This window comes from Bradyrhizobium sp. 17 (assembly GCF_023073515.1).
Classification (GTDB): domain Bacteria; phylum Pseudomonadota; class Alphaproteobacteria; order Rhizobiales; family Xanthobacteraceae; genus Bradyrhizobium; species Bradyrhizobium canariense_D.
This window is the reverse complement of sequence record NZ_JADPJQ010000080.1, coordinates 1-40,404: the sequence shown is the minus strand read 5'-3', so window position 1 is coordinate 40,404 and position 40,404 is coordinate 1. Positions and strand designations below refer to the sequence as shown.

Annotated in this window: 41 protein-coding genes and 1 pseudogene; 22 read left to right on the top strand and 20 right to left on the bottom strand. The window is 60.6% G+C overall.

Annotated elements, in window-relative coordinates; translation table 11 throughout:
• The 3 genes and pseudogenes from IVB13_RS16115 to IVB13_RS16105 form a co-directional block, all read right to left on the bottom strand.
• Positions 1-822 (bottom strand): annotated as a pseudogene (locus IVB13_RS16115) (GGDEF domain-containing protein); the annotation flags it as partial.
• A 246-nt stretch (positions 823-1,068) separates the two neighbouring features.
• A complete protein-coding gene (gene pncB, locus IVB13_RS16110) occupies positions 1,069-2,373 on the bottom strand; it encodes a nicotinate phosphoribosyltransferase (protein WP_018456140.1) in 1,305 nt (434 codons plus the stop codon).
• A 51-nt stretch (positions 2,374-2,424) separates the two neighbouring features.
• A complete protein-coding gene (locus IVB13_RS16105) occupies positions 2,425-3,369 on the bottom strand; it encodes a LysR family transcriptional regulator (protein ID WP_247489613.1) in 945 nt (314 codons plus the stop codon).
• Between the two features lie 95 nt (positions 3,370-3,464).
• Here IVB13_RS16105 and pcaH point away from each other — a divergent pair, with 95 nt between their 5' ends.
• Together pcaH and pcaG are read left to right on the top strand one after the other, a co-directional pair.
• Positions 3,465-4,250 carry a protocatechuate 3,4-dioxygenase subunit beta gene (gene pcaH / locus IVB13_RS16100; RefSeq protein ID WP_247489611.1) on the top strand — a complete coding sequence of 262 codons (786 nt, stop codon included), beginning with the start codon at positions 3,465-3,467 and terminating at the stop codon, positions 4,248-4,250.
• Between the two features lie 4 nt (positions 4,251-4,254).
• Positions 4,255-4,881: a protocatechuate 3,4-dioxygenase subunit alpha gene (pcaG, locus tag IVB13_RS16095; RefSeq protein ID WP_247489608.1), complete on the top strand. Its 627-nt coding sequence runs from the start codon at positions 4,255-4,257 to the stop codon at positions 4,879-4,881.
• Between the two features lie 18 nt (positions 4,882-4,899).
• On the opposite strand, the gene IVB13_RS16090 is transcribed toward pcaG, so the two are convergent.
• On the bottom strand, positions 4,900-5,511 hold the full coding sequence (locus IVB13_RS16090) for an NYN domain-containing protein (protein WP_018456136.1): 612 nt from the start codon (positions 5,509-5,511) through the stop codon (positions 4,900-4,902).
• Between the two features lie 359 nt (positions 5,512-5,870).
• The gene (locus tag IVB13_RS16085; RefSeq protein WP_085359783.1) at positions 5,871-6,776 is read right to left on the bottom strand and encodes a helix-turn-helix domain-containing protein; all 906 of its coding nucleotides are present in this window, start codon (positions 6,774-6,776) and stop codon (positions 5,871-5,873) included.
• Between the two features lie 48 nt (positions 6,777-6,824).
• Here IVB13_RS16085 and pobA point away from each other — a divergent pair, with 48 nt between their 5' ends.
• A complete protein-coding gene (gene pobA, locus IVB13_RS16080; RefSeq protein ID WP_085359785.1) occupies positions 6,825-7,997 on the top strand; it encodes a 4-hydroxybenzoate 3-monooxygenase in 1,173 nt (390 codons plus the stop codon).
• 35 nt (positions 7,998-8,032) lie between these two features.
• Here the strand turns inward: pobA and IVB13_RS16075 are convergent, their stop codons facing one another.
• The 3 genes from IVB13_RS16075 to IVB13_RS16065 all read right to left on the bottom strand — a co-directional run bounded on the left by IVB13_RS16075 (position 8,033) and on the right by IVB13_RS16065 (position 11,280).
• Positions 8,033-10,174 (bottom strand): adenylate/guanylate cyclase domain-containing protein, encoded by a 2,142-nt coding sequence (locus IVB13_RS16075; protein WP_247489606.1) that lies wholly within the window; start codon positions 10,172-10,174, stop codon positions 8,033-8,035.
• An 18-nt stretch (positions 10,175-10,192) separates the two neighbouring features.
• Positions 10,193-10,864, bottom strand: a complete 672-nt coding sequence (locus tag IVB13_RS16070; RefSeq protein ID WP_247489604.1) for a hypothetical protein — start codon at positions 10,862-10,864, stop codon at positions 10,193-10,195.
• A 179-nt stretch (positions 10,865-11,043) separates the two neighbouring features.
• Complete coding sequence (locus tag IVB13_RS16065) at positions 11,044-11,280, bottom strand: hypothetical protein (RefSeq protein WP_247489603.1); 237 nt, start codon at positions 11,278-11,280, stop codon at positions 11,044-11,046.
• A gap of 187 nt (positions 11,281-11,467) precedes the next feature.
• Here IVB13_RS16065 and IVB13_RS16060 point away from each other — a divergent pair, with 187 nt between their 5' ends.
• Positions 11,468-11,926 (top strand): hypothetical protein, encoded by a 459-nt coding sequence (locus tag IVB13_RS16060; protein ID WP_085359789.1) that lies wholly within the window; start codon positions 11,468-11,470, stop codon positions 11,924-11,926.
• Between the two features lie 40 nt (positions 11,927-11,966).
• Here the strand turns inward: IVB13_RS16060 and galE are convergent, their stop codons facing one another.
• A complete protein-coding gene (gene galE, locus IVB13_RS16055; RefSeq protein WP_247489601.1) occupies positions 11,967-12,959 on the bottom strand; it encodes a UDP-glucose 4-epimerase GalE in 993 nt (330 codons plus the stop codon).
• A 6-nt stretch (positions 12,960-12,965) separates the two neighbouring features.
• A complete protein-coding gene (locus IVB13_RS16050) occupies positions 12,966-13,115 on the bottom strand; it encodes a hypothetical protein (RefSeq protein ID WP_247489599.1) in 150 nt (49 codons plus the stop codon).
• A 239-nt stretch (positions 13,116-13,354) separates the two neighbouring features.
• Here IVB13_RS16050 and IVB13_RS16045 point away from each other — a divergent pair, with 239 nt between their 5' ends.
• Both IVB13_RS16045 and IVB13_RS16040 read left to right on the top strand, forming a co-directional pair.
• Positions 13,355-13,639, top strand: coding sequence for a hypothetical protein (locus IVB13_RS16045; protein ID WP_085384365.1), 285 nt, complete (start codon positions 13,355-13,357; stop codon positions 13,637-13,639).
• Positions 13,640-13,835: 196 nt separating this feature from the next.
• Positions 13,836-14,234, top strand: a complete 399-nt coding sequence (locus tag IVB13_RS16040) for a CHRD domain-containing protein (RefSeq protein ID WP_039799634.1) — start codon at positions 13,836-13,838, stop codon at positions 14,232-14,234.
• A 44-nt stretch (positions 14,235-14,278) separates the two neighbouring features.
• On the opposite strand, the gene IVB13_RS16035 is transcribed toward IVB13_RS16040, so the two are convergent.
• The 3 genes from IVB13_RS16035 to IVB13_RS16025 form a co-directional block, all read right to left on the bottom strand.
• Complete coding sequence (locus tag IVB13_RS16035) at positions 14,279-14,644, bottom strand: VanZ family protein (protein ID WP_247489597.1); 366 nt, start codon at positions 14,642-14,644, stop codon at positions 14,279-14,281.
• A 120-nt stretch (positions 14,645-14,764) separates the two neighbouring features.
• Complete coding sequence (locus tag IVB13_RS16030; RefSeq protein ID WP_247489595.1) at positions 14,765-16,315, bottom strand: EAL domain-containing protein; 1,551 nt, start codon at positions 16,313-16,315, stop codon at positions 14,765-14,767.
• 636 nt (positions 16,316-16,951) lie between these two features.
• Positions 16,952-17,125: a hypothetical protein gene (locus IVB13_RS16025; protein WP_162847250.1), complete on the bottom strand. Its 174-nt coding sequence runs from the start codon at positions 17,123-17,125 to the stop codon at positions 16,952-16,954.
• A gap of 869 nt (positions 17,126-17,994) precedes the next feature.
• Between IVB13_RS16025 and IVB13_RS40200 the strand changes: the two genes are divergently transcribed.
• The 4 genes from IVB13_RS40200 (at position 17,995) to IVB13_RS16010 (ending at position 19,334) form a co-directional block, all read left to right on the top strand.
• Positions 17,995-18,129: a hypothetical protein gene (locus IVB13_RS40200; RefSeq protein ID WP_256467282.1), complete on the top strand. Its 135-nt coding sequence runs from the start codon at positions 17,995-17,997 to the stop codon at positions 18,127-18,129.
• Complete coding sequence (locus tag IVB13_RS16020; protein WP_247477517.1) at positions 18,122-18,397, top strand: hypothetical protein; 276 nt, start codon at positions 18,122-18,124, stop codon at positions 18,395-18,397. The genes IVB13_RS40200 and IVB13_RS16020 overlap by 8 nt, the downstream gene beginning before the upstream one ends.
• 41 nt (positions 18,398-18,438) lie before the next feature.
• The gene (locus IVB13_RS16015) at positions 18,439-18,855 is read left to right on the top strand and encodes a hypothetical protein (protein ID WP_247489593.1); all 417 of its coding nucleotides are present in this window, start codon (positions 18,439-18,441) and stop codon (positions 18,853-18,855) included.
• Between the two features lie 203 nt (positions 18,856-19,058).
• Positions 19,059-19,334, top strand: coding sequence for a hypothetical protein (locus IVB13_RS16010; RefSeq protein ID WP_247489591.1), 276 nt, complete (start codon positions 19,059-19,061; stop codon positions 19,332-19,334).
• 111 nt (positions 19,335-19,445) lie between these two features.
• Here IVB13_RS16010 and IVB13_RS16005 read toward each other — a convergent pair whose 3' ends face one another.
• Entirely contained in the window at positions 19,446-20,645 is a 1,200-nt protein-coding gene (locus IVB13_RS16005; RefSeq protein ID WP_247489589.1) for a hypothetical protein, read from the bottom strand.
• A gap of 771 nt (positions 20,646-21,416) precedes the next feature.
• On the bottom strand, positions 21,417-21,809 hold the full coding sequence (locus IVB13_RS16000) for a hypothetical protein (protein WP_247489588.1): 393 nt from the start codon (positions 21,807-21,809) through the stop codon (positions 21,417-21,419).
• Between the two features lie 142 nt (positions 21,810-21,951).
• Between IVB13_RS16000 and IVB13_RS15995 the strand changes: the two genes are divergently transcribed.
• On the top strand, positions 21,952-22,392 hold the full coding sequence (locus IVB13_RS15995; RefSeq protein WP_247489586.1) for a hypothetical protein: 441 nt from the start codon (positions 21,952-21,954) through the stop codon (positions 22,390-22,392).
• A 39-nt stretch (positions 22,393-22,431) separates the two neighbouring features.
• On the opposite strand, the gene IVB13_RS15990 is transcribed toward IVB13_RS15995, so the two are convergent.
• Together IVB13_RS15990 and IVB13_RS15985 are read right to left on the bottom strand one after the other, a co-directional pair.
• Positions 22,432-22,971 carry a hypothetical protein gene (locus IVB13_RS15990; RefSeq protein ID WP_247489584.1) on the bottom strand — a complete coding sequence of 180 codons (540 nt, stop codon included), beginning with the start codon at positions 22,969-22,971 and terminating at the stop codon, positions 22,432-22,434.
• 183 nt (positions 22,972-23,154) lie between these two features.
• Complete coding sequence (locus IVB13_RS15985) at positions 23,155-23,892, bottom strand: metallophosphoesterase family protein (protein WP_247489583.1); 738 nt, start codon at positions 23,890-23,892, stop codon at positions 23,155-23,157.
• 192 nt (positions 23,893-24,084) lie between these two features.
• Between IVB13_RS15985 and IVB13_RS15980 the strand changes: the two genes are divergently transcribed.
• The gene (locus tag IVB13_RS15980) at positions 24,085-24,708 is read left to right on the top strand and encodes a transglutaminase-like cysteine peptidase (RefSeq protein WP_247489580.1); all 624 of its coding nucleotides are present in this window, start codon (positions 24,085-24,087) and stop codon (positions 24,706-24,708) included.
• A gap of 12 nt (positions 24,709-24,720) precedes the next feature.
• On the opposite strand, the gene IVB13_RS15975 is transcribed toward IVB13_RS15980, so the two are convergent.
• From IVB13_RS15975 to IVB13_RS15965, 3 genes are all read right to left on the bottom strand, one after another.
• Positions 24,721-25,983: a hypothetical protein gene (locus tag IVB13_RS15975; protein ID WP_247489578.1), complete on the bottom strand. Its 1,263-nt coding sequence runs from the start codon at positions 25,981-25,983 to the stop codon at positions 24,721-24,723.
• Between the two features lie 156 nt (positions 25,984-26,139).
• Positions 26,140-26,415, bottom strand: coding sequence for a hypothetical protein (locus tag IVB13_RS15970; protein ID WP_247489577.1), 276 nt, complete (start codon positions 26,413-26,415; stop codon positions 26,140-26,142).
• 75 nt (positions 26,416-26,490) lie between these two features.
• On the bottom strand, positions 26,491-26,853 hold the full coding sequence (locus IVB13_RS15965; protein WP_247489575.1) for a hypothetical protein: 363 nt from the start codon (positions 26,851-26,853) through the stop codon (positions 26,491-26,493).
• 448 nt (positions 26,854-27,301) lie between these two features.
• On the opposite strand from IVB13_RS15965, the gene IVB13_RS15960 reads away from it, so the two are divergent.
• The 10 genes from IVB13_RS15960 (at position 27,302) to IVB13_RS15915 (ending at position 40,113) form a co-directional block, all read left to right on the top strand.
• Entirely contained in the window at positions 27,302-28,504 is a 1,203-nt protein-coding gene (locus tag IVB13_RS15960) for a polysaccharide biosynthesis/export family protein (protein ID WP_247489573.1), read from the top strand.
• Between the two features lie 256 nt (positions 28,505-28,760).
• Positions 28,761-29,243 carry a hypothetical protein gene (locus IVB13_RS15955; RefSeq protein WP_247489571.1) on the top strand — a complete coding sequence of 161 codons (483 nt, stop codon included), beginning with the start codon at positions 28,761-28,763 and terminating at the stop codon, positions 29,241-29,243.
• 22 nt (positions 29,244-29,265) lie between these two features.
• Entirely contained in the window at positions 29,266-30,753 is a 1,488-nt protein-coding gene (locus IVB13_RS15950; protein ID WP_247489699.1) for an O-antigen ligase family protein, read from the top strand.
• 126 nt (positions 30,754-30,879) lie between these two features.
• Positions 30,880-31,494, top strand: a complete 615-nt coding sequence (locus tag IVB13_RS15945) for a hypothetical protein (protein ID WP_247489570.1) — start codon at positions 30,880-30,882, stop codon at positions 31,492-31,494.
• Positions 31,495-31,752: 258 nt separating this feature from the next.
• The gene (locus IVB13_RS15940) at positions 31,753-34,011 is read left to right on the top strand and encodes a polysaccharide biosynthesis tyrosine autokinase (protein WP_247489568.1); all 2,259 of its coding nucleotides are present in this window, start codon (positions 31,753-31,755) and stop codon (positions 34,009-34,011) included.
• A gap of 79 nt (positions 34,012-34,090) precedes the next feature.
• On the top strand, positions 34,091-34,819 hold the full coding sequence (locus tag IVB13_RS15935) for a hypothetical protein (protein ID WP_247489566.1): 729 nt from the start codon (positions 34,091-34,093) through the stop codon (positions 34,817-34,819).
• A gap of 592 nt (positions 34,820-35,411) precedes the next feature.
• Positions 35,412-36,170 carry a hypothetical protein gene (locus IVB13_RS15930; RefSeq protein ID WP_247489564.1) on the top strand — a complete coding sequence of 253 codons (759 nt, stop codon included), beginning with the start codon at positions 35,412-35,414 and terminating at the stop codon, positions 36,168-36,170.
• 61 nt (positions 36,171-36,231) lie between these two features.
• Positions 36,232-37,503 (top strand): hypothetical protein, encoded by a 1,272-nt coding sequence (locus IVB13_RS15925; protein ID WP_247489562.1) that lies wholly within the window; start codon positions 36,232-36,234, stop codon positions 37,501-37,503.
• Complete coding sequence (locus IVB13_RS15920; RefSeq protein WP_247489560.1) at positions 37,500-38,798, top strand: glycosyltransferase family 4 protein; 1,299 nt, start codon at positions 37,500-37,502, stop codon at positions 38,796-38,798. Before IVB13_RS15925 ends, IVB13_RS15920 begins: the two co-directional genes overlap by 4 nt.
• A 73-nt stretch (positions 38,799-38,871) precedes the next feature.
• Positions 38,872-40,113 (top strand): oligosaccharide flippase family protein, encoded by a 1,242-nt coding sequence (locus IVB13_RS15915; RefSeq protein WP_247489558.1) that lies wholly within the window; start codon positions 38,872-38,874, stop codon positions 40,111-40,113.
• The last annotated feature ends 291 nt before the right edge of the window (positions 40,114-40,404 follow it).

The window sequence follows — 40,404 nt, the reverse complement described above, 5'->3', positions numbered from 1 at the left end:
GCGGGCCTCGAACGCGCGCCGGTTGGACAAGCCGGTCAGCCAGTCGTGCGACGCCTGCCAGACTAGGCGCTCCTTCTCGGCATGCAGGGCATCCTCAAACGCCTGTCGTTGCAGCACCAATCGCCGCGTGTGCCAGATCAGGAGCAGGATCAGCGTCATGGCTGTGACGATATTGACGCCAGTCAGCGTCATCTTGATGGCGCGCGAGCCTTCGCCGAGAACGGTGGAGAACCGCTTGGCGTGCACCGTGAACTGAGTGTTGAGCTCCGAAAGCCGCGACGACAATAATTGCAGGCGGTTGCCGTCCTGAACCGGTCCGCTCTTCAACTCTGACCGGATGACCTCGCCGAAAACGCTCAGCTCCAGCAGCATGGGGTCGGTGGCAGCCCACTCGCTGATCGCTTCCTTGAGAAAGCTGACCTGTTTGAAGTAGCGAAACAGCCAGATCAGTCCCGGCACGTCATCGGGATGGTTGCCGCCTTGCAGGAAGCCGATGCGGGCGGCCTCGACGTCGACCGGATCGCGCTCGAGCGCCCAGCGCGCGAACTCGTCGCCGATGGGAACGGCCAGCGAGGTCTGATATTGCGCAAACTGGCTGGCGTCGCCCGAATGCAGATAGAGATTGAGGAAATAGACGGCGTTCTTCTGCGAGCGCGACCACAACGCTTCGCCCGCGACATAGGCGCGGACCGAGGACATCACCTCCAGGCTGAATCCGGCGATCGCCGCCTGCAGCAGAACGACGGTGACGAAAGGCGAAACGAGCTTGATGACGTGAAGGAAGCTTCGTCCCTTCGTTGACGGCGCTGTTCTGCGAAACACTATGCGTTCCCCAAGTCGCTCAACGACCCCAGCGGAGCGATCCGCTCATAACGCGGATTACGCGCGAAAGGTGCTTAACTCGACTTGAAAATGCCAGGAGACTGCGTCGCAGGGTGAAGGCGTTGTGAAGTGGATGCTTGCAGATCGTCGCAAATGCCGTCGACCCGGAACTGACGCGGCATCGGCGAGCTGATGTCGCGCATTTGCCCCAGATGGTTTACTTGATGGAGATAGATTGCTCTGGCGCTAGACCAGCACCGGCTTGCGCACGCGGCCGGCGTCGCCGAAGACGCGCAAATAGCGCTCGATCTCCGAAGGCAGGCCGGTCGCCTTCTCGGGATTGTCGGAAAGCTTGACGGCCGGACGTCCGTCCACCGACGACACCTTGCAGACCAGCGAGATCGGATCGAGGTTGAACGAGCCGTCCGGCGTGCAGCCGACGAAATCATTGGTGAGATTGGTGCCCCAGCCGAAGGAGAGCCGCACCCGGCCGACGAAGTGGTGGTAGGTCTCCTCGATCGAGCCCACGTCCATCGCGTCGGAGAACACCAGCAGCTTGTCCCTGGGATTGCGGCCCTTCTGCTCCCACCATTTCATGATCTCCTCGCCGGCTTGAATCGGCGGCGCGCTGTCGGGGCGGAAGCCGGTCCAGTCGGCAACCCATTCCGGCGCATCGCGCAGGAAAGCCTTGGTGCCAAAAGCGTCGGGCAGCGCAATCAGGAGGTTGCCGCCATAGGTCTGGCGCCACTGGTCGAGGATGCGATAGGGCGCCCAGCGCAATTCCTCGTCGTCCTTGGCCAGCGCAGCCGCGACCATCGGCAGTTCATGGGCGTTGGTGCCGATGGCTTCGAGATCATTGTCCATCGCGAGTAGCACGTTGGAGGTGCCGATGAAGGACGGGCCCAGGCCTTCCTTCACGGCCTCCACGCACCAGCGCTGCCAGAGGAAGCCATGGCGGCGACGGGTGCCGAAATCGGAGAGCCGGAGGCCATCCAGCTTGCGCAGGCGTTCCACCTTGGTCCACAGCTTGGCCTTCGCGCGGGCATAGAGCACGTCGAGCTCGAAGCGGCCGCGGCCCTTCATCGCCGCCCGCGAGCGCAATTCGTTGAGGATGGCGAGCGCAGGAATTTCCCACATCGTGGTATGGCTCCACGGCCCGTGGAAGTGCAGCTCGTACTGGCCTTCGACCTTGCGCAGCTCGTATTCGGGCAGCCGGAATTCGGCGAGCCAGCGGATGAAGTCCGCCGAGAACATGTGGGTCTTGCCGTAGAAAGTGTTACCGGCAAGCCAGATCAGCTCTTTCTTGGTGAAGCGGATGGTGCGGGCGTGGTCGAGCTGGGCGCGCAGCTCGCCCTCGTCGATGATTTCGGCGAGCCGGACATGGCGCGATCGGTTGATGACCGAGAATGTCACCTGCTGATTCGGGTAAGCTTCCCGAATCATTTGCAACATCAATAGCTTGTAGAAGTCGGTATCAAGCAGGCTGCGGATGATGGGATCCAGCCGCCAGCTGTGATTGTAGGTCCGGCTCGCAATGTCGGTCACTGTCATGGGGGAATTCTAGCGTGGCGGCCGCGGCGCAACCAGTGGGTTTGACGGGGATCAGGTTTTCGCGGGGACGGGGTGCGAGGCCGTTGCCGCCACGGTCTCGAGCTGGCTTCTGATCCAGCGATGCGCCGGGTCCTTCTGATATCGCTGGTGCCAGACCATGAACATCGGCAGCTCGGCCAGGGTTCGTGTGCGCGAGGCCAGCGGAATCCGCACACGCGCGAAGCCGTGCATCACGCCGGGCGCCAGCAGGCTCGGCATGCTCGCCAGCATCTGCGAGCCACGCAGGAAGGACGGCACGCCGGAGAAGCTCGGCACGGAGATCGCGATGTCGCGGTGGAAGCCGTTGGCTGCAAGCCGGCGATCGAAGTCGAGCCGCTCATTGTCAGTGTAGACCACCGTGACGTGACGCGCCGCGAGATAGGCGCCGCGCGTAGCCGGCGCGGCGCGCGCTTTGGGGTCGTAGTAACAAACGTAATGGTCTTGCAGCAGGCGCTTCTGCACGATGTCCACGCCGGATGGCGGCAGCGGCGTGATCAGCAGATCGCAGCGGTTTTCGCGCACCATCGCCGGCGAGGGCGACTGCGAGGGGATCACGCGCAGGTTCAGGCTCGTCACTTGCGCTGCGACATGATCGAAGAACCGCGGCAGCAGCAGGTCGCGCTGGAAGTCATTGGCGGCGATTGTCAGCGAAAGCTGCGCGCTCGCCGGCTCGAACGTGACGCCGCCGGCAAAGCTGCGCATCTCGTCGATCAGCGCTCGCGCCTTTGCCGCGAGCGCCTGGGCGTGCGCCGTAGCGACAATGCCGCGGCCGGATTTGGCAAACAGCGGATCGCCGACGATCCGCCGCAGCTTGTTCAGGGCGTGGCTGACCGCGGATTGCGTCACGCCGAGCCGCGTTGCGGCCGCCGTCACCGAACCTTCTTCCAGCACGGCCAGGAAGAGCTCCAGCGCGTGGCCATCAAGCGCCAAATGATCGATTTTATTCATGGGATGCATTATAATCGATCTATTTATCTTGAGAATAGCCGGCGCCATCATCTCCCGATAAGTCGTGCGCCCCAACGGGAGCGCCAGAGGGAGAGACAAAGCCGATGCATGCCCAGGCGCCAGCCTTGCGGGATCCCCGCCTCAACCGCCCCGAGCCGTTCGCGCCGCTAGGGGACGGCGGCTTCTTCCAGCGCGACCGTTCCATGCACCCGCCGGCGCACGCGCCGGGCTACAAATCCTCGGTGCTGCGCTCGCCGCGCCAGCCGTTGCTGTCGCTTGAGAACTCGGTCTCGGAGATCACGGGGCCGGTGTTCGGGCACAACGATCTCGGCCCGCTCGACAATGATTTGATCCGCAACTACGCCAAGGACGGCGATCCCGTCGGCGAACGCATCATCGTCCACGGCCGCGTGCTGGATGAGACCGGCCGCGGCGTGCCGAACACGCTCGTCGAGTTCTGGCAAGCCAATGCCGGCGGCCGCTACCGGCACAAGAAGGACACGTATCTGGCGCCGATCGATCCGAATTTCGGCGGTTGCGGCCGCGCGCTGACCGACGAGAGCGGCTACTATTATTTCCGCACCGTGAAGCCGGGACCCTATCCCTGGCGCAACTACGTCAACAGCTGGCGTCCCGCTCACATCCACTTCTCGGTGTTCGGCTCGGGCTTTGCACAGCGTCTGATCACCCAGATGTACTTTGAGGGCGATCCCCTGATCCCGGTCTGCCCAATCCTGACGACGATCCCGGACAAGGATGCGCTGGAGCGCCTCATCGCGCCGCTCGACCTCAACGCATCGACCCCGTTCGACTCGCTCGCCTACCGCTTCGACATCGTCTTGCGCGGCCAGCGCTCCACTTACTTCGAAAATCGCACCGCAGGGAACTAGGTCCATGCCGCAGCCGCTCAACTACCTCAAGGAAACCGCCTCGCAGACCGCCGGGCCCTACGTCCATATCGGCCTGACCCCGGCGATGGCCGGCTTCGACATCTTCGAGAAGAACTTTTCCAACGTGCTGGTGACGCCGAACACCAAGGGCGAACGCATCACGCTGGAGGGCAGGGTGTTCGACGGCAGCGGCACGCCGTTGCGCGACGTGCTGCTCGAAATCTGGCAGGCCGACGCGGCCGGCCGCTACAACCATCCGGCCGACCGCTCGGTCGGCGCGCTGGACGAAGAGTTTCGCGGCTGGGGCCGTGCCGGCTCCGATTTCGAGAGCGGGCTGGTGACGTTCGAGACCATCAAGCCCGGGGCCGTCACCGACAAGGCGGGCCGCAAATGCGCGCCTTACGTCAACATCTGGATCGTCGCGCGTGGCATCAATATCGGGCTCAACACCCGGCTGTATTTCTCCGATGAAGAGACTGCGAACGCCGCCGACCCCGTGCTCAGCCTGATCGAGCAGCCGGTGCGACGTTCGACGCTGATCGCAAAGCGCAGCGAGCGTGGCGGCAAGATCGTGTATGCTTTCACGATCAATTTGCAGGGGCCGGAGGAGACGATGTTCTTCGACGTCTGAGAGCCGCCGCCCGAAGGTTCACTCCACCTGGTCGCTGCGATCGATCGCTACGCGCGCGTGGAATTGCGGTGACTGACGCATCTCGCGCGATCCCGGCCTATTGGCCGGATCGCGCCCCACTTTTGGTTTCAGTTCTGCCAAATCGATGAATATGTCCGCCTGTCGGCGCAGCTCGTCAGCGACCATGGCCGGCTGAGTGGAGAGTGTGGAGACGACCGTCACGCGGACACCGAGGCGTTGCAGGGCTTCCACCAGCGAACGAAAATTCCCATCGCCCGAGAACAACACGATCTGATCGACGTGCTCGGCGAGCTCCATCGCATTTACGGCGAGGTCGACATCCATGCTGCCCTTCACTTTGCGGCGGCCGGTGATGGCGTCGACGAATTCCTTCGTGAGTTTCGTGACGACGGTGTATCCGTTATAGTCGAGCCAATCGATCAACGGACGGATTGACGAATACTCCTGATCCTCGACGACGGTCGTGTAGTAGAAGGCCCGCAACAGCGCACCTCGGCTTTGGAATTCGCCGAGCAGTCGCCTGTAGTCGATGTCGAAGCCGAGCGCCTTGGAGGTGGCATGGAGATTGGAGCCATCGATAAAGAGTGCGATCTTCTCAATCGAAGACATTATGCACAAATCTCCAGTTGTACGCGAAAGGTGGCCGGTCCAACCGCCGGGGGCGGTGTGTCGGCCGGAAAAACATTGAAGGCACCGATGGCTTGCCGAAAAAGCAGCGCAGACGACCGGACAGGGGCGGCCGTCTTGCGCCCAGGTTAGGGAGGATACAATGCCACCGGCGCCAGGGCGCCGAATGCAGCCAGGCTAAGGCGCGCGCATTCCCTACTCAATTGTACTGAGGTAAAGGGCGCCTATCCAAAGGATAGGGCCCCATATACGAAGGTTAAGTGGCAGCGCTGGCACAAAGGCCATTGCGGTTCCCAGCGTGGCCTTCGACCACAGGCGCGGCTGATCGATCGGCCGGTGTGTCAGCCTTCATCGCCATGAAGCTGGGCACGAAAGGCCCGCGGTGACACGCCCGTGGCGGCGGCGTAGACCCGGCTGAAATAGGCGGGGTCCTCGAAGCCAAGCGCATAGGCGATCGTCGAGACCGGTAAATTGGTGTAGACGAGGTTGCGCCGCGCCTCGCGGATCAGCCGGTTGAGGATCAGGTGCGAGGCGGTGTCGCCGGTTGCTGCCCGGGTCACACGGTTGAGATGGGTCGGCGTGATCGACAGCGCGCTCGCATAGTCCGCAACGCTCCAGCGTTCCAGATGATGCTGTTCCAGCAGCGCCTCGAAGCGGCGGAATAGTCCGCTTTCAGCCGTGCCGTTGCCACCGCTCTCGCCGGTGAGCGCGCGGGCCACCAGCCCGATCATGGCCGCCGAAAGTGCACGCAGCACATGCGCTCGGCCGAAATCGCGCGCGGCGTGTTCGGCAAAGATCTGCTTCATGGTGGTCCGAATCTGCGGCGTGCCGCGTATCACGGCCGAGCGCGACAAGGCACCTCGCAGCCCTTCGGAGGCGAGCAGCGCTTCGTCCAATATTTCCGCGGCGATGGTCAGCACCCAGCCCTGGGTATCAGGCACGAAACGGAAGCCGTGGACGTGGCCGACGGGCACGTTGACGATTTGCATCGGCTTCAGCTGCACCACGCGCCCGTCGAGCGTCGCTTCGCCGCCGCCGCGCTCGATCAGCAGCACCTGGTGCAGCCGGGCATGGCGGTGCACGGCGAGCGTCCAATCGTGCAGCACCGAGCGCGACGCTATCGTCTCGCAATGCACGACATCGGGCAGATCACCGGATTCGCCGAACAAATTGTAGACCCGGATTGCCGGGGCGGGGGCTGGGTTTCTCATGTTCGAATAGTACAAGACAAAGACGAAAGCCTCCATCCGTCAGCGGCGCTGAATCTGCAAGAAAGTGCCGAGGAGGACGCAAAAATGAAAGTCCAGGTCTGTATCATCGGCGGCGGGCCGTCCGGGCTGCTGTTGTCCCAGCTCCTGCACCTCAAGGGCATCGACACGGTCGTGCTGGAAAAGTACAGCCGCGACCACGTGCTTGCCCGGATCCGCGCCGGCGTGCTCGAGCACGGCTTCGCCAGGCTGATGCGCGAGGCACAGTGCGGCGAGCGGATGGACCGCGAGGGCGAGATCCACAAGGGATTCGAGATCGCCCATGACGGGGTGCTCTCCCAGATCGACCTCCACAAGCATTCCGGCGGCAATTCGGTGCTGGTCTACGGCCAGACCGAGCTGACGCGCGACCTCTACGAGGCGCGCGATCGCCTTGGCGGCAACGTCGTGCACAATGCCGAGGACGTGACGCCGCATGACCTGACCTCGGACCAGCCGTACGTGACCTATCGTTCGAATGCCGAAACCGTCCGAGTCGATTGCGACTATATCGTCGGCGCTGACGGCTTTCACGGCGTCAGCAGGAAGTCGATCCCGAAGGACGTGCTGCGGGAATACGAGAAGATCTATCCGTTCGGTTGGCTCGGCGTGCTGTCGCGCACGAAACCGGTGTCGCCGGAGCTGATCTATGTGAAGCACGAGCGCGGCTTCGCGCTGTGTTCCTTGCGGTCGCAAGTGCTGAGCCGCTACTACGTCCAGGTGCCGCTCACCGACAAGGTGGAGGACTGGAGCGACGATGCGTTCTGGGCCGAGCTGAAGCGCCGTTTGCCGCACGAGGTCGGCGATCGCCTGATCACTGGGTCGTCCATCGAGAAGAGCATCGCGCCGTTGCGCAGCTTCGTCGCCGAGCCGATGAGCTACGGCCGCCTGTTTCTCGCCGGCGATGCCGCCCACATCGTGCCGCCGACCGGCGCGCGCGGGCTGAACAGCGCCGGCTCCGACATCTATTATCTCTACCACGCCATGCTCGCGCATTATCAGAAGGGCGATGATTCCGGGCTCCAGGGCTATTCCGCCAAGGCGCTGGCGCGGATCTGGAAGGCGCAACGCTTTTCGTGGTGGATGACGATGCTGCTGCATCGCTTCCCCGACCGTTCCGAGTATGAAGAGAGGCTTCAGCAGACGGAGCTGGAATATCTGCTGTCGTCCGAGACGGCGCAGCGTCTGCTGGCGGAGAATTACGTGGGGTTGCCGTTCTAGCGGGGAGTGGACCCGAAAAGCGGTGGGACGCTGCGCTACTTTCCTTCTAGGATGTTCACCGGCGTCCAATCCGACCCCGGTGGATTTGTAGCGAGCGCAGTCGCGCGCTTGCCAAAAAGCGCTGACGCCGGATCCATTTCCGCCATTCGCCCGAACGCATCAGCCGCCTTCGCAAACTCCCTTGCCCGCCAGCACGCCAGCCCTTCCGCATACGCGGCGGCAACCTTCGTCTGCCCGGCACTCTCCGTGCCCTTCTCCGCGAGGGGCTCGAACACCTTGATCGCCTCGCCGCGTCCTATCACTTTGATGGCGTCGAGCTCGCGCCAGGTGAAAGTATTGCCTGTCTGCGCGACAGTCGTTTCTGAAGCCATGATTGCGGTGCCATAATATTTGTTGGCGCCTTCGAGCCGCGAGGCGACGTTCACGGTGTCGCTCATCACGGTGTAGTTGAAGCGGCGGCGGGAGCCGATATTGCCGACGACAGCCTCGCCGCTGTTGAGCCCGATGCGGTGCGACAGGCCGCGGCCGGCGAAAGCGGCGCTGCCGGCGTTGAGCTCCGCCAGCTTTGCGTGACATTTCAGCGCGGCATGGACGGCGTGGCGCGCATGCGCGGGATCGTCGGCGGGCGCGCCGAACATGGCGACAATGGAATCGCCGATATATTTGTCGACATAGCCGCCATGGCTCTCGATGATGTCGGTCATGGCCGACAGATATTCGTTCATCAGCGTCACCACTTCGCCCGGCGTCATCGTCTCGGCGATGGAGGAGAAGCCACTCAGGTCGGAGAAGAACATGGTGACGTTGCGCATTTCGCCGCCGAGCGCCGGCATCTTGCCGGAGGCAACCATGGTGTCGATCACTTCGGGGGCGAGATAGAACGCAAAGCTCCTGCGCAGGAAACGCTCGTCGCGATCGGCCAGCACGAAACGGTAGCCGATCATCATCGCGAGCGCGGCAAGGCTTGCGAGTGCCGGCTCCGTCAGCGGCAGCGCCAAGGCATGGACGAATGCACCGACAGCCACAGCGGCGTATACAGCGGTGAGGCCGAACCATGCGATCAGTGCGCCACCCGGTGCGAGCACGCAGGCCGCGCAGGCCACGATCGCTGCGAACACGATGGTGAGAATGCTCCGCAGTGGAAAGCCGAGCTCGGTCACCGCATCGCGTTCGATCAGATTTCGCACCGCGTTGGCATGCACGAAGACACCGGCGATGTCGCTGCGGGCTTTTTGTTCGGTGGTTGCCGGTGCGGGCAGGGCGCATCTTGCGGCCGGCGTTCCGTCATAGCCGCCGGAAAGACGCATCGAGGTGATCTTGCGGTCATCGACATTGAGGATCGTGCCGAGCACCACAATCTTGCCACCGAAGGCGCGGCGGAAGAAGTCGCGGTCGTTCTTCTCGACGCAGGCGTGCAGGTCTGCGAACGAATATGTCGGCACGTCGCGGCCGAGCCCCCGGAAATTGAGCGTTAGCGTGTTCGGCACCGCGCTCGGGATCGTATAGCCGGACAAAGCAGTCACGCCAGAAGGCGCGGTCTGCGGTTTTGCGCCGAGCGCGCGGGTGGCGAGTTCGACGGCCATTGCGGGAGCTGGCATGTCGCCGACAGGAAAACTCAGCGGCATTCGCCGGATTACATGGTCGGTATCGGTATAGACGTTGAGGCCGCGGACGTTGTTCCCCACAGCCAATTGCTGTGCGCGGTCCGGATGATCGCTGCTGAGGACCTCGCCCAGCACCAGCTTGCCGTCACTAGAGAGTTTCCGCAAGGCGATGAGATAGTCTCGGTCGAATCCCTTGAGTCGCGCGCCAAGCGGCGCATCGCCAAAGGGAATCTCCGACCGCTCGATCGAGCTCGGAAAGATGACGTCGAAGCCGATCACCTTGGCGCCGCCGTCGGCAATGCTGCCGAGCACCCGGCCGATCTCGCGCGTCCAGGTCAGCGTCGGCGACCCCTGGAACGGCGGAGTGTCGTAGGTCTCGCCGTCGATGGCAACGACGACGACCGGTGATGTCGCGGGATCGCGGTGGTCGCCGACGAGCTTGCCGCGCAGTGCCGTGAGGATGTCGAGCGACAGGCCCTGCAGCGTCTGGAACGGCGGAGACGTGACGACGGCGCCTGCAAGAAGCGCAATCAGGATCGCTGCAACGATGTCCCGTCTGCCGATCCGCCGCATCGCCCCGTCGCTAGCTGCCTATTCGAGCCGCAGCAGGCGTCCCACGATCGGCGTCGGCGACGACGTGGCGCTGGGATCGACCTGGAAGGCATAACGCTTGGTGCCAAGGATGGCGAGATAGCTGCCGCCCGGCGTCAGCGACTTCCCGGCCTTGGCGAAGTCATAGAACTTGCCGCCGACCATGGTCTCGCTCTTGAGCGGCACGCTGATCGTGGGCTCCTTGCCATCGGTGCGCTCGATCACCAGGGTGCTGCCGCTCTTCGCCTGCACCAACGGCGCGACACCGTAGAGCGTCGGCAGCTTGGCCGGAGCGCTGCCCTTGGCGTCCGACCGCATGGTGCGGAAGGTCGTCGCGGCACTCTGGTTCGCCTCGCGCTCCGACAGTTTTGCCGCGTTGGTATCGCAGGGCACCTTTTCCCGCTTGACCTCGCCGAGTTGCACGGTGCTCTGCTCGGTGCCGACCATGACGACGCCTTCGCTGATGGTCTCGCGCTGGCACGATTTGAGATAGCTGAGCGTAATGGTTGCCTTGGGCCCCAGCTTGATGATCTTGCCCGGCATCACATAATCCATGAACGCGACACCGTCGACCTTGCCTTGCACGTCCTCGACGATGGCGGTCGGGCTCTCCGCCAAAGCCGGAGCAGCAAGACAGCATGTGCCGACAACAGCGCCGATCAGGCTTTTCATGGCAATTCTCATCCAATTCGACCAATATTTGCCGGTCCCCATCCAGGCCCGATGCTTAGCAGCGAAACGCCCAGGCAAGTGTGACCGGAATCACTCTTTGATATTGGTGCACTCTATCAGGAAGAGGTTCAAGCCGGCGACCCGAGAAGACAGTGCGCCGGCAAGCTGGATGGATAATTTCATTCGGCTGGGACGGCCTCAACCGGGTGGCTCTCCGCTGCACTCTCCATATCTATGATGGGCGCGAGCGTAGCCTCGGTCTTCTGATACGGCGTCGCCTGCTGACCGGCGGCGATCTCGACCACTTCCTCCCAGCGTGACAGGCTAGCTGTCACGAGCTGGCTGGAGTTGATAGCGGTTATATGCGTGCTGCCAAACGAGGTCGGCACGCCGATCGTTTTTAGCGCGGTATGCAACGAGGGTCCAGCTCCAGCTTTCTTGCCCGCCGCACGGGAAGCGTGCGCCCGCGTCGCTGCGCCTCGGCGTCAAATTGACGGGTTGATTTTGCAGGGCGTTAACCGTGGCGGAATGCTCCCCGCGCGGGTCATTGTCGCGCCCCAGAGTTGGTTGCAAATACGTTGGAGTTTTACGGTGGATGTTTTCATGCTGAGAGACGGCAAATATGCGGCCTGGTTCAGGACCCCGCGCGGTCAGGGCACGGGCGTCGTGCATCTGGCGGAGGGACGAATCTCCGGCAGCGACAGCTTCTTCACTTATGGAGGCTCTTACCGAATTGACGAGCAGCGCTTCACGGCGGTTCTGACCACGCGGCGTCATGCCGAGGGGCCGCCGACCGTGTTCGGGCTCGACGAGGTCGAGGTCAAGCTCTCGGGCGTGTGCAGCGGTGCGATGGCGACCTGTTCCGGAACGGCCGAGCAGGCCCCCGATGTGACCTTCGAGGCGACGCTCATCTACAGCCAGGACGAGGTGCCGGCCGTTGACGCCCGAGGTGCGGTCGTGAAGCTCAACGCCGACAAGCTGCCCAAGGGGCTCGACGGCCGTTCGCGATCGCGCCATCCGTTTGCGCCGGGATCGCTCGGCTCAGAACGGAATAGACCATAAGGCCACGTCTTATCCCGCCTGATCGACTTCGAGGATGTTGTCAGGGCTGCTTAAGCGGATGAGCCCTCTGGTGCCAGGCCCAGGCGGTGCGGATTACAGTCGGCAGATCCGAATATCGCGGCACGAAATTCAGCGCTTTTCGCGCTGCGGAGGGATCGGCGACCAGATAGGTGGGATCGCCGGCGCGGCGCGGTTTGACGGTGTGGGGCACCTCGCGCCCGGTCTCCTGCCTGATGGCGGTCAGGATCTCCCGTACCGAAAAGCCGGAGCCGGTGCCTAGATTGAAGCTGCCGCCGGCATGCCCTTGTTCCAGCAGCTTCAGCGCCGCGACATGCGCTGCGGCGAGGTCGGTGACGTGGATGTAGTCGCGGATCGCGGTGCCATCGGGCGTGTCGTAGTCCTGACCGAACACGGCAAAATCGACATGGCCCTGTAATGCCATCATGGCGCGCGGAATGAGATGGGTTTCATTGTCACGCAATTCGCCGATGCCGCCGGCAGGATCGGCGCCGCTGGCGTTGAAATAGCGCAGGCAGAACGCGCCGAAGCCGTAAGCGGCGCGGTAATCGGCGAGCATGCGCTCGATCATCCACTTCGATGCGCCATAGGGGTTGATCGGCGCGCAGGGGAAGTCTTCCGGCAGTTCCTTGGAATCGGCATTGCCGTAGACGGCGCCGGTCGAGGAGAACACGATACGATGGCAGCCCGCATTGCGCATCGCCTGCAATAGCGACAGCGTGCCCTGCACATTGTTGATGTAGTACTTTTGCGGGTCGGTCATGGACTCGCCGACGAGACTCGCCGCCGCGAAATGCATGACCGCCATGATTTTGTGCTCGGCGAAGGCGCGCGCCAGCGTGGCGCCGTCGAGCAGATCGCCTGTTACCAGCGGGCCGGCGACGAAGCCGCGATGACCTGTCGACAGATTGTCATAAACGACGGGCTGATAGCCGGCGGCGGTCAGGGCGCGACAGGCATGCGAGCCGATATAGCCCGCGCCTCCCGTAACGAGGACAGTCGGTCGGTCGGTCATGTCTGCTTACCTCGAGGTGAAATCAACGATCATCCATGCGTCCGCGGCCAGCACCAAATCGGCACCCGGCGCGAGCACCGCAAGCGTCAGCCATGCGGGACGTTTGCGGAAGGCGAGGACATGCCGCGTGGCGCCACGGGAGACGACATCAATCAAGGAGAGGGCTTCCGAAGTGACCTGTCCCAATGCGATTGCCTCAGTTCAATAGTTGATCGATCTGGTGAGCATAGATTGATCTTCGCTGTATGCAACCCACCGGCGGCTCGGCACGATCGTCCTTCTTCGTTTAGCTCGCATTGACCCTATCGCTGCGAAACGGTGGGCGCGCGCATCGCGGCAACCGAAGCTTTAAGAACCAAAATTAAGCTGATGCCGAGTAAAGGAGTGACTGAAACATGGCACAGATCTGGATGACCTATGACGAACTCGCCGAGCTTAGCGGCTGCACGTCTGCCGAGGCACGAATGCGGGCCATCCATTTGTCACTTGACCGCCGCAAAAGCCGCGACGGCGCAACCCGCGTCAAGCTCGATCTGGCGCTGACGGCCAAATATTTCGCCTCTGTCCGGGACGCCGATTTTGATCTGGACGGCGCCATCGAGGCGCTCCAGGCCACCCATCGGCAGATGGCAGAACTCCTGACGCCGAACCAGTTCCTGGGCCGGCGCCGCTCGGCTTAGCTCCCGCACGCAATCCATCAGGCTCCGGGTATAAGGAGCCGAGATTCTCGCGATAGTTGTTCCGAATCAGGCATAAATCTCCATCCGGAATTTTCATTGCTGGCCGGGGTTTAACCGCAGCGGGCCGTAGAGCCTGCAGGAGGATGCCATGAGGAACGACAGCGATCGAGGCTACGCGACACTGTTGGCAGCGGCGATGCTGGGTGCGCTGATCATCATGACAGCCGCAACGGCAAATGCAGAGCTCGTGAAGTTGCAGGCCGATTTAAAAGGCAGCAATGAAGTGCCTCCGAACAACTCGCCTGGAACAGGCAAGGCCGAGGCGACCTACGATACGGAGGCGAAAACCCTGACCTACACAGTCAGCTTCGCCGGCTTGACCGGGCCAGCCATGGGGGCACATTTCCATGGCCCCGTGGAGGCCGGCAAGAACGCCGGCATCGTGCTGCCGTTCAAGACGGTCCAAAGCCCGATTCAGGGGAGCGCAACGCTCACCGAAGCTCAGGCTGCGGACCTGCTGGCTGGGAAATGGTATGCGAACATTCATACGGCCGCGAACCCGGGCGGTGAACTACGCGGACAAATGATAAAATAAGGACGGTCACTTCCCCGATGCAGACGTGCAGGCCATGCATCTGCTCAGGAGGGCGGCCTCGGTAAGAAGGCCAGGATTGTTTGAGCGAGGAGGACCCCGACGGTCCCGCCTGCTGCTTTTTGCAGCACGTCCAGGAAACCCGGATCACGATCGGGCGTCATCGCTTGCAGGATTTCCAGCCCCATTGCGACGGCCACGACAAGCGAGCATTCGAGGGTGAGCCGACCGGGCAACAGGAAGGACAAGAGAAATCCCAGCAACCCGTAGGCGCTGAAGCGCTCGATCACGACGACCCAATAAGCCTCGTGATGGCCAATAAGCACGGGTCTCCCCGCCAGTCTCGCAAGCGTGGCATAGACGATGAGCGCGAAGCAGACGCCTGCGGCTGCGATAAGGTGGTTGCGGCGCATTGGACGACCATAGCCGGACCGGAGCCAGGCCGCGTTGAAAGATGAGAGTATCGTTAAGGCTGATTGAGCAAGGGGCGCGGCGCGGCGCGTTTGCCGTCCCGGGTTAACGGCTCAATCCTTTCAGGCCACCAACGCCGCGTCGGTCGGCAATTTAGCGCTCTGCGCCAAGCAGCGTGACTCGACCAACTCGTTGAATCGAGGGAAGGGCAGTGGGGCGGAGACCAGATAGCCCTGCCCCTCCTCTACGCCGGATGAAATAAGCGCCCGGACCTGCTCCTCCGTCTCGATGCCTTCCGCGACCACCGTCATTTGGAGGTCCTTCGCAAGTGCGACCAGCATCTCCACGATCGTGGCAGTCGATGCGTCCACGGTGATCGTGTCGACGAAAAATTTGTCGATCTTGATTGTATTGGCGCCCAGGCCCTTGAGCCGGGATAGCCCGCTATGACCGACGCCGACGTCATCGATGGCGACGCGAAACCCGTAGTCCCGCAATTCGCTGACCACGGCTGCGGCGCGTGCGAGGTCGTCGAGCTCGTCGCGCTCGGTCACCTCGATGACGATCTGGCGCGCGGAGACTTGCGCCGCCATGACCGTGCGGCGGAGCGTTTCAATGAAGCCCGCACTCAAGAGATGCTTTGGTACGACGTTGAGGGAGAGCTTAAAATCCTTGTTCGCTTTCAACAGCGGCTGCAGATCCGACAGCGCTGATCGCAGGATCTGCCAGGTCATGACCTGGATGCGGCCGCTGGATTCCGCGAGCGGGATGAAGTTCATCGGAGGCACGACCGATCCGTCTTTGAGGAGCCACCGAGCCAACACCTCGCAGCCTTTGATCCGACCGGTCTTGAGCTCGAAGATGGGCTGGTAGTACGGCTTGAATTCGTTCGCGGTCAGCCCGCGGTCGAGATCGGCGACGGGCCCTTCCATGCGGCGGCTCCGCGCGAAAAGCCCGCCGAAAAGGGCGCCGATTGCAAATGCTACGGCCAGCGTCGGCCAGTAAGCCTCGTTGTTCCACGTCGAGAGGATGCCGCGTTCGAGGCGAATGGTCGCATGGAGTGGGAATCGAGCTGAATTTTTGTCGAGATCGATGGGGGCCTGCAAGGCTTTGTCGGGATCGAGCAGGAATTCGCCAAGTTTCTCGCCGTTGCTCAACGCGAGGATCACTTCGCTGTGGGCGCGCAACTCGGCGGGCATGATGTCGAACAGGCTGGCGTTGACGCCAAGAATGGCGACCAGTGCGGCATTGCCGTTGATGTCTTTGAGCACGCCCAGAGCATCGCCGCCGAATTGCTCAACACGGAAGAGCGAAAGGCTCTTGTCGCGGGAGGGAAGCATATCGCGGCGGTCGATCCATCCCTTGTCGAATTCCAGCGTTTCGGAATAGGCCGAGCAGATCACTGAGCCATCCGGGTTGACGAGGCGCACATCCTTGATCGCGGAACGTTGGTAGACGTGGAGCCGGATCGCCTGCAGCGTCGCGGGCCCACAATCGGCAAGATCGCGCCGCGCGAGTTCGCCCAGGCTCGCGCCGGCAAAGTCGACCGCAAATTCGGCGCGACGCAGAACCACCTCGGTCAATTCGTCGAGCTGGTGGGCCTGCTGGTACCGAATGAACGAAGTTGCCGCAAAGTGGCCAGCCACGCCGAACGCGGCCGTGCTCGCGAGCACGAACGCCGCAAATACGAAAGTCGGTCGCTGCAATCTCATTCGGCCCGGCGGAACAGAGGGAAGCGTCGACCGATCCTAATCAGGACGCGCTAAGATAGGGTTTAATGCGCGGGCGAGGCATGTGGAACCGGCCTTTGGGGTGGGCAGGCGAGGGACCCGTCTGCCCCCGGACCGGGGACCCTATCGAAAATGCTTCTTAACCTTCCGCTCCCAAGTTCTGGCGGCCCATTCGATGGCGGAGGGAAGCGGGTGCGGGATTGTAGGGCGCGATGGAAGCCTGCCGAGGGCTGCCACCATGCTGTGGCCGGGTGGCTCGCAAGCGCAAGACCACGAAGGCGATATTGATAGCCAACCAGACCAGAATGACGGAAATGGCAAGATGGGCCACGGCCAGACCTCGCGATGAAGTTGAAGTCAACGCGAGCGCGCTGGTTCGGTTCCCTGGCGAACCGGGCTAGAGCGCATCTATTTCATGTAGCCGGAGTCGAGCCTTCGGGACGGACGGCGACCTCACCTTGCCTTGAGGTCCTTGCTCTAGTCCGATCAGCAACACGACGCATTCGTTCTTCGTCAGAACCGGCGATCGCGCGCCCGCGGCCATCATGACGTCGTTGGCGGAAGCCGCCGCACGCTCGCTTAGGCCTTTTTTCTCGCCTTCGTTTTCAACGAAAGACCAAGGCGCAAGGCCATGCGCTTGATCGCATCGGGCGATCGTCCGAGCTGTTTCGCCGCCTCCTCCAATGAAGCCGAAGACTTAGCCAACTCCATCAGCCGGCGGTCTTCCTTGAACGACCAGGGCTTGCGCGCCATAACCGAAATCATCCTCTCGTCGCGACAAGGACAAAGCCGCCAAGCGGACCCATGTCGCTCGACGGCTTTGCTTGGGTGGGGCCGAGCTTGGGGGAGCCCGGTGAGACGATGGGATAAGTGATTAGTAAGAATTCGCAACAAACAACGCGGATTAAGCTAACCGCTCAACCTTAACGCGTCTAATCCGGCTTTGTCGCTCCGTACTATCACGGAGGTGTCAATGCTGATCAGCGGCGGCCGTCACCGCGCTTTGAATGGCTGGAAGCCGAATTGTCGGCCGCCGGTTCTGAAGGCTGCATTGACTGCGTGAACCCCGATTAACATCCGGCCGGATCCAACTTCAATCAGTGAGACGTTTGTCATTCCCCGGCCCGCGGCTGTCCGGCAACGACCAAACTTCAATCAGCTCCTTGCACAAATTTCGTCATCGCCTGGCAAAACTTTCAGCGGTGCCGATCTTGAAGTCGTCACAACGACAAGATGAAATGCAATGGGAGGAACGCGCCGAAAAAATGGGGCGTTCTAATGTTGGCAATTGTGGTTTTGGGTTCGATCTTCGCGGGCGGTTTTGCTTGCGGCTATGGTGCGAGGGCGTGGCGCTCACGCAAGCGATCGGCAAGATATCGTCTCTACGCGCCCTATACTCCCGCAACAGGGGCGGGACGAAGTCGGTCGCCCTCCTAATGATGGTATTTCGTGCCTGGCCTGTTTGCCGAGCGATCTCTGTGGCATGATCGAATAACCATGTGCGGTTAGGTTAACTTGTCGCAATTCTTGAGAGCTTGGCCAATGTCACCTAGAACATCTCGATTCACGGCGGAAGTTTAGCCGCCCCGATTTTTCCGGGGCCCGCGTTAGGGTAGGCGTAAATGACGTATCTGATTGCATTGCTGGGCGCGATTATTTGCATCGTTATTTTGATGGGTTTCGTTCGCGCCTATGATCGACACCTGAAAGATCTTCCAGGTCCTTGGATCATGGACGAGGCTCGTTTGAATGACTGAAAGGCACAACGCGCCCCGCAGGTATTTCGTTGATGCGCAAGGGAAACGGGTGCTGATAGGGCTGTCGCTTCCGGAAACGGCGGAGTTCGAAGCGCTGGACATCACGTCGGGAGAGACGGTTCAAATCGGTCCGGGCGATGGAGCCGCCGCGGCGGACGAAGCTCGATGGCTTGAGCTTTATTCCAAACATGAAGGAGCCTGGCGGGCGTGGATCGTACAAAGCCAGGCGGAGCAGCCACAAGCTTCAAGCTTTGTTAACTATGTCTGACCGATGTTAGCGGTCCAAATCTCGAACGTGGGATGGCCCAAATGTTTCAGCTGTTCCTGAGAGCGCGCGCACACAATTTTCTCAGCTCCCGCCGTGAGGACAAAGGCTTCAAGGCCCGTACCATCGAGCGCGATGCGGAGACCGACCGCGTTCGAATCGAAGCCGTCATGGTCGCGATCGATACGGCATTGCGCGATGCGGAGAGGGAGCAGGTCGGCCTCGGACGACGTGTTGATGACGCACTCGCGCGTGCATCCGTCACCTTCGGAAACGGCACCGATGAATATCTCGAACGGGAGCCGATCGACAGTCATCATCAAGATCTCTTTGCCGCCGACATCTCCAACGGCCAGCGGCGGCTCAAGAAATTGGCAAACACCATCGCTCATCTGAGGTTTATCAGGACCGCGATGCTCACGCGCTTTCCGAACCTGAAGCCGCCGCAGCTCAATAGCTAGTTGGGATCGAAGGTGTGGCGGCACCCTGCCGTCTGGCAAAACGCAGCAGGTCCAGACACGATGGATATCTCGATCCGAAAGCATAATCTCTCGCTAAACAGCTTTGCTACGGGACAATGCGGGCGCCGCTTTGCCGTTTGGCTCTTCTGCCGGTTTTGATATGGTCCCGTCCTGTTCTCGGACGGTTTGAAGGAGCGAGCCAGGTGATCTCCAGAAATTTGCAAACGTCGATGGGATTGGCATTTGTTTTGGCTATTGGCGCGCCAGTAACGGCTTCGGCCGTCACGGTAGAAGTAGCGCGAGCATGCGACGCAGCTTTGGCCAAGGCCTATCCCCCAAAGCAAATCGGCAATCCCGCTGCCGGCAGCGCAGGGACAGCCAAGGAGCGGCGCGATTATTTCAGCAAATGCGTTGCGAACAACGGCAAGGTCGATGATGCGCCGGCGGATGCGCCTAAAGACGCCAAGGCCAAGAAATGAACGAAACGCGTCGCGCCGGGAGCATGACCGGAAAGAGCAGCGTAGCGGGTCGAAAACATCAGCTCAACATGACCGACAGCGCGATTGTGGTTCATCCCAATCTATCGCGCTTCAGCGTCGTGGCGGGCAGGGGGAGTAGAACGCGCCGTTCGTTGCATTGATGCGTTCGACGCATTGGTTGGGATCAGTCGGCGTCCCGGCCACCGTGAAGTCATATCCCATACCTTTGACGACCACGACGTAGCGACCCGGCGAAAGCGTAAAGCCGTCCTGCTCAGGCTGCAGCGATAGCATTCTCGGCTGATCCTCGACCGGACCTACTTTGTAAGGGAAGGACATGCTGCGGATGACCCAGGTGTCGCCGGCGGTGACCATGGCCGCTTTCCCGGTTGCATCGACGCCCATCGCTCGGGAGACTTTTGCGACTACTCGAACCTCGGTCCCGGTTGCATCGACACCACCGTCGGGCCTGAAAACAATGAAGCTGACATCTCCGCTTGTCAGGGTCGTCGCGCTGGGCGTGGTGATTGCTGCTGAGATCGCGACACGACGATCCGGAATCTTCCCGGGGACCGGCTTGAGCTCCTGGAGCTGGCCCTCGCTCAGGGCGTAGACGCCGAAGGTCGTTGGCAACGGCATCGAGGGTTGCGCAGCCGTCACCGGCTCCTTCGGTTGATCCGGTGTCCGTTCGACGCTCTCACCGCTCGATGGAGTCACAGCCACGGTGGGGTGAGGCTCGGGGCTTGTGGAGGTGCGCTTGGACAGCGTCGCGGACTGCCACAATGCGAGGGATTGTGTCCTCAACCGCGGCCAATAAGTAACCGCCGCGCTGGCACCGGCAATGACGACCAGGATGGCGGCTGATCGAATGAGGGAGTTGAGGATGCCGCTTCGCCGAGATTGGTCGGGCGGGCTTGGCGGTGCGACAGAACCGCGCCCTGTTTCCGCAGGCTTGGGGACGGGCGGCGAGGGCGGAACGGGCTGAGGCGGACTGGGTGGCGAGGGATGCGAAGCGACGCCTAAAGCCGAGTCAGGCGCTTTGGACAGTGCGTCGCGCTCGCTGCGTTCAAATGAAAGCTCAACCTCCCGGATGGCGCGTTCGAGCACTTCCTGGAGCTCGCGCGATTCCCGCGCGTCGCCATGGGTGAACTGTTCCAGAAGCTTGATGCGAGCCAGCTCGTATACGATTTCGCGGATCTGCCGGGGGTCGCCGGATAGGTCGCGAATCCGCCCGGACAGGAGACGCACAAACCCGGCCTTGATCGCGTGCGTATTTGGCGCGCCGGCGGCGGTGTCGCTGGGGTCGGTCATCAAGGCCGATCAAGTAACCCGGAACAGGCTGTTTCGCTAGGCTTTTCCGCGTCAAATCCCATCGCTGCGAAAGCCGTTCTCATCGCCAGCCTTGCAAGAGCCCATGTCGAACAGCTTCGGGGCTTGCTTTTGGGCAGAAAGCTGTGACAGTCCGATGAGCTCCTCTTTCCGGTATTTTGATCATGCGCCACGGTTTCATAGCACTCACGTTTGTGGCTCTCCTGGTGCAACCTTCTTTTGCACAAGGGACCAAGGACAAGGCCAATTTGACCAGCACCAGCATCGTGACCACCCCTACGAAGAAAACCCAAACGGCCCAGAGCGCCTCACGACCCACAGCCACCCGAAACCTGGCGCCGGGCAAGCTGCCGAGCGGGATGGCGGCTCAGGGGGTCTGGAGAGACGGCAAGTTGATCGCCGTGCCTCGGCAATGACGACCCAAGCAACCGTGAAGGAACGGTGATCGCCTCCCGATGTTCTCGCTTGGGAGGCATCTCATGAAACGATTAGTCCTGACCGCAGTTGCGCTTTTTGTGACCGCAAGCACGTGGGGCCCAAGCATCTGGGCTCCAAGCGCTTTGGCCCAGGGGGTCAATGATCCGTCGACCCCCAACCGAAATGTCATCATCGTCAATCCCTCGCAGCCCGCGCCGAGCACGGCTACGCGGAATATCCCAAGCCAGATTCAGCCGCCTCTGATCAGTGGAGGGCGCGCGCGCCCCTATTACGGCAACAGAACGCGGGGTAGTGGGTCGAGCAGGCGCTAGTCGCCTACTGTGCGTTGGGTGTCATTCCGCCGCCGGCGGGGAAGTTGCTGGATTTGAGAGCCATTCCGCTGACGCGGAAACGGACATTTCCCGCCAGATACAAATAGTCCGACGTCGTGCTGCTGACGGTCCGCACCTCGACATACGTCAGCGTGATCGACCCCACGCTTGGAGTTACCTGGGTGATGTCGACGAACCGAGCTCCCGGGAAATGCTTCTGGTCGAGGCCATAGAAGATCTTTTCCCGCTCTGACCACAGCACGAAGTGACCGCCGGCCTTCTGATCAACGGCTTCGTATTGCGTATGGATCACTTGCGGGTATTCGATCTGGCCTGCTGTTGCAAAGTGAGTCCCCAAAAAAATCGTCAGAATTAGGAAAATAATGTTGCGGACCACTGGTCAATACCCTCGCGAGCTAAAGCACGAAGCTTGCCCGCGATTTGGCTTTCGTGCAATCGGCAAGCATATACATTGAATGGAATGGACGAGAAGTTTCCCGCCCTTGCTCGTTCTTGTTGCTCTGCCCTGGAGTTACAGCGTGCGAACCGCGCGACCCTACACCTCACTAGCTCATGCAAGGCGGCTGTCTGGAGCGGTTCTGACCGTTGCCGCTGCGATCGGCTTCGGTCTCGCCAGTCCGGCGTCGTGTTTTGCCCAGACCGAGCCGAAGCCCTCGGTCAACGACTATCTTCCACCAAGCGAGCCGGAAGTCAGCCGTGACGAATGGCGTCAGCGTATCGAAGATGCGCGGCGACGAGCCAAGGAGGTTTCGCGCGAGCGGCGGGACCATCCAGAGCTCTATAAACCGGTCCCGGAGGATCCGGACCTTGTCGCGACCGAACGCCTCCTCAACGACGACAGCTTGCAGCGCGGCGACATCGTCTCGACCAAGAAGGGCATGTTCGTCTACCAGGGGCGACCGGATCAACCGCGCCGTGAGCAGGATTTCGTGCCGATCGCGCCAAAAGCGACGCGTTGAAATTCACTGCAAGTCAGAAGGCTAAGTCGCGTTCGAACATCAGTACCGCCGCAAGATCTGATTGAACTTCGGATCGGTCCCCTGCGTGGCCTCCAGAAGCAGCGACTTGCCTTGCGGCGTCGCCTGCAGGTAGGCAGAGATCAGGAGCTGCTCGTAGCGAGAGCGGTTGGCAAGCGCCGAGCGAACGTCCGATTGCGCCAGAAGCTTGATCTCTTCGTCGGCTGCCGCCGCGCTCGAGGTGACGGTTTGGAGCCGTGCGAAGGCGGCGGCGATCGGCACCGCGCCGGCCAGGTAAGACATTTTCACTGCGGGCGTCACTAGCTCACCCGACTGGGCCTTCAGCGTGCCGAGCGTGAGCCAAAGCGCGGGCCGGATGGGCGATACTTTCAGGGCCGCAACCACGGCATCCTGGGCCGCCTTGTTCTCGGTAGCTCTGCTGTTCGCATCGGCTGCGGGATGGTGAAGAAAGTCCGCGGCTTTCGCTGCCGCGTAGTTCGCGAGCAAGTCGCCCTCGAATGAAACGGGCGCCAGAACGCCCGATGAGGCTACATCGGCCTTCTCGGGCGGAAACTCGCCCAAGAACAAATCGCTCGCCCGAAAGTTCGATCGCGTGAGATCGCCATAAAGTCCCAATCCGGCATAAAGCAGCAATATCACTGCGATGCAGACGCCAACGATGCGAAGCAAGATCATGCGGCTCATAAGAGTTCGAGATGCTCGTGAGACGGAGCGCGGGAGCTGGCCAGCAACTCTGCAAAAGCCCTAAATTGCGAGCAGACTATCGCCTTGGATCGTGAGCAAGGTCAAGTTGCCGGTGGCGTAAGCGCCGGTATCGATATTGATCCGGTTTGGCCGGATATCCGGAGCGCTGACCGGGGTATGGCCGTGAACGACATATTTGCCGAAGCGTCTGTCGGACTCGAGGAATTCCTCGCGGATCCAGAGCAGATCCTCCTCCTTTTGACGCTCGAGAGCTACCCCGGGCTTGACGCCGGCGTGAACAAAAAAGAAGTCGCCGCACGCGAAGGACGAGCGCAGCTGCTGAAGAAACGAAAGATGTTCCGGCGGAAGCGCGCGCCTCAAGCCTTCGATCAACTCAATTTGCTCCTCCGGCGTCGGATTCATCGTCGGGTTAATGCCGTAGGAGACAAGGGTCAGCAGGCCTCCGTAATGGCGCCATTCCTGCAATCTTGCCGGATCCTTGAGGACCTCGAGCAGGAAGATCTCGTGGTTGCCCTTGAGACAGACCGTCTCATGCGACTTCGAGCGTTCGATCAGGAGATCAAGCACGGCGCGTGAGTCCGGACCCCGGTCGACATAGTCGCCGAGAAAGACCTGGATGGCTCGCCCGGGGTTGGATCGGGCAAGGTCGGCGTCAATGACGGTTAAGAGGGATTGAAGCAAATCGGCGCGTCCGTGCACGTCCCCGATTGCGTAGATCCGGATGCCATCGGGAAGTCGGGGCTTGATCTTTCTTGTAAAGCGTTTGGATAGGCCCATCAGATCGGTCGAATCGCATCAGCCATCGGGAACGGACGTTGTGATCGCTCTTAGCAGAACATGTTAGGGATCGGTATTCCTAATTGTTTCCAAACGACTTGCGCGCGTTTTGATTCAAGGGCCACCGGGCCTTTGAGCCGTATTTCAAGAGGTCTCGCGTAGCGTTTCCCCAACAAGAATGGGGAGCGCGACATGCGCAAAACTTTAAAGTTCCTGGCGGTTGCCGCCGCTCTGTTGGCTGCGGGCCAGCACAAGGCCGAGGCCGCCTTTGTTGGTGCGCCGTTGGCGTTGCGCGGCGCCATCCAGTACATCAAGTTCGACCAGCCGACCTTGGCGCCGATGGCTTTCACGCTCTTTTGCCTGAAATACGAGGGCGAGTGTAAGCCGCGACCGGGGCAAATCGTGTTCAGGGGCGGTCGTCTAAAGCTCACGGCCGAGCGGCTGGCTCTGCTTCAGGAGGTCAATCAGCGGGTCAATAGCGCGATCCGACCCGAGCCCAATTCGGAAGGGCTGCGCGGCGAGAAGTGGCTGCTGCATCCTGCCAGCGGCGACTGCAACGATTACGCCGTGACAAAGCGTCACGATCTGATCGCTAAGGGCTTCCCAGCGCGCTCGGTGTTGCTCAGCGAGGTCGTGACGACCTGGGGTGAGCATCATCTTGTGGTTGTGGTGCGCACGTTCTCCGGCGATCTCGTGCTGGACAATCTCACCGGGCATATCCTCCCCTGGTCGAAGAAATCCTATCGCTGGGTCCGCATCCAGATGCCCAAGAATCCGAACTACTGGGCCTCACTTGGCGGCGATCGCAACGCCTGATGACCGGCGCGTCTACCGTGAGGACTGGCTGACGCTCTGCGACAATCCCAGTCCCGCGATCACCGCAAGGCAAAGGACTGCTGATGGGTGCAGCAGTCCCGGACCGGCGAAACTCTCGACCAGCGCAAAGAGCAGACAGGCCGCCGACGCCGCAGGGAAAAACGAATCGCGGCCGCGCTGCATGGCACCGAGGACCAGGCGCACCACAAGCGTCAGGGCAACGATCACCGCGCCAGCAAGACCGATCCACCCCATCTCCGAATAGATCGCAGCGGCCGCCGAGGGCGCGGCCAATGCCGCCCCTGCATCGGTTTGATAGATCCGCCCCAAACCCACAAACGTCCCTGCACCCGAACCGAACCATCGTGTGTCGGCCAGCATCCGCTCAATCGCGGCTTTCGTTTCAACTGGGACATCGCCAACAAGCCGCAACAGCATTGGCCCGGAGCTCTTTTCGAAGAGGAAGATCAGGATAATGCCCGCGCCTATCAAAGCGGCTATGGTCAGCGCGGCGGCAGCAAGGGTAGACAAATCCAACCTGCGAACGGTTAGAACGAGCAAGACCACCACCACACCAAAGCCCCCGGCGATCGCGCTGTTGGTACCTGAGAGGCCAAAGATCGCAGCGCCCGAGACCAGAGCTCCGACCAGGCCACAGAGGCCGATCGCCACCGAGCGAGCAACGGCATGACGTGTCTCGGCGCGTTCCGCGGCAAGCTGCATCACCGCTAGATTGAGCAGAAGACCCAAGCCGGCGAAGGTCGTTGCGAGGTCGGGCGGTGTGCTCCCCGCGGGCGAGCTGCGGCGAATATCCAGAAGCAAGGCCGCAAGGCTCGTCACGCCGCTTAGAACGAACAGGACCAGTTCGGCGCGCCTGCGGTCCCGGGCGACCAGGATCGTAACTCCGATCAAGGAGATGGCGGCAAGCGCAAGGAATAGCGCGTTCAACGTCAGACCTAGATCGGCGGTGATATAGCCGAACGGCAAGTCGCCCAAAGCGTCATGGGTGCTGGTCCAGATCGGGTGGGCGAGCGCAAGCCAGACCGGAAGCAACTGGATCGCAACGCACAGGGGGATCGCGATGAAGATCCAGCGAACCCAGGCCGTGCCACGCTCATAGTGATCGCGGTCAGCTTTCCGCGCGTTAAGAGACGCTGTCAACAGCCCGAGCCCTGCCGCCATCATCCCGAGCTGTGCGCCAAACTTGGCGCCGGCCATTTCGAGAGCGGAAGCAGAAACAACGGCAACGATGAGGGTAAAATAAGCGAAGGACAAACGGCGCGCTCGAAGGAATCCTGAACAGATCAGCTCACCATACAAGCGGTCGATCGGATTTCAAACAGCGGTCTGCTCTCAACGAACGGGGCTCACGCGCAACCAAGCTTCGCCTCGCGCTGCGCAGGCGAGCTCTTGAATCTTCCGCCAACGAGATCAGCGAACGGTGTTGACCGGCCGAGCAAACACCCGGGCGGCACGCGCGCTGGCGAGGGCAAAGCGCGCTGCCGAGCCGAACAAATAACCGGCCTGGAGAGCAACGGCCGCGAGCACCAGGTTCTTCAAGCCTTCAAGGAAGCTGACATTGGCCACCCATCCAACGGGAATGGCGGCAAGCATCATCACCAAAGTCAGCGGCAGGAGCACCAAGACGCGAAAGCGTTGGCCCAGCACTGCACCTACAAGAAAACAAAAAATCAAAAGCTCGGTCATTCCGAAACACTCCGTGCTCCGGACCTTAGGTTCCCGACCCTGAAAAGACCGTTAAGTGGTATGGCTAAATTTTGTCTATTGGCCGCAATTTGCCAGCAGCGAATGATAGGCTTCGCGAAGCCCGTTCAAAGCCACCACGCCTTTGATTTCGCTGTCGCTCTCCTTGACCAATACGGAAAGTGAGGGCGCCGTCTGCCACTTGCCGGCGGCAAAGGCGGAGACCTCGTCAGGCAGCAGCACGGCGGCCCCCGCAGCGGCCATGCTGGCCTCGAACGTCAAGGTGCCTCCCGCCGCGGAGGAAAGCGTGACCTTGGGGTGGCTTCTGGGCGGGAAGGGCCGGATCAAGGCCACCAACACGTCGATCTTGCCCTGGGGCGCGCAGCGGACGATCAGGCCGGCGAAGTCCGCGTCGGATTGGGCTGTATCGGCGGTCTTCATGACGGAGGCGAAAGTCTCGCCCTCCTTGGTCCCTTGGGTGCGGGTGAATTTCCAAACGGAAGCGGACGACGCCACCTGAATGGACGAGGCTTCCAACGGGCCAGAACCGATTGCTGATCCTGCGCCGGTGAGCAGCCATCCTGCCATTGCGAGGGAAGGTAGCGGTAAAAGCAACGCCGGGAGCTCCGCATTGAGACACCCGGAGCAATAGCAGAGACGGGTGGGGTTGAGAAAGCCTCGCCCATGGGTTGAGCGTATGCCTGCCGATCGGGCACACGAATTACAACAAACAGTCACAAAGGGTTAGTTCGGTTCCGTGGTAGTGGCGTTGGCGCAACACTGGCCGACTCATTGCATCGTTTACCCTAGGTTTGGGCCCGGAACCCTTGTCGCGCCGCCCGCCAGACCGTACCACTTTGAGGTAATTCGGGACGATCGGGGCGCGTTGATGCATTCCTTTGCTAAGACCTATGTATTGAAGCCGGCTTTTTTAGCCGTGGCTCTGGCGCTTGGCGCCTGCTCGACCAATCCCGGCTCGGGACCGTTAACCGACGACGTCAACAACCACATTCAGACGGAAAGCGCGCCGGCCTACGAGCTCGTGCCGCTCAACCCGGCCACGGTCAACATTCTGCACACCCATGAACCGAAGGGTCTCGCGGGGGCGTTCACGGACAAGCGGCCGCCGGCCAGCATCGTGTTCGGGATTGGCGACGTCGTCGCCGTCACCATCTTCGAAGCCGCCGCGGGTGGTCTGTTCATCCCGGCGGAAGCCGGCGTCCGTCCAGGCAACTTCGTGACCATCCCGGACCAGTCGGTCGACAATGACGGTTTCATCACGGTGCCGTATGCCGGTCAGGTCAAGGCGGCAGGCCTTACGTCGGTCCAAATCCAGCGCGCCATTGTCGAGAAAATTTCCAATCGTGCTATCGAACCGCAGGTCGTCGTTGCGATGGCCTCGCAGCGCACCCAGCTCATCAGCGTGCTCGGCGAGGTCAATTTGCCGGCGCGTTATCCGGCGAGCGCCGCGGGTGCGAAGGACAAGGTGCTTGACGCGATCACCCGCGCAGGCGGCATCAAGGGCCAGGGCTTTGAGACCTGGGTCATGCTGGAGCGTGGCGGCAGGCGCGCCACCGTGCCGTTCGAGAATCTCGTGATGGCGCCCGAGAACAACATCTATGTTCGTCCGGACGACAGCATCTATGTCTATCGCGAGCAGCAGAAGTTTCTGGCGTTCGGCGCAAGCGGTCAGAGCGGCGAGTTCAACTTCGATGCTTGGCGCATCAATCTTGGCGAAGCGGTGGGCAAGGCCGGTGGCCTCTTGGACGGCCAGGCCGATCCGGCTTCGGTCTATCTCTATCGCCGCGAACCGCGTGAGGTTGCTGCCCAGCTCGGCATCGATGTCAGCAAGTACACCTCAGAGACTGTCCCCGTCATCTTCAACGTGAACTTCCGCGATCCGGGCGGCTTCTTCCTCGCGACCAAGGTCATGATGAAGACCGGCGACGTGATCTATGTCTCGAACTCGCGCAACGTCGAAGTTGCCAAGTTCCTGAACTACCTCCGTGTGATCATGGCGACCGGCAACGATGCCGTGAACCTCGGAAACAACGCCCTGATCTTCCGCAACAACATCAAGTTGGCGCCGTAACAAGCGAGCTTGATCCACCAAAAGCGATGGCACCGGGGCTTTGTCCCGGTGCCATTTTCGTTTAGCGATCGCGGCGGTACTGCTCGGGATATGGATCAAGGCACCACTGAGCAAGGGGCGCCGGTCATCGGTCACCCCCGCAGTGTGGCGAGGGCTCATGCGGTTTGGACGGCAAGCAGTCTGGTACTCTCTAGGACTTGTTCTCGCGGCAGCAGCGCCGCTTGGCGAGGCTGCCGGCCAAACTCAGCAGCTCGGCGTGCGCCATCGCATCGACGTGCTGGTCTCCGCCGAGCCCGATGCGCCGATCTTGCACCGCCTCAAGGGGGCCAACGGGGAGCTCTCGTTCACCGTCCGGCTGTCGGCGAATTCCAGGGAAAGCAAGTTCTTCGGGATGCTGCACCCGTCTTTCTCGGACATCGTTGTTCCCGATAGATCAGACAAACCGCTGGTCCAGCAGACCAAGCTATGGGAGGAAGAGGTCTGTCATCAGCGCCGCGGCATGCCCAAGGTCACCGTGACCCAGCTTGGCGGCCATTTCGGCGAGGGAGAGCGGCGGATCGAGATCTCCGGCATAAACCGGCACATCGGGCTTCTGGTCCCGCCGGATGAATTAACCCCCGGAATAAAACTCGAGCCTGGGAGTGACGATCTTGGGCTATTCTACGGTTTCCGGGCGCAGACCCGGGTCAGCCGCCTCAACGTGGACCTGAAGATCTATCCGATCGATTGCTTCTTTTAAGATTGGGCTGCCATTGACGACGATGCGCCTTCGGCTTCCCAACATCCGCTGGTCCTGGAGCCTTCCGGCCACTTTCATCCTGTACCTCGTCGCGGCTGGCGCGCCGTTCCCGTTCGGCTCGACCAACGACCTGTCGATTGCGTTCTGGTGCCTGTGCCTCGGGGTCGCCGTGATCTTCGCGCCGACGCGCGATCTGCGCCGACAGCAGGTCTGGCTGCTCGCAGGCATCGGACTCATCATCGCTGCTTACGCCTTCGTGCTGCACGAGCAGCTCTCCGACCGTCCCTGGGTTGCACCGTTTCAGCCGATCTGGAAACAGGCTTCAGACCTTCTGGGCGTGCCGATCGCCCCTTCGGCTTCGATCGTGAAGAACGAAGCGTTCTTCGCGCTCGGCGCACCGCTCGCCAACATCCTCGCCATCGTCCTCGGTATCACCGTCGGCGCCGATCGCGAGCGGGCGCGACGGCTGCTTTGGGTGATCGCCATCTCGGGCGCGGCTTACGCGTTCTACGGCGTCGCCTCGTTCCTGATCGAGCCCACCATGATCCTGTGGCGGGACAAGATGGCCTATCTCGGCAGCGTCACCGGCACCTTCATCAACCGCAACACCGCTGCGGCTTACTTCGGCTCCTGTGCTGTGATCTGGATTCTTTTGATCCTCGAGAGCGTCCGCCGCCGCTTGCCGGAGCGGCGTGTCGAATGGAAGCGCCTCTGGGGACAGATATCCGATCTTGCTCCACGGAAAATTGTACCTCAGTTGCTGTCTCTGCTCATTTGCCTGATGGCGATGTTCATGACGACCTCGCGTGCCGGCGTCGGTCTTTCGCTCGTCGCGATGATCGTCTCAACCACCATCTTCCTCAGGAAGGACCTGCCGCCGCGCACCGGCATCTGGATTGCGCTCGGCTCCGGCATTGCCATCGCTCTGGGGCTGTTGCAGCTGCTCGGCGGCCAGGTCTCCAGCCGCTTTGACAGCCAGGGCCTGGTCGACGAGGGCCGCATCGAGGCCTGGAAATCCACGCTGCGGATCATCGCCGACAATCCCTGGTTCGGCACGGGCATGGGCACGTTTCAATGGGCGTTTCCGCCCTACCGCAGCCCCTACATCTCGATTCGCGGCGTCTGGGATGCGGCGCATTCGACGCCGCTGGAGCTTGCGTCCGAGGTGGGCATTCCCGTGGCGCTTTTGGTTGCGCTCGGCTGGGCGATCATGCTGCTCGTCCTCGCCAAGGGCGTGTTCACGCGGCGGCGGGACGTCATCGTCCCGCTTGCGGCAGCGGCGACCGCCACTCTCTCGCTGCTGCATTCGTGCCTGGACTTCACGCTCCAGGTGCCTGGCTACAGCATTCCATTCTTTGCGCTTTTCGGCGCCGGCCTGGCGCAGTCGTTCCGCTCCGGCGAGGCGGCGCCACATGGCGGCGACGAGATCGCCGAACGGCGGGAGGAGGGGCGCCAGACGCAGCCTGCGCGGAGCTTGCGCCGCGCCCGCGAGCTTCACAAAACTGTCTAGATTTGAAGCAGTTGCGCCGTTTACGAAGTCTTTAGAATAATTGGACAGCTCCTTCTACTTACGGTACGTTTCGCGCTGCACGGCCATTTGCCCGGGGCAGGGCAGCTGATTTTTTGGAGATTGATTATGAGCGTTATCAAGGTTGCGCTTCGCCTGGCTGCGGCCGCGGCGCTTGCCGCGACCCTTGCCACGGCCGCGAGCGCTGCCGTTTATCCGCCGCAGCGCCAGCTGCCGACGCAGGTCATTTCCGACTTCAAGGGCGCGCCCACCAGCCTGTTGCAGCAATATCCGACCGGCGGTCCGCAGCTGATCTCGCGGGTGCGCGATCTCGGCGCCTCCGATCCCACCACGCTGCCGGGCCTGATCGCGCTTCTGAAGGATCCGGCGACGACCAAGGACCAGATGCGTGCGATCGTGGCCGGCCTTGCCCAGGTCGCCCGCATGGCGGCGCAGACCGACCAGGCTTTCGCCAATGAGATCCAGACCGCGATCGCCGGCAGCGGCAACCCTGAGGTGATCGCAGCCTACCAGGCTGCAACCGGCGACGTCGCGATCGCGGCGGCTGGCGGCGGTGGCGGCGGCTCCGGCTCGGGTGGTCCGACCGGTACCGGCGGATTTCCGACCCGCGGATCGGGTGGCGGCGCCAGCACATTCGGCGGGCTGCACTCGTCCAACTCTGCCAGCACAATTGGCAGCGGCTCGGTGGGCGGTACGACCGTCAACCAGGTTAGCCCGCGCTGAGCCGTGCGTTAGAGACCCTTGTCAAGTTCAGTAAAGCGGCGCCACCGAGCGCCGCTTTCGCGTTCGCGCCGTTAAGCTTCATGCAAGATCCTGGGGCAGCGGCACGGTGCGCTGCACCAACAACGTTCAATTGCAGACTACATTGTGTTAGGCTTGCGCCCGGCGTCGGCTTTACGGATCAGGTTCGCTCCGAAACGCCGCGGGCTCTCGGCAGACTTCCAATCCATAAACACATCGATCCATTTCAGGAATTGCTAGATGTTGCAGGTGAACAAGCGGACCTCGGAGATCAACCGTGATTTCGCCGAGGCTGACGGTTCTCCGTCGCAGACGCTGACCTCCTATCTCGACATCATCAGGCGCCAGTTCCCGACCATGATCGCGATCGTGTCTGCCTGCGTGATCCTGGCGCTGCTTTATCTCTTCACTGCCGCGCCACAGTTCACCTCGTCCGCCTCGATGGTGATCGACACCCGCAAGGTGCAGCTATTCCAGCAGCAATCGGTGCTCGGCGACATCGCGATCGACTCGGCGACGGTGGAGACGCAGGTCGAGATCCTGAAATCCGAGAACATCAGCCTCGCGGTGATCCGCGACCTGCACCTCACCGACGATCCCGAATTCACTGGCAGCGGCGGCGGCCTGCTCGGCGCGATCACGGGCTCGGTCACCGGCCTGTTCTCATCAAGTCGTCCGTCGTCCGAGTTCGAGCTGACGCGCAAGGCGCTTGGCGTATTCGCGAGCAACCGCACCATCAAGCGCCTCGGCCTAACCTACGTGATGGAGATCGGCTTCACCTCGCGCGATCCGGCCAAAGCCGCGCGCATCGCCAATGCCATTGCGGATGCCTACATCGTCGACCAGCTCGAGGCGAAATACCAGGCCACCCGCCGCGCCAGCGTCTGGCTGCAGGACCGCATCAAGGAGCTGCGCACTCAGGCCTCTGCGGCGCAGAAAGCGGTGGTGGATTTCAAGGGCGCCAACAACATCATCGACACCGGCGGCAAGGGGCTGATGAACCAGCAGCAGCTGTCCGAGGTGAACAGTCAGCTGATTCTGGCGCATGCGTCCACCGCGGAAGCCAAGGCGCGGCTCGACCGGCTGACCGACATTCTCAAGCAGGACGTGCCCGACGCCAACGTCGCCGACGCGCTGAAAAACGAAACCATCGTCAAGCTGCGCGCGCAATACGTCGACCTCGCTTCCAAGGAATCGATCTGGTCGGTCAAATACGGCCGCGACCATCTCGCCGCCGTCAACCTGCGCACCCAGATGGCGGAGATCAAGAAGAACATCCAGGACGAGCTGAAGCGCATCCAGGAATCCTACAAGAGCGACTACGACATCGCGCTGACGCGCGAGGACTCCATCAAGACCAGCTTGAACAACATCGTTTCGGAATCCCAGCTCACCAACCAGGCGCAGGTCCAGCTTCGCGAGCTCGAGAGCAGCGCGCAGAGCTACCAGGCGATGTACGATAATTTCTTGCAGCGCTACATGGAGAGCGTGCAGCAGCAGTCCTTCCCGATCACCGAGGCACGCGTGATCAGCGCGGGGACCACCCCGCTGGTAAAGAGCGCGCCGAAGTCGCTGGTCATCCTCGCGGCTGCCCTGCTTGGCGGCCTGATGCTGAGCTTCGGCGCGGCGATGGCGCGCGAGCTCTCCGACAGGGTGTTCCGCACCACTGGCCAGGTCGAGGAGCAGCTCGGCACCAATTGCGTGGCTATCCTGCCGGCACTTGGCCCGCAGGCGTCCGCGACGGCGCTTCCCGGCAAGCTCGGTCGCAAGAAAAGAAATCCCGAGCCGGATCTGCTGCGTTACGTCGTCGACAACCCCTTGTCCCGCTTCTCAGAGGCGGTGCGGTCGCTGAAGGTGGCGGTCGACCTCAATTCCATCGTGCGCGAGAACCGCGTGCTGGCGGTAACCTCGACCCTCCCCAACGAGGGCAAGAGCACGCTCTCGACCAATCTTGCGCAGCTCATCGCCCACGGCGGCGCGCGGGTGATTCTGATCGATGCCGATCTGCGCAACCCCTCGCTCTCGCGCGCCCTGCTGCCGGAGGCGCAAGCCGGGCTCGTCGACATCGTCGCACACAAGGCGCAGCTCGAGGATGTCATCAGCATCGACCCGCAGACCAGGCTCGCGATTCTGCCCGCCGGCACCACCTCGAAGCTGCTGCACACCAACGAGATCCTCGCCTCCAAGTCGATGCGCGACCTCGTGGCGCTGCTGCGCTCGAAATATGATTACGTGGTGCTCGACATGCCGCCGATGGCGCCGGTTGTGGACGTGCGCGTCACCTCGCCCTTCGTCGATTCCTTCGTGTTCGTGGTGGAGTGGGGCAAGACCAAGATCGACGTCGTCCGCCATAATCTACGCGGCGCGCCGGAGATTCAGGACAAGCTGTTGGGCGTCGTGCTGAACAAGGCCGACACCAAGCTGATGTCGCGCTACGAGTCCTACCACGGCCGCTATTATTACCAGAAATACTATGCCCGATATGGGTATGTGGAGTAGCGATCATCGCCAAGGGCAGCAACCGGCCCTCATCCTGAGGAGCCTGCGAAGCAGGCGTCTCGAAGGATGCGCACGATCTGTGCTGCTGCTGCTCGGTCTTGCCAGTGTCATCTGGTCCGCCGTCACGCTGCCGGCCTTCCGGTCGGCGGCTCCGGCCAAAGACGTGACGGCGCGCATTTTGGCCGACGATCGCTTCAAATCAGCGACGCTGAGCGAAGTGTTGGCATCGATACTGGCCAGCCCCAAACCGATTGTCGAGCGCAGCGATTTGCCGCGCGCGGAAGCGCTGGTACGGCTGCGGATCGCTGAAGAGGCGATAGGGCGAAAGGACCCAGATCAAGCAGATCGCGATGTGACCGCGGCGGATGAGAGGCTGAGATTAGTCTTGGCGTTCAATCCGACCGACTCCTTTTCGTGGCTCATGCTGTATTCCGGAGAGGTTTTGCGCAATGGCTTCGAGGACAGCACGGTTGCTTTTCTCGAGCAATCTTATGCGAGCGGGCCTCTGGAAGGATGGATTGCGCTTCGGCGCAATCGGCTCGCGCTCGCAGCATTTGGAAGCCTGAGCGAGTCGATGCAGGCAAGGGTGGTAGCGGAATTTGCAAGCTTGGTGAATAGCGATTTCGTGCAAGATGCCGCGCTCATTTTGATGGGTATCGGCTGGTTGCAGAAGGAGCGGCTTCTTGCGAGCCTATCGAACGTTGACGCAGTTCCGCGCGAAGCGTTTGCGAAGGGGGTAAGGAGGGAAGGATTGATTGTCAGTGTGCCCGGGGTTTCGCTTGATGAAAGGCATGGCGCCCGTGATTAGGCTTTTAACCGCACTATTCACTGCTGTTAGTTTGCTCTTCCTTTTGCCATCGCACGCGCAAACGGCTTCACAAAATGGATCGAGGCTGACTCTTCAGGGCGAGCCCGAACAGTCAAATTCGCCCCAGTCTCCGCGACAGCCTAAATCGGCCGTGCTTGGAGGCTGCTGCGCGCTCGCACTCTGTTAATCCCGAACTCATCGATCACGTTGTAAGCATCAAGAACTAATTGTGGAAGGCCGCTCATGTCAAAGTCTGTTACTTCAATTCGGATAAATGCAACGAGCTGCGCATACCTAGCTTCGACCGATTAGGCACCCTCCTGGGTACGATGAGCGGTATGAAGACGTTTAGATATACGATCAAGGCAAGATAGCCGCGAAGAGGCCGCTGGTGACCAGTTTTCGACTTGTGACCTATAGAGTTGCAGCGGTTACGATCGCTCTGGCTGCTCTGATTGAGCGCGTCCATGGGGAGCCTCCCGAAGCGGCTCTTCAAGCCGGGTATAAGACGCGAACGTTCATAACTCGGCAGTTCGGATCTCATAATGTTGACTTAGCCGGGGCGGATGCACCCGGCTTTCAGTGGTATCGAATGAATTTTTTCAAACCGCGTAATGAAGTGGCGACAAAGATTGAGGACGGCAAGCTCGTGACGGGGGGCGCGGAATACGACGGCAACATAACCACCGTCGCTCGAACCTTGGCCCCCCCTCATTTTACTGGAATAGCTTTCGGTGGCGGGGGCTACTTCGAAGCGGAGATTGCGTTCGACTCGCAGAAGGTTGATCTCAAGGAAGGTGTCTGGCCAGCATGGTGGTCACTGACTCTAGAGTCAGTGCTGAACTGGCCGGAATCGCGTTGGAAGGGTCAGCAATCGGGTTATTTGAATACTGCCGAAGTGGATTTTTTTGAATATGACCTCCAGGGAAGCTGGCGTCGTACCAAGAACGAGTACGGCGCGGGAATTCACCACTGGTACGGCACTTATGGCTCGTGCGGAGCCAACCGGTTTTGCGATTTTGGAAGTCCGTATGCAAAAGGGATTCAGACTGCGCCGTCTAACTCTGACTGGCGGGAATTTCACAAATTTGGTGCTTTGTGGGTACCCGCGACAGACGAACATCGAGGGAGCATGACGTTTTTCCTAGACGGCAAAACCAGCAATGATTCGATCACTTGGACGAAGTTCGATGATCAGCCGCCGCCGCCAAAAGCCGAAACTTCATGGGCCTTTGGGATTCTCGATCGCATGCACCTGATATTGGTTCTTGGCTCGGGAAAGAAATCTCCAATCACCGTCCGATCGGTGGAAGTCTGGCAACGCGACGATAGTCAAAATCTCAAGAACTAAGCCGAACGGAAAATTGGTGTAATGTTCAGTTAGGCAGTCAACTTAACAGGGTTAGATATTTATGTTGCGTCTTCCTGCCCGCTATATGGCGATGGCTTGCCTGCTTGTATCGGTCTGGAGCGCAATTCGTATTGCGAGTTTGACAGTATTTGATGCCCTCGCGCCCCTTTGCATTCTCTTATTGCTGCTTGCGCCGACAGCAAATTCTGCCGCCCGGGACAAGGACCTGCGCCTTATCGTGGTAAGCCAAGTCCTGTTCGCGATTGCTGCCCTTGTGTCAACAATTCCAAGTGCCGCGATAGGAGAACACCTGAGTAAATGCATCGTTGTCTCTGTCGCTATGATCGCCATGTTTTTGATGGCGACCTTGATCGATCGCAAGAAGATTTTGACGATCAATGAAGCTATTGCGTGCATAGCTTTGTCGGCAGCAATATCGTCGGCGTTCGTTATCCTTCAGGGACAATTCCGCTTGTTCACCAGCATCTCACCCGTCTTTAGCGAGGGAGTTCAGGATTGGCTCCGGTCAACGGGGCTCGCGGAACATCCTATCGAGGCGGGCGCAATAGCCGGCATCGGGATGGTGCTTGCGTTACATCTTCTCCTGAACCGAGCGCCCCCAAACAGGAAGGTCTTGACGACGTTTATTTTAGTCCTTTTCATGGTGGTCGATGGTTACTCCATGGTCTACTCTGCTTCGCTCACCGCGGTCGGCTCGGTTGTTGCGGCTTTGGCGGCACAGCTCTTGTTGGCGCGAAGGTACGTTTTTCTGTTGGTTGCGGGGAGCGCCATACCGGCTGCACTGATCCCGTATCTTCTGGTTTCATCCAATCTGCTTGGAGACCGCATACTGCAACTGTTGTTGATGGGAGACCAATACACGACGGTTCGATACCGCCAAGATCAGTTATCCGAAACGCTTGCGCAGATTGATTTCGGCTCATTCATGCTCGGGCACGGCTATTCCTTTGAGGACTTGCCGCAGGGAATAGAAATTCACAATGCGCTGCTTGCGAGTCTCTTTCACTTTGGGGTTCTTGGACTGATAAGCCAGCTTCTTATCTGTCTTTTCTTGCTAAGAAAGCTGGCCTCTCCCTATTCACCAGCACTGCGGGGGGCTCTGCTCGGTCTGCTGATCGTATTTTTCGCTGAATACCTTACGGGTCCGGTATTCGCTCGAAGGTCCAACTGGATTTCAGCAGTGATTCTAGCTTCGTTTATGCCGGCGGTTGTACTCGCGAAGAATGCTGCGCGAAGCAGGTATGGCAACAAATCTAAAGATAGCGGCGTGAGCGTGCTGCGCCAGCCGAGCCAAGGTGGTGTGAGGGCATGAGGGTTCTCACAGTTGTAACGGACTTCGGCATCGGTGGTACTCAGCGCGTTGCCCAGAACCTCACACTCGGCGTCAAACAAGCGGGCGTGAGTGTAGCTGTGCTCGCATATAACGCGAGCGGGCCCCGCGAACGCTTCTTCCGCGATTCCGGCGTGCCTGTGTTTGCGCCCGACGAAAATGATCAGTCTTATCCTTTTATCGATGAGGCAATTCGTTGGCGCCCTGACATTGTTCACTTCCATAGGTCGGGCTACCCAAACAAGCGTGAAACCGCCCTGATTCAGGCATTTAAGGGACAGGGCGCGCGCATCGTCGAAACTAACGTTTTTGCCCGATATGATGGTACAGAGGCTCGCCATCTTATAGACGTTCACTGTTTGCTATCGCGTTGGTGTTGGTTTAAGTGGTCGATGTGGCGCGCGTCTCGGGACAGTTCGACCGCGACGATACTGCCGAACGCTGTAGATGCGACCAACTTTAAAGCTATCGAGGCAGAGGAGCGACATGCAGTTCGGGTCTCGCTCGGCGTGCCTCCCGGCCGATTTCTTTTTGGCCGAATTGGCCAGCCGATGCCTACTAAGTGGTCGCCAAAAATCTTATCAGTGTTCCTCCGAGCATTAGCGAGCGGCAATGACATTGGTTTGGTACTCGTCGGCGCACCCCCCGAGTATGCGGAAGAAGTCGCTAGACTCGGGCAATCGGTTCGCGACCGGATAGTGATGTTAGCTCCCATCGACGATGATGTGCGACTACGATCACTTTATTGCGCAATGGATGCGTTTCTCCACATAGCAGAGATTGGCGAAAGCTTTGGAATGGTGCTTTGCGAGGCATTACTTTGCGGCACGCCGGTTATCACTCTTAGTACGCCGCTTCGGGATAACAGCCAACTCGAAGTTGTCGGGCACGAGCAGGGAGGCTTAGTTGCTCGAGATATCGAGGGCGTGTTGGAGGCGATGGAGCGCATTCAGAGAGATGAAGCGCTCCGCGAGCGCGTACGAGAGAAGGGGTCGTCTTGGATAGAAGGTCGGTTTGGTGTCAATGTAGTGAGCTCGAAAGCTGTTCAAATTTACAACTCAGTGCTGGCAAGCACTAATAGAGCTGATCTTCAGCGCCGGCTTGACGCATTGGGAGATATACCGCCCGACTTTTCCTGGCTGGCCGAGATTCAAGGAAAGGGTCTCGGATCAATGCCGACACTGAGCCAGAAGGCGCTATTCCGAATTCTCCACGTGCCGCAAGTCTACGCTACCTATCAAATTGTCAAACGTGGGTTTGCAAAGGCAAGTCGTTGATCCGGCAATAGGCTCGGGAACGTTTAATTCAGGACCACCACACGCCGTGTTTCGGATGATAGGAAAAAGCGCATTGGCGATCGTCTGTGTTCAGGCGATTAATTTCCTTGTGCCACTGTTGGCATTGCCGCACATCGCTCGATCACTTGGAGTGCAGCAATTTGGAATTTATATGACTCTGCTGAGTTACAGCAACTACGTGCTTTTGGTCTCCGACTTTTCGTTCAATGTGAATGGCCCCCTACTCGTGGCCAGAGCGAAGTCGGAAGGAGGATTACGGCAGCTTGCGATCGATACGACCGCGCTCAAATCCGCTTTGTTGATTCCCACTCTGATGGCCTTCGCGATCGCTTCGTATGTTGTCACGGATCACAATTGGCTTTACGTCATCGCAGCCGCCATGTTGCCCGTCACGACCAGTCTTACGCCGCGTTGGATAATCTATAGCATTGGCCAAATATATGCCTTCGCTGGCATAAGCGCGCTCAGCAAAGGAATTTGGATCGGATTGATTTATTTGCTAGTGAGAAATTCAGGTGACGTTGGATTGATCCTGACATTAACAGCGGTGACTCAATTATTGGCGCTTATAGCGTGTTCCGTTTTGGTCTGGCAGCAAGGAGGAGCAGGATCATGGCCGTCCGCCTTCCGGGTCCTTAGAATTTTCAGAAGCGATTCTAAGCAATTCGCCGCGCTGATTGCGACGGCCTCTCTTCGTGACCTAGGGATAGTCATGTTATCCGTGACTAGCGGTGCGGTGCATGTGTCGATCTATGCGCTTGCCGATCGGGTTCGCTTTGCGATCATGGGAGTGGTTGCCCCGGTTAGCCAAGCGCTGTTCTTGGTTACGGCTAGACACAGCCTGAACGGCGGGATTCAGCAGCGCGTGCGTGGGGTAGTTAATTTAGCCGTCATAATCGCTGCCGCAATCTGTGGGCTCGCCACTTTCGCGTTTGCCGCAGAAATAGTGGAAATACTCGGTGGCTCGGCATTTTCCGATTCCGCACGCGTTCTGCGGATCGTTGCCTTCACCCCAGCGTTCTCGGCGGTCAGTTCGGTGTTCGGTGTAAACACTTTACTCGCCGAAGGCTTGAGCAAGGAGTACGCATCTGTTCAGTTTATTTGTGCGATGGTGGCTGGGCCATTGTTACTTGCCTTGACCTTTCTGTTTGGCGGAACCGGCACCGCGACGGGCATTCTTCTCGCCGAGATCCTTTGGGCGGCTTTACTCGGGTATGCCTGTCACCGGCACAAGGTGATAGCAAAGGCATTCTCCGTATTGGGGGCGGAGAGTTCGCCCAGTTTGGTCAGTTGAGTTGTGCTTGTTAGTGCCCTCGAAACTTGGCTCCGTGCGAATAGACAGTCGTCCGTGAAGAGCGGCTAAGCGATTGAGCTAGGATCGCATTTGTCTTTGTGGACTGTTTTTGGAATGCAGGATTTTGATGCTTGGAGCATCGGAACCTTGCAATTTCATTTTCAGGATTCCGTCGAATCGCCAGTCATGATTCGGTGGTCGCATCGGAGGTGGCGATGCGACCGAAGAAGCACAAGACGACGGGATCGAACGATCTGTTCCGGGCGCGGCTGGACCAGATCATCAATCTGA

What these genes read in the sequence shown, in the direction of transcription:
- pncB (WP_018456140.1), bottom strand. Translation starts at nt 2,373, where the DNA reads ATGACAGTGACCGACATTGCGAGCCGGACCTACAATCACAGCTGGCGG.
- IVB13_RS16105 (WP_247489613.1), bottom strand. Translation starts at nt 3,369, where the DNA reads ATGCATCCCATGAATAAAATCGATCATTTGGCGCTTGATGGCCACGCG.
- pcaH (WP_247489611.1), top strand. Translation starts at nt 3,465, where the DNA reads ATGCATGCCCAGGCGCCAGCCTTGCGGGATCCCCGCCTCAACCGCCCC.
- pcaG (WP_247489608.1), top strand. Translation starts at nt 4,255, where the DNA reads ATGCCGCAGCCGCTCAACTACCTCAAGGAAACCGCCTCGCAGACCGCC.
- IVB13_RS16090 (WP_018456136.1), bottom strand. Translation starts at nt 5,511, where the DNA reads ATGTCTTCGATTGAGAAGATCGCACTCTTTATCGATGGCTCCAATCTC.
- IVB13_RS16085 (WP_085359783.1), bottom strand. Translation starts at nt 6,776, where the DNA reads ATGGAGGCTTTCGTCTTTGTCTTGTACTATTCGAACATGAGAAACCCA.
- pobA (WP_085359785.1), top strand. Translation starts at nt 6,825, where the DNA reads ATGAAAGTCCAGGTCTGTATCATCGGCGGCGGGCCGTCCGGGCTGCTG.
- IVB13_RS16075 (WP_247489606.1), bottom strand. Translation starts at nt 10,174, where the DNA reads ATGCGGCGGATCGGCAGACGGGACATCGTTGCAGCGATCCTGATTGCG.
- IVB13_RS16070 (WP_247489604.1), bottom strand. Translation starts at nt 10,864, where the DNA reads ATGAAAAGCCTGATCGGCGCTGTTGTCGGCACATGCTGTCTTGCTGCT.
- IVB13_RS16060 (WP_085359789.1), top strand. Translation starts at nt 11,468, where the DNA reads ATGCTGAGAGACGGCAAATATGCGGCCTGGTTCAGGACCCCGCGCGGT.
- galE (WP_247489601.1), bottom strand. Translation starts at nt 12,959, where the DNA reads ATGACCGACCGACCGACTGTCCTCGTTACGGGAGGCGCGGGCTATATC.
- IVB13_RS16045 (WP_085384365.1), top strand. Translation starts at nt 13,355, where the DNA reads ATGGCACAGATCTGGATGACCTATGACGAACTCGCCGAGCTTAGCGGC.
- IVB13_RS16040 (WP_039799634.1), top strand. Translation starts at nt 13,836, where the DNA reads ATGCTGGGTGCGCTGATCATCATGACAGCCGCAACGGCAAATGCAGAG.
- IVB13_RS16035 (WP_247489597.1), bottom strand. Translation starts at nt 14,644, where the DNA reads ATGCGCCGCAACCACCTTATCGCAGCCGCAGGCGTCTGCTTCGCGCTC.
- IVB13_RS16025 (WP_162847250.1), bottom strand. Translation starts at nt 17,125, where the DNA reads ATGGCGCGCAAGCCCTGGTCGTTCAAGGAAGACCGCCGGCTGATGGAG.
- IVB13_RS40200 (WP_256467282.1), top strand. Translation starts at nt 17,995, where the DNA reads ATGACGTATCTGATTGCATTGCTGGGCGCGATTATTTGCATCGTTATT.
- IVB13_RS16020 (WP_247477517.1), top strand. Translation starts at nt 18,122, where the DNA reads ATGACTGAAAGGCACAACGCGCCCCGCAGGTATTTCGTTGATGCGCAA.
- IVB13_RS16015 (WP_247489593.1), top strand. Translation starts at nt 18,439, where the DNA reads ATGTTTCAGCTGTTCCTGAGAGCGCGCGCACACAATTTTCTCAGCTCC.
- IVB13_RS16005 (WP_247489589.1), bottom strand. Translation starts at nt 20,645, where the DNA reads ATGACCGACCCCAGCGACACCGCCGCCGGCGCGCCAAATACGCACGCG.
- IVB13_RS15985 (WP_247489583.1), bottom strand. Translation starts at nt 23,892, where the DNA reads ATGGGCCTATCCAAACGCTTTACAAGAAAGATCAAGCCCCGACTTCCC.
- IVB13_RS15980 (WP_247489580.1), top strand. Translation starts at nt 24,085, where the DNA reads ATGCGCAAAACTTTAAAGTTCCTGGCGGTTGCCGCCGCTCTGTTGGCT.
- IVB13_RS15970 (WP_247489577.1), bottom strand. Translation starts at nt 26,415, where the DNA reads ATGACCGAGCTTTTGATTTTTTGTTTTCTTGTAGGTGCAGTGCTGGGC.
- IVB13_RS15965 (WP_247489575.1), bottom strand. Translation starts at nt 26,853, where the DNA reads ATGAAGACCGCCGATACAGCCCAATCCGACGCGGACTTCGCCGGCCTG.
- IVB13_RS15960 (WP_247489573.1), top strand. Translation starts at nt 27,302, where the DNA reads ATGCATTCCTTTGCTAAGACCTATGTATTGAAGCCGGCTTTTTTAGCC.
- IVB13_RS15950 (WP_247489699.1), top strand. Translation starts at nt 29,266, where the DNA reads ATGCGCCTTCGGCTTCCCAACATCCGCTGGTCCTGGAGCCTTCCGGCC.
- IVB13_RS15945 (WP_247489570.1), top strand. Translation starts at nt 30,880, where the DNA reads ATGAGCGTTATCAAGGTTGCGCTTCGCCTGGCTGCGGCCGCGGCGCTT.
- IVB13_RS15940 (WP_247489568.1), top strand. Translation starts at nt 31,753, where the DNA reads ATGTTGCAGGTGAACAAGCGGACCTCGGAGATCAACCGTGATTTCGCC.
- IVB13_RS15930 (WP_247489564.1), top strand. Translation starts at nt 35,412, where the DNA reads ATGAATTTTTTCAAACCGCGTAATGAAGTGGCGACAAAGATTGAGGAC.
- IVB13_RS15925 (WP_247489562.1), top strand. Translation starts at nt 36,232, where the DNA reads ATGTTGCGTCTTCCTGCCCGCTATATGGCGATGGCTTGCCTGCTTGTA.
- IVB13_RS15920 (WP_247489560.1), top strand. Translation starts at nt 37,500, where the DNA reads ATGAGGGTTCTCACAGTTGTAACGGACTTCGGCATCGGTGGTACTCAG.